47 protein-coding genes and 1 pseudogene (2 of these 48 only partly in view) are annotated in these 57,671 nt (G+C 69.2%); 27 read left to right on the top strand and 21 right to left on the bottom strand.

All coding sequences use genetic code 11. The features are described from left to right. The 7 genes from FZO89_RS07605 to FZO89_RS07635 form a co-directional block, all read left to right on the top strand. Positions 1-29, top strand: partial view of a DUF3016 domain-containing protein gene (locus FZO89_RS07605; RefSeq protein WP_149102685.1) — the end only. The gene continues 538 nt to the left of window position 1, outside the view; 29 of the gene's 567 nt are visible here — the last part of the coding sequence; its start codon lies beyond the left edge, outside the window; its stop codon occupies positions 27-29. 267 nt (positions 30-296) lie between these two features. Continuing rightward, complete coding sequence (locus FZO89_RS07610) at positions 297-581, top strand: DUF4031 domain-containing protein (protein WP_149102686.1); 285 nt, start codon at positions 297-299, stop codon at positions 579-581. Between the two features lie 45 nt (positions 582-626). Next, entirely contained in the window at positions 627-1,397 is a 771-nt protein-coding gene (locus FZO89_RS07615) for a HipA family kinase (protein WP_149102687.1), read from the top strand. Next, positions 1,384-1,782 carry a DUF3037 domain-containing protein gene (locus FZO89_RS07620; RefSeq protein WP_149102688.1) on the top strand — a complete coding sequence of 133 codons (399 nt, stop codon included), beginning with the start codon at positions 1,384-1,386 and terminating at the stop codon, positions 1,780-1,782. The genes FZO89_RS07615 and FZO89_RS07620 overlap by 14 nt, the downstream gene beginning before the upstream one ends. A 42-nt stretch (positions 1,783-1,824) precedes the next feature. After that, entirely contained in the window at positions 1,825-2,073 is a 249-nt protein-coding gene (locus FZO89_RS07625; RefSeq protein ID WP_149102689.1) for a DUF3297 family protein, read from the top strand. Between the two features lie 140 nt (positions 2,074-2,213). Next, on the top strand, positions 2,214-2,681 hold the full coding sequence (gene msrB, locus FZO89_RS07630) for a peptide-methionine (R)-S-oxide reductase MsrB (protein ID WP_149102690.1): 468 nt from the start codon (positions 2,214-2,216) through the stop codon (positions 2,679-2,681). 38 nt (positions 2,682-2,719) lie between these two features. Continuing rightward, complete coding sequence (locus FZO89_RS07635) at positions 2,720-3,115, top strand: YciI family protein (RefSeq protein WP_149102691.1); 396 nt, start codon at positions 2,720-2,722, stop codon at positions 3,113-3,115. A 13-nt stretch (positions 3,116-3,128) separates the two neighbouring features. On the opposite strand, the gene FZO89_RS07640 is transcribed toward FZO89_RS07635, so the two are convergent. The 3 genes from FZO89_RS07640 to pulA all read right to left on the bottom strand — a co-directional run bounded on the left by FZO89_RS07640 (position 3,129) and on the right by pulA (position 10,007). Continuing rightward, positions 3,129-4,250, bottom strand: a complete 1,122-nt coding sequence (locus tag FZO89_RS07640) for a sensor domain-containing diguanylate cyclase (RefSeq protein WP_149102692.1) — start codon at positions 4,248-4,250, stop codon at positions 3,129-3,131. A gap of 77 nt (positions 4,251-4,327) precedes the next feature. Beyond that, on the bottom strand, positions 4,328-6,304 hold the full coding sequence (locus FZO89_RS07645; protein ID WP_262378566.1) for an alpha/beta hydrolase family protein: 1,977 nt from the start codon (positions 6,302-6,304) through the stop codon (positions 4,328-4,330). Positions 6,305-6,386: 82 nt separating this feature from the next. Next, positions 6,387-10,007: a pullulanase-type alpha-1,6-glucosidase gene (gene pulA / locus FZO89_RS07650; protein ID WP_222928100.1), complete on the bottom strand. Its 3,621-nt coding sequence runs from the start codon at positions 10,005-10,007 to the stop codon at positions 6,387-6,389. 371 nt (positions 10,008-10,378) lie between these two features. Between pulA and FZO89_RS07655 the strand changes: the two genes are divergently transcribed. The 5 genes and pseudogenes from FZO89_RS07655 (at position 10,379) to FZO89_RS18750 (ending at position 13,732) form a co-directional block, all read left to right on the top strand. Then, complete coding sequence (locus FZO89_RS07655) at positions 10,379-11,590, top strand: FAD-dependent oxidoreductase (protein WP_149102693.1); 1,212 nt, start codon at positions 10,379-10,381, stop codon at positions 11,588-11,590. Next, complete coding sequence (locus tag FZO89_RS07660) at positions 11,587-12,795, top strand: serine hydrolase domain-containing protein (protein WP_262378567.1); 1,209 nt, start codon at positions 11,587-11,589, stop codon at positions 12,793-12,795. The genes FZO89_RS07655 and FZO89_RS07660 overlap by 4 nt, the downstream gene beginning before the upstream one ends. A 76-nt stretch (positions 12,796-12,871) precedes the next feature. Further along, complete coding sequence (locus tag FZO89_RS18480) at positions 12,872-13,024, top strand: hypothetical protein (RefSeq protein ID WP_187471075.1); 153 nt, start codon at positions 12,872-12,874, stop codon at positions 13,022-13,024. After that, positions 13,021-13,443: pseudogene (locus FZO89_RS19035) on the top strand (DUF998 domain-containing protein); the annotation flags it as partial. The gene FZO89_RS18480 and the pseudogene FZO89_RS19035, both read left to right, overlap by 4 nt. Positions 13,444-13,468: 25 nt before the next feature. Next, on the top strand, positions 13,469-13,732 hold the full coding sequence (locus tag FZO89_RS18750) for a hypothetical protein (protein WP_262378568.1): 264 nt from the start codon (positions 13,469-13,471) through the stop codon (positions 13,730-13,732). Here the strand turns inward: FZO89_RS18750 and FZO89_RS18755 are convergent. Further along, positions 13,684-14,091: a hypothetical protein gene (locus FZO89_RS18755; RefSeq protein ID WP_262378569.1), complete on the bottom strand. Its 408-nt coding sequence runs from the start codon at positions 14,089-14,091 to the stop codon at positions 13,684-13,686. The two genes, FZO89_RS18750 and FZO89_RS18755, sit on opposite strands and share 49 nt — an antisense overlap. A 505-nt stretch (positions 14,092-14,596) precedes the next feature. On the opposite strand from FZO89_RS18755, the gene FZO89_RS07670 reads away from it, so the two are divergent. From FZO89_RS07670 to FZO89_RS07680, 3 genes are all read left to right on the top strand, one after another. Further along, on the top strand, positions 14,597-16,150 hold the full coding sequence (locus FZO89_RS07670) for an N-acyl-D-amino-acid deacylase family protein (protein WP_187471077.1): 1,554 nt from the start codon (positions 14,597-14,599) through the stop codon (positions 16,148-16,150). 118 nt (positions 16,151-16,268) lie between these two features. Continuing rightward, positions 16,269-16,484 (top strand): hypothetical protein, encoded by a 216-nt coding sequence (locus tag FZO89_RS07675; protein ID WP_149102696.1) that lies wholly within the window; start codon positions 16,269-16,271, stop codon positions 16,482-16,484. A gap of 49 nt (positions 16,485-16,533) precedes the next feature. Beyond that, positions 16,534-17,319: a hypothetical protein gene (locus FZO89_RS07680; RefSeq protein ID WP_149102697.1), complete on the top strand. Its 786-nt coding sequence runs from the start codon at positions 16,534-16,536 to the stop codon at positions 17,317-17,319. A gap of 212 nt (positions 17,320-17,531) precedes the next feature. Here FZO89_RS07680 and FZO89_RS07685 read toward each other — a convergent pair whose 3' ends face one another. Next, the gene (locus tag FZO89_RS07685) at positions 17,532-18,380 is read right to left on the bottom strand and encodes an arylamine N-acetyltransferase family protein (RefSeq protein WP_149102698.1); all 849 of its coding nucleotides are present in this window, start codon (positions 18,378-18,380) and stop codon (positions 17,532-17,534) included. A gap of 146 nt (positions 18,381-18,526) precedes the next feature. Continuing rightward, complete coding sequence (locus FZO89_RS07690) at positions 18,527-19,342, bottom strand: DUF2306 domain-containing protein (RefSeq protein ID WP_187471078.1); 816 nt, start codon at positions 19,340-19,342, stop codon at positions 18,527-18,529. A gap of 163 nt (positions 19,343-19,505) precedes the next feature. Here FZO89_RS07690 and FZO89_RS07695 point away from each other — a divergent pair, with 163 nt between their 5' ends. Beyond that, a complete protein-coding gene (locus tag FZO89_RS07695) occupies positions 19,506-20,630 on the top strand; it encodes an AraC family transcriptional regulator (protein WP_187471079.1) in 1,125 nt (374 codons plus the stop codon). Positions 20,631-21,216: 586 nt separating this feature from the next. Here FZO89_RS07695 and FZO89_RS07700 read toward each other — a convergent pair. Continuing rightward, positions 21,217-22,353, bottom strand: coding sequence for an MBL fold metallo-hydrolase (locus FZO89_RS07700; protein ID WP_149102701.1), 1,137 nt, complete (start codon positions 22,351-22,353; stop codon positions 21,217-21,219). 78 nt (positions 22,354-22,431) lie between these two features. Between FZO89_RS07700 and FZO89_RS07705 the strand changes: the two genes are divergently transcribed. Further along, positions 22,432-23,058, top strand: a complete 627-nt coding sequence (locus FZO89_RS07705) for a TetR/AcrR family transcriptional regulator (protein ID WP_149102702.1) — start codon at positions 22,432-22,434, stop codon at positions 23,056-23,058. A 21-nt stretch (positions 23,059-23,079) separates the two neighbouring features. On the opposite strand, the gene FZO89_RS07710 is transcribed toward FZO89_RS07705, so the two are convergent. From FZO89_RS07710 to FZO89_RS07735, 6 genes are all read right to left on the bottom strand, one after another. Beyond that, a complete protein-coding gene (locus tag FZO89_RS07710; protein WP_149102703.1) occupies positions 23,080-26,280 on the bottom strand; it encodes an efflux RND transporter permease subunit in 3,201 nt (1,066 codons plus the stop codon). After that, positions 26,270-27,505 (bottom strand): efflux RND transporter periplasmic adaptor subunit, encoded by a 1,236-nt coding sequence (locus FZO89_RS07715; RefSeq protein ID WP_425480461.1) that lies wholly within the window; start codon positions 27,503-27,505, stop codon positions 26,270-26,272. The genes FZO89_RS07710 and FZO89_RS07715 overlap by 11 nt, the downstream gene beginning before the upstream one ends. Before the next feature lie 38 nt (positions 27,506-27,543). Further along, positions 27,544-28,821, bottom strand: a complete 1,278-nt coding sequence (locus tag FZO89_RS07720; RefSeq protein ID WP_149102705.1) for a TolC family protein — start codon at positions 28,819-28,821, stop codon at positions 27,544-27,546. Between the two features lie 57 nt (positions 28,822-28,878). After that, positions 28,879-29,193 carry a hypothetical protein gene (locus tag FZO89_RS07725; protein WP_149102706.1) on the bottom strand — a complete coding sequence of 105 codons (315 nt, stop codon included), beginning with the start codon at positions 29,191-29,193 and terminating at the stop codon, positions 28,879-28,881. Between the two features lie 172 nt (positions 29,194-29,365). Beyond that, entirely contained in the window at positions 29,366-29,965 is a 600-nt protein-coding gene (locus FZO89_RS07730) for a hypothetical protein (RefSeq protein WP_149102707.1), read from the bottom strand. Between the two features lie 577 nt (positions 29,966-30,542). Continuing rightward, positions 30,543-31,352 (bottom strand): M15 family metallopeptidase domain-containing protein, encoded by an 810-nt coding sequence (locus tag FZO89_RS07735; protein WP_149102708.1) that lies wholly within the window; start codon positions 31,350-31,352, stop codon positions 30,543-30,545. Between the two features lie 273 nt (positions 31,353-31,625). Here FZO89_RS07735 and FZO89_RS07740 point away from each other — a divergent pair, with 273 nt between their 5' ends. Beyond that, the gene (locus FZO89_RS07740; RefSeq protein WP_149102709.1) at positions 31,626-32,468 is read left to right on the top strand and encodes a class I SAM-dependent methyltransferase; all 843 of its coding nucleotides are present in this window, start codon (positions 31,626-31,628) and stop codon (positions 32,466-32,468) included. A gap of 417 nt (positions 32,469-32,885) precedes the next feature. Here the strand turns inward: FZO89_RS07740 and FZO89_RS07745 are convergent, their stop codons facing one another. Continuing rightward, positions 32,886-34,313, bottom strand: a complete 1,428-nt coding sequence (locus tag FZO89_RS07745; protein ID WP_187471080.1) for a serine hydrolase domain-containing protein — start codon at positions 34,311-34,313, stop codon at positions 32,886-32,888. Between the two features lie 262 nt (positions 34,314-34,575). Here FZO89_RS07745 and FZO89_RS07750 point away from each other — a divergent pair, with 262 nt between their 5' ends. Beyond that, positions 34,576-35,451, top strand: coding sequence for an alpha/beta fold hydrolase (locus tag FZO89_RS07750; protein WP_149102711.1), 876 nt, complete (start codon positions 34,576-34,578; stop codon positions 35,449-35,451). 53 nt (positions 35,452-35,504) lie between these two features. On the opposite strand, the gene FZO89_RS07755 is transcribed toward FZO89_RS07750, so the two are convergent. Continuing rightward, positions 35,505-37,109: an MFS transporter gene (locus tag FZO89_RS07755; RefSeq protein ID WP_149102712.1), complete on the bottom strand. Its 1,605-nt coding sequence runs from the start codon at positions 37,107-37,109 to the stop codon at positions 35,505-35,507. 798 nt (positions 37,110-37,907) lie between these two features. On the opposite strand from FZO89_RS07755, the gene FZO89_RS07760 reads away from it, so the two are divergent. The 3 genes from FZO89_RS07760 (at position 37,908) to FZO89_RS07770 (ending at position 43,685) form a co-directional block, all read left to right on the top strand. After that, the gene (locus FZO89_RS07760) at positions 37,908-39,857 is read left to right on the top strand and encodes a hypothetical protein (protein ID WP_222928101.1); all 1,950 of its coding nucleotides are present in this window, start codon (positions 37,908-37,910) and stop codon (positions 39,855-39,857) included. A 170-nt stretch (positions 39,858-40,027) separates the two neighbouring features. Then, on the top strand, positions 40,028-43,273 hold the full coding sequence (locus FZO89_RS18760; RefSeq protein WP_149102714.1) for an RHS repeat domain-containing protein: 3,246 nt from the start codon (positions 40,028-40,030) through the stop codon (positions 43,271-43,273). Further along, on the top strand, positions 43,257-43,685 hold the full coding sequence (locus FZO89_RS07770) for a DUF4279 domain-containing protein (RefSeq protein WP_187471081.1): 429 nt from the start codon (positions 43,257-43,259) through the stop codon (positions 43,683-43,685). Before FZO89_RS18760 ends, FZO89_RS07770 begins: the two co-directional genes overlap by 17 nt. A 456-nt stretch (positions 43,686-44,141) precedes the next feature. Here the strand turns inward: FZO89_RS07770 and FZO89_RS07775 are convergent, their stop codons facing one another. From FZO89_RS07775 to FZO89_RS07785, 3 genes are all read right to left on the bottom strand, one after another. Then, a complete protein-coding gene (locus FZO89_RS07775) occupies positions 44,142-46,844 on the bottom strand; it encodes a TonB-dependent receptor plug domain-containing protein (protein ID WP_187471082.1) in 2,703 nt (900 codons plus the stop codon). A gap of 165 nt (positions 46,845-47,009) precedes the next feature. Beyond that, the gene (locus FZO89_RS07780) at positions 47,010-48,011 is read right to left on the bottom strand and encodes a FecR family protein (RefSeq protein WP_187471083.1); all 1,002 of its coding nucleotides are present in this window, start codon (positions 48,009-48,011) and stop codon (positions 47,010-47,012) included. A 16-nt stretch (positions 48,012-48,027) separates the two neighbouring features. Continuing rightward, positions 48,028-48,600, bottom strand: a complete 573-nt coding sequence (locus FZO89_RS07785) for an RNA polymerase sigma factor (protein ID WP_187471084.1) — start codon at positions 48,598-48,600, stop codon at positions 48,028-48,030. A 372-nt stretch (positions 48,601-48,972) separates the two neighbouring features. On the opposite strand from FZO89_RS07785, the gene FZO89_RS07790 reads away from it, so the two are divergent. The 4 genes from FZO89_RS07790 (at position 48,973) to FZO89_RS07805 (ending at position 52,415) form a co-directional block, all read left to right on the top strand. Further along, positions 48,973-49,605 (top strand): GntR family transcriptional regulator, encoded by a 633-nt coding sequence (locus tag FZO89_RS07790; RefSeq protein ID WP_149102719.1) that lies wholly within the window; start codon positions 48,973-48,975, stop codon positions 49,603-49,605. Between the two features lie 198 nt (positions 49,606-49,803). After that, positions 49,804-49,950 (top strand): benenodin family lasso peptide, encoded by a 147-nt coding sequence (locus tag FZO89_RS07795; protein WP_187471085.1) that lies wholly within the window; start codon positions 49,804-49,806, stop codon positions 49,948-49,950. A gap of 48 nt (positions 49,951-49,998) precedes the next feature. Further along, positions 49,999-50,682: a lasso peptide biosynthesis B2 protein gene (locus FZO89_RS07800; RefSeq protein WP_149102721.1), complete on the top strand. Its 684-nt coding sequence runs from the start codon at positions 49,999-50,001 to the stop codon at positions 50,680-50,682. Beyond that, on the top strand, positions 50,682-52,415 hold the full coding sequence (locus FZO89_RS07805; RefSeq protein WP_149102722.1) for an asparagine synthase-related protein: 1,734 nt from the start codon (positions 50,682-50,684) through the stop codon (positions 52,413-52,415). Before FZO89_RS07800 ends, FZO89_RS07805 begins: the two co-directional genes overlap by 1 nt. Here the strand turns inward: FZO89_RS07805 and FZO89_RS07810 are convergent. Further along, positions 52,412-54,541 carry an Atxe2 family lasso peptide isopeptidase gene (locus tag FZO89_RS07810; RefSeq protein WP_262378571.1) on the bottom strand — a complete coding sequence of 710 codons (2,130 nt, stop codon included), beginning with the start codon at positions 54,539-54,541 and terminating at the stop codon, positions 52,412-52,414. The genes FZO89_RS07805 and FZO89_RS07810 overlap by 4 nt on opposite strands. An 83-nt stretch (positions 54,542-54,624) precedes the next feature. Next, positions 54,625-57,024 carry a TonB-dependent receptor plug domain-containing protein gene (locus tag FZO89_RS07815; protein WP_149102724.1) on the bottom strand — a complete coding sequence of 800 codons (2,400 nt, stop codon included), beginning with the start codon at positions 57,022-57,024 and terminating at the stop codon, positions 54,625-54,627. Between the two features lie 269 nt (positions 57,025-57,293). Here FZO89_RS07815 and FZO89_RS07820 point away from each other — a divergent pair, with 269 nt between their 5' ends. Next, positions 57,294-57,617, top strand: a complete 324-nt coding sequence (locus FZO89_RS07820) for a helix-turn-helix domain-containing protein (protein WP_262378572.1) — start codon at positions 57,294-57,296, stop codon at positions 57,615-57,617. 30 nt (positions 57,618-57,647) lie between these two features. On the opposite strand, the gene FZO89_RS07825 is transcribed toward FZO89_RS07820, so the two are convergent. Next, positions 57,648-57,671: the final stretch of a helix-turn-helix domain-containing protein gene (locus FZO89_RS07825; RefSeq protein ID WP_149104089.1), read on the bottom strand. Its footprint extends 285 nt past the window's final position; 24 of the gene's 309 nt are visible here — the last part of the coding sequence; the start codon falls outside the window, past its right edge; the stop codon is at positions 57,648-57,650.

The following is a 57,671-nucleotide window of genomic DNA, read 5'->3' on the forward strand; positions in this document are numbered from 1 at the left end:
TGCGCAGGACGTCCGTGGCGAGCAACTGAGCCTCGAGGCTGGATTCGACGAAGACCCCGGCGATGCCGGGGTTTTTCGTTTCGCCACCTGCCGCTGCCGCGCGCACACGCCTGGACCTGCGACAGGTCCGGCCTCGCGCCGGCGCCGGAACGATGGACGGCAGCAACTCCGCGGCCGCGGCGACCACCCCTTGTCGAGTCCGGGCGAGACGCGTCGCAGCCGGTCGCGGTGCTCCAGCGCAGGGCCGCCGACAGCTTGCCCGGTTGCGCGCCGCGGCGCATTGCTATGCTGCCGCGATGGCGGTCTACGTCGACGATGCGGTCACCCTCTGGCGCGGCAGGCGCTGGGCGCACCTGATGGCCGACACCCTGGACGAGCTGCATGCCTTCGCCGCCCGGCTCGGGCTTCCGCGCCACGCCTTCCAGGACAAGACCAGCGGCGCGCATTACGACGTGAGCGCCGAGCTGCGCGAGCACGCGCTCGCGCTCGGCGCGGTGCCGATCTCGCGCCACGCAGACCGTGCGCTGGTGCGCGCGGTGATCGCACGCGCGAAGGCGCAGGGCCGGCGCGAGGCGCCCTGATCCGTCCGCGCGCGCTGCGCCCGACGCGGCTATCCTTGAGCGATCATGCCGCGAACAGTCCAGGTCACCCGCTACGTCACGCCCCTGCGCGAGGGCGGCTCGATGCCGGCCGTGGTGGAGGCCGACGACGACGGCATGTACGTGGTCAAGTTCCGTGGGGCCGGCCAGGGAGCGCGCGCGCTGGTGGCGGAGTGGATCGTCGGCGAACTCGGTCGCGCGCTCGGACTGGACGTGCCCGAGATCGTCTTCGCCGAACTCGATCCGGTGCTCGCGCGCACCGAGGGCGATCCGGAGATCCAGGCCCTGGTCCGCGCCAGCGCGGGCCTGAACCTGGCGATCGACTACCTGCCCGGCGCGGCCAACTTCGATCCGCTGGCGTGGGAGCCCGACCCGCTGCTGGCCTCGCGCATCGTCTGGTTCGACGCCTTCTGCAGCAATGTCGACCGCACCGCGCGCAATCCCAACCTGATGCTGTGGCACCGCCGGCTGGTCCTGATCGACCACGGCGCGGCGCTGTACTTCCACCATGGCTGGGATGGCGACGCCGCGCGCGCCGACCAGGCGTTCCCGCTGATCCGGGACCACGTGCTGCTGCGATGGGCCGACCACGTCGGGCGGGTGGACGCCGAACTCGCGCCGAAGCTCACCCCGCAGCTGATCGCCGGCATCGTCGGGCAGGTGCCCGACGCCTGGCTCGACGGGCCGGACGCGTTCGCCGACGCCGCGGGCCAGCGCCAGGCCTATGTCGACTACCTGCTGCGTCGCGTGCAGCAGCGCGGCGCCTTCGTCGGGGGAATCGCCGATGCACGCGGTTGAGTTCTACGACTACGCGGCGATCCGGCTGGTGCCGCGGGTGGAGCGTGGCGAGTTCATCAACGTCGGCATCCTGCTCTCGTGCGCGGCGCGCGGCCACCTCGACGTGCGCATCGAACTCGACGAGGCACGCGCGTTGGCGCTCGATCCCGCGCTCGACCTGGCCCTGGTGCGGCGACTGCTCGGCGCGATCGAAGCCGTCTGCCGCGGCGGGGCCGATGCCGGAGCGATCGGGCTGCTGCCGCCACGCGCGCGCTTCCACTGGCTGACCGCGCAGCGCAGCGCGATCCTGCAGACCTCGCCGGTGCACGGCGGCAAGTGCGCCGACCTCGACGCCACGATGGAACACCTGCTGCAGCGGATGGTGCGCATCGCCGGGCGCGGCTGAGCGGTCGGCTACAATGCGCCAGGTTTCCCGCAGCGCCCCGCCATGACCGATACGCCCCCCGACCGGCTGTCCAACGATCCGCGCAGTCCGCATTACGACGCCGCGATGCTCGAGCGTGGCATCGGCATCCGCTTCAAGGGCGTGGAGCGGCGCGACGTGGAGGAATACTGCGTGAGCGACGGCTGGATCCGCGTCGCCGCGGGCAAGGCGCTCGACCGCCGCGGCCAGCCGCTGACGATCAAGCTCAAGGGCGAGGTCGAGGCCTGGTTCAAGCTGCCCGACACGGAGTGAATCCGCGTCGCGCGCTGGCGTCGCGGCCCCGCGATCCGCGGGATGCGTGAATGGTCGGCGTGGGCACACGCGCCCGCCGCACGAAGCTGGCACACTCGCCCCGCGATGCCAGCACGCCCAAGACGCCCGAGGAATCCGCCATGCCCGGCTTCGACCTGACGCCCCCCGACGCCACCCAACGTGCCCGCCTCGAGGCGACTCTCGACGAGGCCGAACGCCGCGTACTGCTGGCGCACGGCACCGAGGCGCCGTTCTGCGGCGTGTTCCTCGACAACAAGCGCGAGGGCGTCTACACCTGCCGGCTGTGCGGGCTGCCTCTGTTCCGCTCCTCCGCCAAGTTCGATTCGGGCACCGGCTGGCCGAGCTTCTTCGCGCCCTACGCGCCCGAGCACATCCGCTACGTGCGCGACAGCAGCCATGGCATGGTCCGCACCGAGGAAGTCTGCGCGCGCTGCGGCAGCCACCTCGGTCACGTGTTCCCGGACGGACCGCCGCCGACCCGCGAGCGCCACTGCCTCAATTCCGTCTCGCTGGCCTTCACTCCCGCCGGCGAACCGCTGCCCGATCCGCTCGGCCGCGGCGGCGCCGAAGCCGGCACCGCCGACTGACGCCGCCACCGTCTCCCCCGGACAAGGAACCTGCGCCGATGCAATACCTGCTGATGGTCTACACCGATGATGCGCTGCTCGAGGCGCTGCCCGAAGGCGAGTACGACCGGCGCATGCGCCATTGCCTCGAGAGCGCCGACGAACTGCAGGCGCAAGGCACCCTGCTCGGTTTCCAGCAGCTGGAGCCGGCGAAGACCGCGAAATCGGTCCGTCGCCGCGGCGGCAAGGTGAGCGTGGTCGACGGCCCCTTCGCCGAAACCAAGGAAATGCTGGCGGGCTTCAACCTGATCGAGGCCGACAGCCTCGAGGAAGCGCTGCGCCTGGCCGAACAGCTGCCGTGGGCCGAGACCGGCTGCATCGAGGTCCGCGAAGTGCGCGACGTCGACGTGGTAAGACGGCGGGTAGGGGCGACGGCGCGTCCGGCCGCCGCCTGAGCGAACCCCGGCGTCAGATACCCGCAAGCCCGGCTTCGTCGCCCGTCGGGTCCCAGCTGGCGACGCGGTTGCGTCCCTGCAGCTTGGCCGCGTACAGCGCGCGATCCGCGGCCGACAGCATCCGCATCGGCGAGCGGGCCTGTCCGGCCGCTGCCACGAACACGCCGATGCTGACCGTCATCCACGGCGCGACCACCGACACCGGATGCGCCATCGCTGCGTCCTCCACGCGCCGGCGCAACTGCTCGGCGATCCCGAGGGCTTCCGCCTCGCCGCGCCCGGGAAGCAGCAGCGCGAGTTCATCGCCGCCGTAGCGCGCGGCCATGTCGCCCTCGCCTGCAGCGAATTCGCTGCAGGCCAGCGCCAGCCTGCGCAGGCATTCGTCGCCGTGCAGGTGGCCGAGCGCGTCGTTGAGCTGCTTGAAGCAGTCCGCGTCGACCAGCAGCAGCGCCAGCGGGGCGTCGCGCCCGGACGGTCGCGCGCAGTCCTCGGCCAGGCGTTCGTCGAAGCAGCGGCGGTTGGCCAGTCCGGTGAGGCCGTCGACCGTCGACAGTTCCCGCAACTTGCGGTTGGCCGCCTCCAGCTCGGCCACCACGCGGGCGAGATGGATCGCCCCGGCGACCTGGTGCGCGATCGCGTCGAACACCGCGCAGGTTTCCGCGACGAAGAATTCCTCGTCCGTGCTCTCGATATTGAGCACCCCGTGCAGGCGGCCGCGATGCCGGATCGGCACCACGTACTCCGAGCGGACCGCGGGGTTGCCCATCACGTAGTCCCGATCGATGGCCACGTCGGCGATCAGCTGCGGCTTGCCGGTACGCGCGCAGCGCCCCGCGACGCCCATCGACACATCCCAGATCGCCATGTCCAGTTCCGCCAGCGGGATGTCGCCGGCCCAGACTTCCCTGACGAAGCGGGTGCCGCTCTCGTCGAGCAGGATGATGCTGGCGATCGGCACCGGCAGCCGGCGCACCACGCAGTCGACGATCCGCTGCAGCACGTCGTCCAGCCCCTCGGCCTGCAGCGCTTCGCGCGAGACCTGCGCCAGCACTTCCGACAACCGCAGGTCGGCGGCGGACAGGCCGTGCGCGGCCGCATCCGTGTCTCCTGCCGTCCGCCAACCCGGATCGGGCATCCCGCATCTCCCCCGGAAACGCGGCAGTTTAGCGTCGCGCCGCGCGCCGTCCGCAACCGGCGTCACGGATGCCGGCCTCAGCGGGCGGTCGCGCCCCCGAGGTGTTCGGCGAGGAAGGCCAGCAACTGCGCGTAATAGCGGCGCCTGTGCTCCTCCTTGCGGAAGCCGTGGCCTTCGCTGTCGATGTAGAGGGTCTGCACGGGCACCCCGGCATCCTCGAGCGCGCGCTGCATGCGGCGGCTGTGCGTGATCGGTGCGATGTCGTCGGCGCCGCCTGCGGCAAGGAACACCGGCACCTTGATCCGGTCGGCCAGGTTCACCGGCGAGCGCTCCGCCAGCGTGTCGCGCGCGCCGAGCCAGTCGTTGGCCCAGTGCCGCATCCATGCGGCCGAGCGCGCGCGGTCGGCGTGCATCGCAGGCAGGTCGTAGACGCCCACGTAGCCGACCGCGCAGCGATACAGGCCGGGCTCCTTCGCCACTCCCATCAGCGCCGCGTAACCACCATAGCTGGCGCCGGCGATGCAGATGCGCGCGGGATCGGCGACGCGTTGTTCGATCGCCCAGCGGGTGGCGTCGGTCAGGTCGTCCTGCATGGTGCCGCCCCATTCCTGCGCGCCCAGCGCCCGATAGGCGCGCCCGTAGTTGCCGGAACCGCGGTAGTTGACCCGCAGTACCGCGTACCCCGCCGCGGCCAGCAGTTGCGTCTCCAGGTCGAAGTCCCAGGCGTCGTGGATGCCGTAGGGCCCGCCGTGCGGCACCACCACCATCGGCAGCGGCTCGTCCTGCGCGCCCTGCGGACGCGTGAGGTAGCCGTGCAGCGCGACGCCGTCGCGCGCTTCGAGCCCGATCTTCCGCGTGGGCGCCATCGTTTCGGGCGCGAACCAGGCCATGCGCACGAACACGCCGTTGGCGGTCTTCGCTTCGGTATCGAACAGGAGGTACTCGCCCGGCTCGCGGTCGCTCCAGGCGCGGACCACCATCAGCCGGCCATCGTGCGTGGTCGAGGTGATCTCCACGCCCGAGCCCGGGAAGCCCTTCTCCAGGCTCCGGTAGCGGCGCGCCATGGCCGCCCCCTCGTCGAAGAAGCGCATGCGGATGCCGTCGTCCATGTAGCGCGCGCCGACGGGCGTACGTCCGTCGACGTCGAACAGGATGGACTCGGGATCGACCACCGGGTCGCGCAGCAGCGGCTTGCGCGCCAGCGTACGCATGTCCCACGCCTCGATCTGGTCCGGCCCCTGCGGCTGGCTGACCTGCACGTAGGCGGTGACGCCATCGGCCGCCATTCCAAGCGCCTCTGCGATGAAACCGCTCTCCGCCGAGTCGTTGACCAGGCGCCACGGCGCATCCGCACCCTCGCGATAATGCAGCTTGCGGTAGTTGCGCTCGTCGAGGCCGTCGGCGAAGCGCACGGCGCCCGCCGGGTCGAGGGTGAAGCCGGCGCGACGCACCGGCGCGGAGATGACCACGTTGCGGCGGCCGCTGCGCAGGTTGAGCGTTTCCACCTGGGTCTTCGGGGTCGCCCCCGGGATCCAGGTCGCGATCATCACCGCGCCCGGTTCCTCGGGCAGCGTGTCGATCACGGTAGCCAGTTCCACCGCATCGCCCGCGCCGTAATGCTGCACCAGGCCGATGTCGTCCTTGCGGCCGAACAGGCGCTTGACCCGGCTTCCGCCGATCTCCAGCGCGTGCAGTTCGCCCGTGGCGTACAGCGGATCCTCGCTGCCGAAACTCTGCGCCATGGAGATGACGATGCGCGTGTCGTCCACCCACCAGAAGTCCCATACCGCCGAGTTCACGACGCCCATGCCGCCGGCGACGATCTTCTTTTCGGCACGGTCGAGCACGACGAGGACCGTGCGGTCCTCCAGCGGCACCGTCGCCGCCAGGTGTTTGCCATCGGGCGAGATCTTGATTGTCTCGTAGTGGTCGCGCCTGACGTACGGCGTCAGGTCGATCTGCGGCTGCCCCTGCGCCCACGCCGGCGACACCACCGCGACGGCCACGATCGCCATCGCCAGCCGCCACGCGAGCGCCCACGTCCATGCCTGCATCACCCCTCTCCCAGCCGCGTCCCCGGCGGCGTCCCCGCGCGCATCCTAGCGCGAGTGCGGGCCGTGCGGCGATGCCCGCGGCTCAGGGCACCACGAAGACCACCGCGGTGCGGGCGGGCACGTGGAAGGTGCCGCTGCCGCGGTCGTAGCGCGCGGCAGCGGCGCGGCGGTCGGCGGCGTCGCGGGCGCGGTGCACGGGATGCAGGCGGTAGCCCTTTTCCGCCTCGGCGGCGATCGGCAGCGCGTGCGCACGCTTGTCGACGTTGACCAGGTAGACCAGCTCGCGGAAGTTCGCTCCCGGATAGCCGCGGCCGTCGAGGTGCGCCACCAGCACCGTGGGCTCCTGGGCGCTGCCGGTGTTGTGGAAGCGCAGACGCTGTTCGATGTCGTCGGCGGTGCGCATGCGCAGCAGGGTGGAACTGGCGCGGATGCGCAGCAGGTCGCGGAACGCGTCGCGGGTCCAGCGGATGTCGGCCGGCATCGGCACGATCGACGGATCGGCCAGCAGTGGCGCCATCACCGGCCAGTTGTCGCCGTTGTCGGACTGCATCGGCAGGCCGACGCCGAAGTTGTTGCTCTGGTAAGTCCAGTCGAGCGCGTTGAACCAGTCGCCGCTGTCGTAGCTGTTGCGGTCGAGCGACTTGCTGCGCAGGGTGTCGATGCCGGCATGGAAGTAGGCCACGCCCTGGCTGAAGGCGGTGATCGCCGCGCCCAGCACCTGCACCCGGGCACGGTCCTCGCGACTGGTCGTGCGTGGCAGCTTGTAGACGTTGGCATCGAACAGCGTCGGGTTGTCGTGGTTGTCGACGTAGTTCACCACTTCCTGCGGGTCGACCACGTAACCGGCCGGCTGGCCGTTGTAGTCGATCTGTTCCAGCGGCAGGGTCGCGTCCCAGTGCGTGGTCAGCCGGTAGCTGCGGATCGAGCCGGCGAGGCCCACCTTGATGATGTCGCCCGACCACATCAGCGCGCTGCGCGGGTGGTTGCCGCCGCTGCCGTTGTCGTCGTAGTGCAGGCCGTTGAGGAAGCCCTGGTTGCGCAGCAGGTCGATGCCGTTGTCGAAGCCGGACCCGCCGCGCGCGTGGTCGCGGGCGCGGTCGCTGAAGGTGCCGATGCCGGTGCCGTTGAGCGAGAGCTGCGAGGCCTGCACGAAGCGCGCGCCGTTGGCGACCTCGCCGAAGTTCCAGCCCTCGCCGATCAGCTGCACCGGCCGCCCGGCCGCGGCGTTCACCTCGTCCTGCAGTCGCACCATGACTTCGCGCGGCTGGTGACCCATCAGGTCGAAGCGGAACGAGTCGACGTGGTATTGCGTCGCCCACAGCTTGACCGAGTCGATCATGAGCTTGCCCATCATCAGGTGCTCGGTGGCGGTGTTCTCGCAGCAGGTGGAGCGCTCGATGCCGCCCTGCGCGTCGAGCCGGTGGTAGTAGCCGGGCACGATCCGGTCGAGCACCGACCTCGCGTCCTGGCCCGAGGCGCTGGTGTGGTTGTAGACCACGTCCATGCCCACGCGCAGTCCCGCCGCGTGCAGGGCCATGACCATCGCCCGGAACTCGCGCACGCGCGCGGCGCCGTCGCGCGCATCACTGGCGTAGCTGCCTTCGGGCGCGTTGAAGTGCCAGGGATCGTAGCCCCAGTTGAAGCAGTCGCTGGCGCGGGTGGCGGCGACGGCGGCCTGCTGCGCATCGGAGTCCGGCGCTGCATCGGGGATGTCGGGCGTGGTGCAGCCGGTTTCCGGCACGCTGGCGAAGTCGTACGCCGGCAGCAGGTGCACGTCGGTCAGCCCCGCCTGCGCCAGCGCGCGCAGGTGGCGCAGGCCGTCTCCGTTGTACTGGGCGAAGGCCAGGTACTTGCCGCGCAACGGCGCGCGCACGCTGGCGTCGTTGATCGAGAAGTCGCGCACGTGCAGTTCGTAGATCGACATGTCCTCCTGTGCGCGCACCGCGTCGGGGCTACGATCGCGCGCCCAGCCCGGCGGCATCAGCGTGGGCGAGGACAGGTCGCCGACGTAGCTGCGCTGCGAATCGGCATCGAGGCTGATCGAGTAGGGGTCGGTGACCAGGTTGCGTACCAGGCCGACGCCGCGCACGAACACCTCGACCGCGTAGCGGTAATGGTCGCCGGCGCGCAGCGCGCGCGTGGCCAGCGACCAGCTGCCCGTGACGGGATCGAACTGCATCGGCTCGAGCAGCGGCCCGCCACCGCGCGCGCGCTCACCGCACAGCCACACCCGTTGCGCGGTCGGCGCCCACAGCCGGAAACGTGCCTGGCCGCGATCGAGCGTCACGCCCAGATCGTCGAGCCCGTCGGCCGCGGCGTAGCGCGCATCCAGGTAGCCGGGCAGCTGGGTGGTGGTCGCGCCCAGGACGCGACCCTCTTCGTCCTCCTGCACCAGCACCAGTTGCCGGCGCATCAGTCCGGGCAGCGAATCCAGCTGGTCGGCCGGCACCTCGAGCACGGCGCCCGCGCCCACCCAGCGGAAGCGCTCGGCCACGTCGGCGGGCACCTCGTGCTGCGCCACCTGCAGGTCCAGCGCGCCGTCCGCACCGGCGATCGCCACGCCCTTGCGTGCGACGACCTGGCCGGTCGCCGAGTGGTACAGGCGAAAGCGGCCGGAGGTATCGGTGCGTGGCCAGCGCAGCAGGCGTTCGGACAGCCAGTAGGCGCGCGCATCGGTGGTCGAGGCGCGCGCGATGTCCGGCGGCAGGGCGAACACGCGCGGTTCCTGCTGCACCAGCCAGGCCTGTCCGCGACGATCGGCGATCGACAGCGCGGAGAACACGATGCGGATGTCCGAGGTCCAGCCATCCTTGTTGTCGACGCCGCCGTCCGGGTTCGACGACAGCCCGTGCAGCACGAAATCGACATGCGTGCGTGCCGCGTCGTCCCGGGGATTGAGTACCGGCAGGTCGAAGGCGACCTCGGCACCATCCTCCGACACCGCGTAGTTCGGCATCGCCGACAACGGCACCGGGTTGTTCCAGTCGCCGAGCGCGAGGCCGGGCAGCCGCGCCACGTCGATGCCGCTACCGTCCCACAGGTGCAGGCCCCAGTGCCGGTAGGCGTTGTCGTAGCGGCGGTAGTGCACGCGCACGGTGTCGATGTCGGCGCTTCCGGCCAGCGGATTGCGGGTGTAGACGGTCGCGTCGCCCGAGCGCAGCCACAGTTCGCGGCCGTCGGCGAAGCGCCAGCTGCGGTCGACGCCCGGATCGCCCGCCTGTCCCGGCGGATGCACGATGAAGCCGAAGCCGACGGCGCCGGGATGCGTGAACGCCGCGGCTTCGATGTCGAAGTACGCACCGTAGTCGTCGATGCCGGAGCGCGGCAGCGGAGCATCCCAGTTCACGCCGGGATAGTCGGCCAGGTAGCGTCCGTCGGCATCCACCTGCCAGACATGCAGGCCCCAGTCGCCGTAGGCGCCATCGGGCCGGTGGTAGCGCACGCGTACGTCGACGGCCACGCCACCGTCGCCGTTCGCGGGCACCGGCACCAGCACCGTCGCGTGTGGTGCTTCGCAGATCGTGGCGGCGTCCGTGGGCCCGGCCGTCGGCACGGGCTGCGATGGCGCGATCGAAGCAGCCGGGGTGGCGGCCTTGCCGCTGGTTGCCGCCAGTGGCTCGTCGCAGCCTGCCAGGCACATCGCGAACGCGAGCGGGAGGGCGACGCGCAGCGTGCGCAGGCAGGCGGGGAATGGAATGCGCATGACGGACCCCGCGGCATGTCGGAGAAACGAGGAGGCGACGACGACGGAGAGCGCACATGCGCCGCTTCCGTGTCGCCATCGAGGATGCGCATTCGACTGTGCCTGCCGGCATCGGCTGCGGCAAGGGAATGCGGGTCCGTCGCATACGTATTCAACGCAGGTGCAGCATTTTTTCGCGCACTGCATGCGCAGGGATTGCGCATGCCGGTTTCGCACTGCGTGGTCTTTCCCGCGCGCGTCGCCGCGCACGCGGGCCCGGCCGTCGTCATGGATAGTCGACCGCGATGTCCTCCGGGCGGCGTCGGGCCCGGGCTCGACAGCGTTTGGTCGCGACAGGTGGACAGCCAACGCGCAGGCACTACCATCGGCCGATGCGAACCCCCGCCAGGATCCCCGCCCCGGACCGACGCCGCTTCCTGCGCAGCGCCGGATGGTCGGCGCTCGCCCTGTCGATACCGCCGGCGCTGGGCGGCTGCGCCAGCCGCGCCGCCGCCACGGCCACCGACGCCGCACCCGCCTTCGCCGCGCCACCGCCGCTGGCGCCGATCTTCGCCACGCCCGACCGCATCATCGCCATCGACGTGTGCACCCGTCCGTTCCGCGCGCAGGGCCCGCGGATCGAGGCCGAGCGCATCGGCGACCACACCATCGTCCACAACTACGGCCATGGCGGCGGCGGCTGGTCGCTGTCGTGGGGGTCTGCGGCCGAGGCGCTACGACTGGTGCAGGCCACGGGCGAGCGCGAACTCGCGGTGGTCGGCTGCGGCGCGATCGGACTGACCACCGCCCTGCTCGCGCAGCGCAGCGGCCTGCAGGTCCGCATCTATGCGCGCGAGCGGCTGCCGCTGGTGCCTTCGTCGTTCGCGACCGGCGTCTGGTCGCCGGCCTCGCGCATCGCCGCCGCCAGCCACGCCACGCCCGCGTTCGAGGCGCGCTGGGAGCGGATGGCGCGCACCTCCTTCCGCACCTACCAGACCCTGCTGGGCCTGCCCGGCGAACCGGTGGGCTGGCACGATTTCTACCACCTGTCCGATGGGCCGGGGGCCCGGCGCCAGCGTAGCGGCGATGCGCCACCCGAACCGGCGTATGCGGACCTCGAATCGCGCCTGATCGACGACCTCGGCCCGCGCTCGCGCGCGCTGGGCGACGGCGCCCATCCGTTCAACGCCGCCCGCGTGCGGCGCAAGCCGCGTCTGGTGTTCAACCTCGCCACCTACTCGCGCCTGCTGCTCGGCGACTTCCTGCAGCTCGGCGGCACCATCGAGACGCGCACCTTCCACAGTCCGGCTGACCTCGCCACGCTGCGCGAGAAGACCGTGGTCAATGCCACCGGCCAGGGCGCGCGCGCGCTGTTCGGCGACCCTTCGCTGGTGCCGGTGCGCGGACAGACCGCGCGGCTGATCCCGCAGCCGGAAGTCGGTTACGGCCTGGCCCATGGCGGCCACAACCTGTTCGTCGTGCCGCGCGGCGACGGCATCCTGGTGCAGACCCAGGAACCCGGCGACTACGACAACGACGACACCACGCCGGACCCCGCGCTGTCGGTGGCGGCGGTGCAGCGGCTGGCGGGATTGTTCCAGTGAGCGGGCGCGGATGGGTGTTCGCGCTGCTGCTGCTCGCCTCCGTGGCGGGGGCCGCGGCCGAACCGGTCGCGAGCGTGCGCGTCGCCTTCGATCGCGACGGCGTCACCGCGACCCGGGCCGAGGGCATGGCCGACATCGCCGCGCAGCGCGCGATCACCGCCGACGATCCTGTGCGGGTGGCTTCCATCTCCAAGCTCGTGGTCGCGATCGGCGTGCTGCGACTGGTCGAGGCGGGGACGCTGGACCTCGACGCCGATGTGTCCGACCTGCTCGGCTGGACCCTGCGCCATCCGCAGTGGCCCGACGTGCCCATCACCCTGCGCCTGCTGCTCTCGCACCGCTCCGGCCTCACCGACGGCGCCGGCTACTGGCAGGTGCCGCTGGGCGAGGAACTCGCGCCCCTGCTCGACGATCCGCGCGCCTGGGACGCGCAGCATCCTCCGGGTGATTTCTTCCGCTACGCCAACCTCAACTTCCCGCTGGTCGCCGCGGCGATGGAACGCGCGACCGGCGAGCGCTTCGACCTGCTGATGGACCGCCTGGTGCTGGCGCCGCTCGACATCGCCGGCTGCTACAACTGGGACGCATGCGACGCCGCCACCGCGGCGCGCGCGGTGGTGCTCTACGACGAAGCGCGCAAGCCCGTGCGCGACGACCACGGCGGGGCCAAGCCGGCCTGCAACGTGATCGTGGCCGCCGACGGCGACTGCGACCTCGCGCTGTGGCGCGCCGGTGCCAATGGCGCCACGTTCTCGCCACAGGGCGGACTGCGCATCTCGGCCAACGGGCTGGCGAAGATCGGCCGGCTGCTACTCGGCGACGGCGAGGTCGACGGCGTACGCCTGCTCGCGCCCGGATCGGTGCGCATGCTGCTCGCGCCCGTGTGGACCTCCGCGCCCGGCAACGGCGTCGGGCACGAGGAAGACACCGGCGATGGCCAGGCGCGCGCGTTCTTCTGCCGCTACGGCCTCGCCACCCAGACCCTGGCCACGCCGCTGCCGCAATGCGGCGACGATCCCTTCGGCGACGGCATCGCCCGCGTCGGCCATGCCGGCGACGCCTACGGCCTGAAGTCGGGCCTGTGGATCGACCGCGAAGCCGGCACCGGCGTGGCGTACTTCGCCACCGGCGTGGCGACCACCGATCCGGGCGCGCGTTCGGCGTTCTCCGCCATCGAAGAACAACTGGCGGCCGGCGAAGACTGATCCGCGGCGATCACAACGCCGACCCGCGTTTACAGGGCGGTCGCGAGCATGCCGTTTCACCGCCATGGAGGCGTCCATGTCCGCCGCGACCACGCCGGCCCTCGACTGCGCGGGCGAGGACGGTTGCGCGGTCGATCCGGCGCGCATGCACGCCTGGTCGCCGGCTCGCCGCGCCGTCGCCGGCGTGATACAAGACGCGCCCTTCCGGGACATCCCGTTCCCCGCATGACGCTCGAACATCCGACCCGGCCATCGCCGTTCTGGCCGCGACTCGCGCTGGCCGGGCTGGCCGCGTTCGTGCTCGCAGCGATCGCGCTGCACCTGCTGCGCCCGGATCTCGATCCGGTCGAGCGGCAGATGAGCCTGTACCTGGTCGGTGCCTGGGGACCGCTGCTGCAGGCTTCGTACGTGGCCCTGGGGGTGGCGATGACCGGACTGGCCTGGGGCGTGTACCGCGCACTGCCGCCGCACGCGCGCAGCGCGGCGCCGCTGCTGATGTTCGCGCTCGGTGGCGCATCGCTGGCGACCACCGCGTACGCGTGGATGGACATGCCCGGGGTCGACGCGACCATGGAAGGCCTGGTCCACGGCATCAGCGCGCAGGCCGCGTTCCTGTTCGCGACCACGGCCATCGTGCTGCAGGCGCTGCGCTTCCGGCACGACCCGCAGTGGCGTGCACGTGCGCTGGCTGTTTCCCTGGGCGCTGGCCTGCTTCGCCGCGATCTGGGTGCTGGCGCTGTGGCGCGACCTGCCCCGCGGGCTGTCGCAGAAGGCGGTGATCGCGCTGATCGTCGGCTGGCTCGGCGCGGTGGCGCTGCTGCTGCAGCGACGCGCCCGCTTGCGTCCACGCCAGGCTGGAGACGGGCGCCAGGCGCCTGCGTGGCTTGCTCAGCGTCCGCCGTCGGGACGCGGGCGTGCGCCTTCTTCCTGGCCGTAGCTCAGCCAGAGGCTCGCGCTCTGGGGATCGACGAACACCTGCGCCTGCAGGCCCGCGTCGATCGCCGACAGCACGCAGTATTCCACCGTGTCCAGGCCACGCGGCTTGACGTGCGCGATGCGCAGCTCGCCCAGCCGGGGGCCGACCTCGGTGACCAGCGTGCGCCACTCTTCGGCACTCAGCGGCGGCCCCGTCAGCTCGTCCACCAGCAGCAGCTGGCGCGCCGGCTGCGCCTCCACCGCGTCCGCGATCGCGCGCCAGTAGGCGAGCGTGTTGGCCAGCGTGGTGGTGCCGCTGACGTGCGCATGCAGGCGCCCGCCGGCCTCGCGGCGCAGTTCGATGTGGACATCGTCATCCATTGCGCGCCTCCCGCCGTTCGCGGCGAAGGTGGGTCGCGACGCCGAAGGAACCCGGCTCGCTGCAATGCAGTCCGTCCGATGGATCCCGCTGCGCCACCCGATGCCGGCAACCACCGGCCCGCGAACGTTTCCCTGCGCCGATCCTAGCGTGAATCGCGGGAAAGGGCCCGTGAAGGACGCCGCCGGCCTACCGGTGCCCGGCGCACAGGGACGCCGGCGCCGCGGATGCGGGGCGGGCGACGCCGCGACACCATGGATGGCGCGGGACGCGTCGCGTGGCAGGCGTCCTGGGCGGGCGATGCACGAGGGCCGGATGCGGATGCGGATGCGGATGCGGATGGCAGGATCGTGCGCCGCCGGCATCCGCCCACGCCTGCCGGTGCGACGGGACGCTCGACCGCGTCCGGCAGACGGCACACGGTGCGCGCGTCCTTCGCCGGCTGGGTGGCAGCCGCCCATCGCGGCTTCCATACTGCGCGCATTGCCGTCACGACAGGACTCCCGCATGCCGTTGCCGCGCCGCGCCTTCCTCGCCGCGATCGCCGCCGGCGCCGCGATGGCGGCCCTGCCCGTGCGCGCCCGGGCCGCGAATGCGCCAGGCCTGCTGTTCCGCGACGTGCGCCTGGTCGACGGCACCGGCGCGCCGGCGCGGACCGCCGACCTGCTGGTGCGCGGCGAACGCATCGAACGCATCGGTCGCATCGGCGCGCGTGCGCTGCGTGGCGTGCGCATCGTCGAAGGCGGCGGTCGCGTGCTCGCACCCGGCTTCATCGACCTGCATGCGCACGGCGATCCGCGCGAACAGTCGTACGCCAGCCACCTGGCGATGGGCGCCACCACCGTCGTGCTGGGGCAGGACGGCAGCAGCCCGGGCGACGACAGCCTGTCGGCGTGGTTCGAAGCGATGGCGCGCGCCACCCCCGACATCAACGTCGCCACCGCCGCAGGCCACGGCAGCCTGCGCCGCCTGGCCGGCATCGACGACGGCACGCGCATGCCGTCGGCCGCGCAGATCGCGCGCCTGGCCGCACTGCTCGATGCCGACCTCGCCGCCGGCGCGTTCGGGCTGTCCACCGGCCTGGAGTACGTGCCCGGCCGTTATGCAGCGGCGGACGAACTCGCCGCGCTCGGCCCGGTGGTGGCACGCCACGGTGGCGTGGCCGCGAGCCACCTGCGCTCGGAGGACGACGATCGCGTCGAGGCGGCGATCGCCGAGCACGTCGACGCCAGCCGCCCCGCGCGCACCCATGTTTCCCACCTCAAGGTGGTGTACGGCCAGGGAGAGGCACGCGCGGACGCGCTGCTCGCCGCACTGCGCCGGTATCGCGACGCCGGCGTGCCGTTGACCGCCGACGCCTATCCCTATACCGCCAGCTACACCGGCATCGCCATCCTGTTTCCCGAGTGGGCGCTGCCGCCCAACGACTACGCGCAGGTGCTGGCGACGCGGCGCGACGAACTGCGCGCCGCACTCGAACAGCGCATGGTCCGCCGCAACGGTCCCGGCGCGCTGCTGCTGGGCAGCGGCGAGCACGCCGGCAGGACCCTCGCCCAGGTCGCCGAAGCCGCGGGCCGGGCGTACCCGGACGTGCTGCTCGACCTCGGCCCCGGCGGCGCCAGGGCCGCGCACTTCGTGATGGACGAGGCCTTGCAGGCGCGACTGCTGCAGGATCCGTTCGTGGCCATCGCCAGCGACGGCTCCCCCGTCGGCCGTCATCCGCGCGGTCATGGCACGTTCGCCCGATGGATCGAGGAATTCGTGGTGCGCGATCCGCGCGTGCCGCTCGAGGAAGCGGTGCGCAAGGCCAGCGGCCTGCCCGCGTCGATCCTCGGCCTGCACGACCGCGGCGTGCTGCGCGAAGGCGCGATGGCCGACCTGGTGCTGTTCGACCCGACGCGCGTCCGCGCCCGCGCCGACTACACCGACCCGTTCGCGCCGGCCGAGGGCTTCGACCTGGTGGTGGTGAATGGCGTGACGGCGTTCGAAGCAGGCGAGCGGACCGGCATCGCGGGCCGGCTGCTGCGGCGTCGCGCGGCCGTCGCCGGACCGGGGGGCTGATCGTCCACGAGGGCACGGCGCGCAGCGGCAGGACTGCGACGTCCGCACCGTTCGCGGTCACGCCCGGATCACCCGGCCTGGTCCACCCTGAGCGCCCGCTTTTCGACGGAGACCGGACATGGGATTCCTGAAACTGCTCGCGGCCGGCGCGCTCGGCTTTGTCGCCTACAAGTCCTGGCAGCGGTACCAGGCCGGACCACATGCCGCCCCGCCGCGCGACGATGGTGCGCGGACCCCGCCGCATGGCGATCCCATCCTCGCCGGCGAGCACATCGACATGGCGCCGTCCCCGCGTCCGGCCGCGCAGGCGAGCCGCAGTTTCGGCGAGCCCTGAGCGCGGGCCGGATGCGTCCGCGTCGCCGATCACAACACAGGCAACCGGCATGCGCCTGCTCGTCCTGTTGACCGCGCTCGCCATGCCGGTCGTGGCCTGGCTGTCCAATACCGGCGCCTTCGGTCCCGACAACGGCACCGTGTCCGATCGCTATCCCACCCTGCTGGTGGCGGCGGGCTACGCGTTCTCGATCTGGGGCCTGATCTTCCTGCTCGACCTCGCCTACGCCGGCTGGCAGGCCAGCGGCGATCGCAGGCGCGACACCACCCTGGGCCGCGTCGCGCCCTGGGCCGCGGCGGGGTTCTTGCTCACCACGATCTGGATGCCGCTGTTCTCCTACCAGCAGTTCTGGCTGTGCCTGTTGGTGATCTTCGCCGCGATGGCATGCCTGGTGTGGTGCGCCGTGCTGCTGTCGCGCGATGCCTCGCCACGCCGCGGCCAGTGGACCTGGGCCTGGCTTCCGCTGTCGCTGCACGCGGGCTGGCTGACGCTGGCCGCCTTCCTCAACCTGGCGCAGGTGATCGTGGCGTACGGGCTGCTGCCACCCGATGCGCAGTTGCCGTGGAGCCTCGTCCTGTTCGCGGTCGCCGCCCTCGCCTTGCTGGTGCTCAACCAGCGCATGCGCGGCAACGTCGTCTATGTCGCCGCGGCGCTGTGGGCGCTGGCCGCGGTCCACGCGAGGCAATCGGCGAGCGACCTGGCCGGCGCGGATGTCGCCGCATGGGTGGCCGTGGGCATCGCCGTGGCCCTGGCGGCGCAGACCTTGATGCTGCGCCGCAGGCATCCGGGCGGCCTGTTGCCGAATGCGGGGGGCGTGGCCGCGCCGGGAAACTGACCGCCGCGATGGCGGGCGCGGCAACGCCGTCGTCCGGATCACGCGCGATCCGCACGCGAGGGGTCGGTTCCATCGAAGAAGAAGCAGGTCGCTCGACGACGGCCCCAGCCGCGGGGTGGCCGCCGACATTGCCGCAGCTGCAGCGCCTGCCGCGGCCCCACGCGCAGCAACGTCCGCTCGACGCATGCGCAGAAGACGCACGCGGCACCGCCCTACGCCGATGCCGACGTCCTGTCGCGCGTCTCGGTGTCAGCCGCCAACCGGGCCTCGAGCGCCTCGCGCAACGCGGGACCGTCCGGCAGGCGCAACTCGAACTCTTCGCGCAGCACCTGCATCACCGCGTCGGCATCGGCCAGTTCGCGACGCTCGCTGGCTGCGCCCAGGCGGTGAAGGGTGTAGCGGCCGTTGGCCAGCGTCTTGCGGATGCCGGCGCCGGTTCGCGCCACGCGCAGGTAGCCGAGGAACGGCGAACCGGGATGCGTGGACACGTACCAGCTGCCGACCTCCAGGTCGATGTCGAGCTGCGGTTGCAGGTCGAAGGCGTACAGGTCGCGCCAGTCGCCCGCCACCCGCGCGCGCAGCAGCCAGCCACCGTCGCGCGCGAGCAACCGGTAGGGCTCGTGCGGGGTGGGCTGCACGGCCTCGGTGTCCAGCCGCAGCGGCGCGGTCGGCACCATGCCGCCGAAGCCGACATCGCTGGTCCAGGCCACGCCGTCGATCGTCACCAGCAGCAGCAGGTGGGTGCGCGCCAGCGGCGCGGCGCCTTCGATCACGCGCGCGGTCAGGGGTCGCGCATCGAAGCCGAGATGCTGCAGCAGCGCCAGGAACAGCCGGTTGAGCTCGAAACAGTAGCCGCCGCGTCCGTCGTGCAGGAGCTTGCGCTCGAGCGACGGCAGGTCCACCGGCACCGGCTGGCGCAGCAGGGTGGCGATGGTCTCGAACGGAAAGGCCGCGGTGTGGCGCAGCTGCAGCTGGCGCAGGGTGTCCAGCGTCGGCGGTGGCGGCGCATCGAAGCCCAGGCGGGCGAGGTAGGGTCCGGGATCCTTCAGGTTGGTCGACATGGCGGCATCGCGGTAACGGGCTGGCCGCACGATACGGCCTCAAGCGCAGTTGAGGTCAAGGCGGCGACGGATCGCCGCCGGGCCTTCCTCCCGTGTTTCCGCATGGCGCAGAACGCGTCCGGACTCACGGCCCCGCGTTCGCTCCATCACAGATGCGGCCCCCACATCATCCGCCACGCGCCGAACACGCCCAGCGCCGTCAACAGCGCGCCGCTCGCCAGCACCGCCGCCACCGCGCGCCGCACCGCAGGGCCGGCGCGTTCGGCGCGGAAATACAGTTCGGCCACGGCCAGCGGCAGCAGGTAGCAGCCGAAGCTCCAGGCGATGTCGAACCAGCCGTCCATGCGCGGCGTGTTGCCGCGCGGGCCCTGGTTGAGGATGAACCAGGCCATGAAGCCCAGGCGCATCGTCCACACGCCGCTCACCAGCAGCAGCGCGCGGATCGCCCAGCGCCGGTGCCCGGCGAACCGCCGCTGCCGCGCCAGCCGCCACGCCATCGCCGCCGCCACCACGATCAGCACGCCGTTGAGCGTCACCGCCATCGCGGAAGCGTCCCCCAGCCGCGAGCCGCGCACCCAGACCAGGAACAGCCCGCTGCCGGCGCCGGCCAGCGACAGCACCATGAAACCGCGGCCAGCCCAGCGATGCCACGCCGGCCAGTGGCGGCGCAACCACGGCAGCAACTGCAGCAGGCCGCCCAGCGACAGCAACGCCGCCGCCAGCACGTGCGCGAGCAGCACGCCATTGCCGACGCCATCGCCGGCGACATGGCCGGTGATCAGGCCGGTGCGGTTGACCGCGTCGCCATCGCCCAGTGCCAGTGGCTGCACCAGCGCCAACAGGATGTAGACGGCGAACAGCCATTGCCCCGCCAGGGCGATCGCGAACCAGCCGCGGGCCGCCCACGCCAGGCTGCGGGAAGGGAGGGTGGAAACGGAAAAAGTCGGCTCTGCAACAGACATGTGTTGGCCCCGTGGTTGGTCGGCACGCAACATGGCCGCGAGCGACGCCGCTTGTCCTGCCGATTTCGGAACCCGGCAAGCGCTCGTGACCTATGGGCGATGACGGCGCGGCGCACGCGGCCGACGATGGCCGTCGATGCCCGCTCCAGGAGGGGAACCATCCGTGCAGGCCTGGATTCCGGCGCTGCAGGCCACGGCGGTCTGCCTGTCCACGCTGTGGCTGCTGCTGACCTTGTTCTCGCGGGAGCGCACGCCGCTGCGCTGGGTCTGGGCGCTGTTCTGCGCCTCGATCGCGATGGCGATGGCGCGCAGGCTCATCGGCCCGGACGTCGCAACCTGGTCGCTGCTGTTCGCGATCGGCGGCTGCGTGACCTGCAACGGCTACTGGCTGGTGGCGCGCGCGCTGTTCCGGACCGGACGGCCGTTCGGCGCGCCGCACCTGGCCTTCGCCGGCACGGTGGCGCTGCTGATCGTCCTCGCCCAGCTCGCGCGCGCCGGCGACGGCAGCTCGCCGCTGGCCACCGCCGCGGTGGGCGAGATGCTGGGCCTGCTCGGCTCCACGGTGCTGATGCTCACCCTGTGGGAGGGCCTGCGCGGCTGGCGTACCCACCGCGGCGTGGAACGCGGCATGCGCGCGCTGTTCGTCGCCAGCTACGGCGGCTGCGTGCTGGTCGTCAGCCTGGGCACGGCGATGTTCGACCCGCAAGGCACCGGCGCCTGGCAGGCCGGTGGCGATCCGGTGGCGGCGGTGCTGATCCTGCTGGTCAGCCAGGGCCTGGTGGCGTGGCGCCTGCGGCACCCGCTCGAAGATCTCGCAGCGCGGGCCGATGACGAAAAACCGAACGTGGTCCCGTCCGCACAGGCGCCGCCGGCCGGCTTTCGCGACGCCGAGCCGACCGCGGTCCGCGCAGAGGACCGCGCGCTCGCCCGCACGCTCGAACAGCACATGCGCAGCGAACGCCCCTGGCTGCGCACCGACCTCAAGCTCGGCCACCTCGCCCAGGCGCTGGACGTGGGCGAGTACCGCATCAGCCGCGCCATCCACGACGTGCTCGGGCACCGCAACGTCGCCCACTACGTCAACCGCTACCGGCTCGACCATGCCCGCGCGATGTTGGGTGATCCCGACTGCGATGGCTGGTCGACCCTGGTCGTGGGCCTGGAAAGCGGGTTCGGCTCGCTCGGCGCGTTCCACCGCGCGTTCAAGGCCGCGGAAGGCTGCACGCCAGGCGAATACCGCAGCGCACGGCCCGCTCCCGATGATGTCGCGGGCCGACAGCCCGCCTGAGGTCCGGCACGACACTGGCTCCCCGCTTTCGCGGGGACGACGGCGAGGGGCTGAGCCTTGCTCGAGTAAATATCCCGGCAAAGCCGGGGGCTTTAAAGGGGTGAGCCCCTCAAAGGAGCCAATCGAAGCATGCGTCGCTTGAAAACGGCATGCACTTCCCTTCTCCCTCCGGGAGAAGGTGCCCGAAGGGCGGATGAGGGCACGGCGAAGACCGGACAACTGAACCATCGTGGCTTCGCCGTACCCTCACCCCAACCCCTCTCCCAGTGGGAGAGGGGCTTCAAAGCCGACCGCCGGAAAGGTCGAACCATCGACGGCATGCACTTCCCTTCTCCCTCCGGGAGAAGGTGCCCGAAGGGCGGATGAGGGCACGGCGAAGACCGGACAACTGAACCATCGTGGCTTCGCCGTCCCCTCACCCCAACCCCTCTCCCAGTGGGAGAGGGGCTTCAAAGCCGACCGCCGGAAAGGTCGAACCATCGACAGTCCCCCGGCAAAGACCGGGGTTTCCCCCAACGAATGATTGCGAAACAGCGCGTTCGGGCGACCACACTTCGTCAAGGCCCCCGGCCTCGCCGGGAGATGCTCATTCCCGCCACCACGCCGTCGTCGGCTGCGGCGCGGCCAGGTCGACGCGTTCGCCCATGCGCGGCGTGGCCAGCGTGAGGCCCTGGTCGGCGGCGAGCCTGCTGACGCGTTCGAACGGGTCGTCCCAAGCGTGCATGGCCAGGTCGAAGGTGCCGTTGTGGATCGGCAGCAGCACGCGCCCGCGCAGGTCGGCATGCGCCTGCACGGTCTGTTCGGGCAGCATGTGCACGAAGGCCCACTTGCGGTCGTAGGCGCCGGTTTCCATCAGGGTCACGTCGAACGGGCCGAAGCGGCGGCCGATTTCGGCGAAGCCGTCGAAGTAGCCGGTGTCGCCGCTGAAGAACAGCCGCAGGCCGGCATCGCCTTCGCCGGTCGGCGGATCGAGCAGCACCCACGAGGTCCACAGCGTGCGGTCGCGATCGAACAGGCCGCGCCCGGAGAAATGCTGCGCCGGCGTCGAGACGATGCGCAGCCCGTCGAGTTCGGTCTCCTGCCACCAGTCGAACTGCCGCACCTTCGCCTCGGGCACGCCCCAGGCGACCAGGCGGTCGCCCACGCCCAGCGGCGCGAGGAACACCTCGGTCTTCGCGGCCAGCGCCACCACCGCATCGCGGTCGAGGTGGTCGTAGTGGTCGTGCGACAGCAGCACGCCGCGCAGCGGCGGCAGCTCGTCCAGCGCGATCGGCGGCGCGTGGAAGCGCTTCGGGCCCATCCATGCGAACGGCGAGGCGCGCTCGGCGAAGACCGGATCGGTGATCCAGAACCCGCCGCGCAGCTTGATCAGCAGGGTCGAATGCCCCAGCCGGAACAGGCTGCGATCCGGCGCCGCCTCCAGCGCCGCGCGGGTCAGCGGCAGCACCACCGGCGGCGTCGCCGGCACCGTGCTGGCAGGCTTGTTGAAGGTGAAGTCCCACAGCACCCGCGCCATGAAGGCCAGGCCATCGGGCGGGCGCGGCCTGGGGTTGCTGAAGCGGCCATCGGCGGCCTGCGGCGAGGCCGGATAGTCGGCCAGGGGCTGGTTGGTGCGGACGAACGACAGGCTGCAGGCACTCACGGCGAGGACTCCGAAGGCGAGGGTCAGGGCGATCAGGCGGCGCCCGCGGGTGCGGCGGCGCGTCGGGGAAGGGGCGGTCATGGCGGGATCCGGAAACTACACTGTGCAGTTTAATTACCAGATTCCGGAAAGTAAACTGCCCGGTGTAAACTTTGTCGTATGGCCTCCCGTCCCGCCCGCCCAGACGCCCCCACCCGCCTCACCGACCGCAAGCGCGCCGCGATCGTCGATGCCGCCGTGGCCGAGTTCCGCGCCGCCGGCTTCGAGGCCACCAGCATGGATCGCGTCGCCGCCCGCGCCGGCGTCTCCAAGCGCACGGTCTACAACCACTTCGCCAGCAAGGACGCGCTGTTCCTGCATATCGTCGACGCGATGATGGCCAGCGGCGGCGACGAGCAGGCCACGCCCTACCGCGCCGACGCCCCGCTGCGCGAACAACTGCTGGACCTGGTGGCTCGCAAGCTGCGCCTGCTGCACCAGCCCGACTTCGCCGACCTGGCCCGCGTGGCCATCGTCGCCGGCCTGCATTCTCCCGACCTCGCGCGCCAGCTGGTGGAACTGCTCGGCCAGCGCGAACACGCCATGACCGCCTGGGTGCGCGCCGCCGCCGCCGACGGCCGCCTGCGCACCGGCGATTCCGCCTTCGCCGCGATGCAGCTCGAATCGCTGGTCAAGGGCGTCGCGTTCTGGCCGCAGGTGGCGATGGGCCAGCCGCCGCTGACACAAGCGCAGCAGGCGGCCGTGGCCGAATCGGCGGTGGAGATGTTCCTGGCACGCTACGGCTGAAGCCGCGCCGCGCCGGCCCGCTCAGGCCTCCCGCGCCCGGGGTGAATCCGCATCCCGGTGCAGCCAGCGGTACAGGACCGGCAACACCAGCAGGGTGAGCAGGGTCGAGGAGAGGATGCCGCCGATCACGACGGTCGCCAGCGGCCGCTGCACCTCCGAACCGGCACCGACGTTGAACGCCATCGGTACGAATCCCAGCGACGCCACCAGCGCGGTCATCAGCACCGGCCGCAGCCGGGTCAGTGCGCCCTCCACCACCGCGATCTCCAGGCGATCGCCCTGCTCGCGCAGCCTGCGGATGAAGCTGATCATGACCAGCCCGTTGAGCACGGCCACGCCCGACAGGGCGATGAAGCCCACGCCCGCCGAGATCGACAGCGGAATGCCGCGCAGCGCGAGCGCCAGCACGCCTCCGGTCAACGCCAGCGGCACGCCGCTGAACACGATGGCCGCATCCCGGGCCGATCCGAAGACCATGAACAGCAGCCCGAAGATCAGCGCCAGCGTCACCGGCACCACCACCGCCAGGCGCCGGCTGGCCGAGATCAGCTGCTCGAAGGTGCCGCCGTACGCCACCCAGTACCCGGGCGGAATCTCCACCCCGCTCGCCACCCGCGCCTGCAGTTCCTCGACGAACCCGCCCAGGTCGCGGCCGCGGACGTTCGCGACCACCACCACCCGGCGCTTGCCGTTCTCGCGGTTGATCTGGCTGGGGCCCTCGACGATGTCGATTGCCGCCACCTCGCGCAGCGGCACGGTGCGCGGCGCGCCCACCCCGCCGACCGCAGGGTGGCCGGCCTCGTCGGCGCTGAAATCGGCCGGCAACGGGATCGGCAGGTCGGCCAGCGCCACCGGATCCTGCCGCAGCCGCTGCGGCAGCCGGACCACGATGTCGAAGCGGCGATCGCCCTCGTACAGCTGGCTGGCGACCTCGCCGCCCACCGCCGTGGCGACGGTCCGCTGGACGACGCCCGGATTCAGTCCGTAGCGGGCCAGCGCCACCCGGTCGGGCGTCACCGTCAGCAGCGGCAGGCCCGTGGTCTGTTCCAGCTTCACGTCGGCGGCACCGGCGATCGACCGGGCCACGTCGGCGACCTGTCCGCCCACGGCGACCAGCGTGTCGAGGTCGTCGCCGAAGACCTTGATCGCGACTTCCGCGCGCACGCCCGAGATCAGCTCGTTCATCCGCATCTGGATCGGCTGGGTGAACTCGTAGTTGTTGCCGGGCAATCCGCCCACCGCGGTCTCGATCTCCGCGATCAGCTGCGCGCGCGGCTTGCGCGGATCGGGCCAGTCGTCCCGCGGCTTCATGATCAGGAAGGTATCCGCCACCGACGGCGGCATCGGGTCGGAGGCCACTTCCGCGGTGCCGATCTTGCTGTAGACGCGTTCGACTTCCGGGAAACGGGAAATCCGCTCCTCGAGGGCGATCTGCATGCGCACCGACTGGTCCATCCCCGTCCCGGGGATGCGCAGCGCATGCAGGGCGATGTCGCCTTCGTCCAGGTCCGGGATGAACTCGGTGCCCAGGCGGGTGGCCAGCAGGCCGCAGGCCACCACCAGCGCCACCGCGCTTCCGAGCACGATGCCGCGATGGCGCAACGACCAGGCGAGTGCCGGCGCATAGCGGCGCTTGGTCCAGCGCATCAGCCGGTTCTCCTTCTCCTCGACGCGGCCGCCCAGGAACACCGCGACCGCGGCGGGAACGAAGGTCAGCGACAGCACCATGGCTCCGCTCAGCGCCAGCACCACGGTGATCGCCATCGGGTGGAACATCTTTCCCTCGATCCCGGTGAGCGCGAAGACCGGGAGGTAGACCGCAGTGATGATGCCCAGCCCGAACAGGCTCGGCCGGATCACCTCGGCGGTGGCGGATGCCGCCACGTCGTGGCGCTCCGCGTCGGTCATGGTCCGGCCCAGCGCGCGTTGCATCTCGCCGAAGCGGCGCAGGCAGTTCTCGATGATGATCACCGCCCCATCGACGATCAGGCCGAAATCCAGCGCGCCCAGGCTCATCAGGTTGCCCGACACGCCGGCGCGCACCATCCCGGACATGGTGAACAGCATCGCCAGCGGAATCACCGCCGCGGTGATCAGTGCCGCCCGGAAGTTGCCCAGCAACACGAACAGCACCACGACCACCAGCAGCGCGCCTTCGAGCAGGTTCCTGGAGACGGTGGCGATGGTGCGGTCGACGAGCGCGGTGCGGTCGTACACCGCGCTGGCGGTCACGCCCGGCGGCAGGCTGGCGGCGGCCTGCTCCAGACGGGCGGCCGCGGCCTGCGCCACGTCGCGGCTGTTGGAACCGACCAGCATCATCACCGTGCCCAGCACCACCTCGCGCCCGTTCTGGGTGGCGGCACCGCTGCGTAGCTCCGGCCCTTCGCCGACGCTGGCGACATCGCCCACGCGGATCGGCACGCCGCCGCGCCGGTCGAGCACGATCGCGCGGATCTCGTCCAGCCCGGACACCTGGCCCGGCACCCGCACCAACAGCTGCTGCCCGTTGCGCTCGATGTAGCCGGCGCCGACGTTCTCGTTGTTGGCGGCGACCGCAGCCACCACGTCGCCCAGGGTCAGGCCGAGCGCCACCAGCCTGGCCGGGTCCGGGGTGATGTGGATCTGCCGCTCGAACCCGCCGATGGTATTGACCTCGGTCACCCCCGGCGTGTCGCGAAGCTGCGGGCGGATCACCCAGTCCTGCAGGGTGCGCAGGTCGGTGGCGGTCCATGGCGTGCCGTCGTCCTTGCGTGCCGCCGGATCGGCTTCGACCGTGTACATGAAGATCTCGCCCAGGCCGGTGGCGATCGGCCCCATCGCGGGCTCGATGCCTGCGGGCAGCCGCGCGCCCACCTGCTGCAGCCGCTCGCCCACCAGCTGGCGGGCGAAGTAGAGGTCGGTGCCATCCTCGAACACCACGGTGACCTGCGACAGCCCGTAACGCGAGATCGAACGGGTGTAGTCGAGCCCCGGAAGGCCGGCGAGCGCGGTCTCGACCGGAAACGTCACCCGCTGCTCGGCCTCCTGCGGCGAGTAGCGCGGGGCTTCGGCGTTGATCTGCACCTGGACGTTGGTGATGTCGGGCGTGGCGTCGATCGGGAGCCGGGTGAAGCTCCAGATCCCCACGCCCACCAGCACCAGCGTCGAGGCCAGCATCCACCACCGCTGCGCGATGGCGAAGCGGATGATCGCTTCGAGTGCGCCGCGCCTGTCAGTGGTCATGCGAGGCCCCCGATTTCTCGATGTCGGCCTTCACCAGGTAACTCTGCTCGACCACGACCATCGCGCCGGCGTCCAGGCCCGACAGCACCTGCACCCGTTCGCCGTCGCGCTTGCCCAGTTCCAGCGGCCGGACCTCGTAGGTGTCGCCGACCCGCACGAACACCACGTCCCAGTCGCGGAACCGCTGCACGGCGGCCAGTGGCACCATCCGCTCGACCGGCTCGAGGTCCACCGTGATGCGCGCCGTCACCGCGCTGCCGGGCCGCCACGATCCATCGTCGTTGTCGAGGGTGGCGCGGGCCACGGTGCTCTGGCTGGCGGTCGCGGTGCCGGGCAGCACACGCTCCAGCGTCGTGGTGACGGTGGCGCCGTCGCTGAGCCGGGTGACCGCGACCGGCACCCCCGGCCGGATGTGCTGCGCGTCGGCGCCGAAGATGTGCAGGTCGACCCAGAGCGTCGACAGGTCCGCGATCTCGAACAGCCCCATGCCCTCCGTCGCCATGCCGCCGACGGTGCCGTTGCGCTGCGTGACCACCCCCGCGATCGGGCTGGCGACGGTGTACGTGCTCAGGCTGAGGTTGCTCTCGATCGTGGCCAGCGGCTCCCCGGCGCGCACCGCATCGCCCACGCTCGCCCGCAGGCTGCGGATCGGGCCGGGGAATCGCGCGGTCGCGCTGGCGACGCGGCCTTCGACCGGGGTCAGCAGCCCCTGGACTTCATGCTCGTCGGCGATGGTGCCCGGCCCGGCCGGCGCCACCCGGATGCCGGAGGCCTTCGCCACGTCCGCGGCGATCGTGGTGCGGCCTTCGTAGCTCGGGTAGCTCCAGCGCAGAGCCTCGCCGTCGATGTTGGCCCGCACCTCCACGTCGAACGAGTGCGGCTCGCCCACCACCGACGCGGCCATCAGGCTGCCGTCGGCCTGCGGTTCGAGCCGGTGGCGCTCGCGCACGCCTCCGAGGCGTTCGAGCTCGACCTGCATGCTGCCCGCGGTGGCCGGCAAGGGCTCGCCATCGCGATACAGCCAGGCCTTGTACTTCGGCGGGGCGCCGTCCTCGGCGATCGCCAGTTCCACCGCGAACCCGTCCTGCTCCAGCAGGCGTCCGCCGTGTTCCCCCGCCCGGGCGTGTTCGTCCGATGTGTGCGCCTCCTCGTCCGCATGGCCGTGGCCATCGCCGTCGCGGTGGCCGTCGCCGCATGCCGACAGGAACAGGGACAGCACAAGCATCCATCCAGCCAGCCGCGGCCGCGGTGCGGAAGCAGGGGTCATGGCGTGGCTCCTTGCGTCGACGGCGCCGGGCCGGCGAGGAACGCCTGGCCGGTCAGTCGCTGGATCTCGATGAGGGCGCGCTGCGCGTTGAGGGCCGCGTCGAGCTGCCGGCGCAGCGCCGCGGTGTGTTCGGCCTGCAGCGAGGCCCATTCCAGGTAGCTCGCCGCGCCGGCGCGGTAGGCCGTGGCCGCCGACGCCTGCGCGCGCGCGAGTCGCGGCAGGACGTCATCGCCGATGCGCGACACCTCCAGCTGCGCGACCCGGTAACGACCGTGCGCTTCGGCAAGCGTGGCGTACAGCGACAGCCCGGCGGCTTCGCGCTCGATCCCCAGCGCGGCCAGCTCGGCGCGCGCGGCGCGGATGCCCGGTTGCGCGCGTGCGGATGCGCCCAGCGGAACCGACACGCCCGCGACCAGGCCGAAGTCGTCGCTGGCCTGCAGGCGCCGCACGCCGAGCTGCCACTCGACATCCGCGCTGGCCTCGGCCTGCGCCAGCTGCATCCGTGCTTCGCCGATGCGCCGTGCATCGGCGAAACGCGCCAGTTCCGGCGTGCGCTCGAGCCATTGCGCGAGCTCCGCGAACTCCGCCACGTCGTCCAGGCGCAGGACATCGACGTCCGCGACGTCGAACGCGGGCGCCTGCTCGCCCCACATCGCCGCCAGGTGCTGGCGCGCGGCCAGCGCCTGCTGCTCCGCGCGCGCCTGGTCCAGCTCCGCGCCGGCCAGCGCCGCCTGCGCGGTGAGCACCACCGATTCCGGGGAAGCGCCGGCGCGGTGTCGCTGCCGGGCCGCATCGACCGTGCGCCGGCGCTGCGCGATGTCGATGCGGGCGATGCCGGCCTGCTGCCGCGCCACGACGACGGCCAGGTAGCGGCGCGCCACTTCGGCCAGCAGGTCCAGGCGGCGGGTTTCCCGCTCGATCGCCAGCGCATCGATCCGGCCCTGCGCCAGGATGCGCCGCGCGTCCAGCTTGCCGCCGCGCTCGAGCACGGAAGCCAGGCTCAGGGTGAGTTCGGCGTGGTCCACGCCGCTGGCGGCGCCGCTGCCGAAGGCGTTCTCGAGGGTGGCGCCGGCCACGTACGCCGGCCTCGCGGACGCGCGCTCGAGTTCGGCGTCCAGCGCCTCGCGCCGCGGACCGAACAGGCGAAGTTCGGGATGGGTGTCGGCGACGCGCGCGAACGCGTCGTCCAGGGTCAGGGGCTCGGCGGCCAACGCCGGCCAGGTCGCGGCGCAGGCCGCGACGCACACGGCCACGGCCGTGGATCGCAATCGCATGGGAGTGCTCCGATGAAGCGGACAGGACGGGAAGCTGGCCGTCTGGCCAGTCGGGCCTTACGCCTGGATCGGAGGTCGGAACGGGGGGCGCAGTTGCGGCGGCAGCGCGGGCGAGGCCATGGCCGTCAGCGGCCGCGCCCCGGACGCGGGCGACCAGTCAGCCCCCATGCGCGGCGGATCGAGGCCGGCGGCATGGCCGCAGCAGTGGGCGAAGTGGAGCAGGACATGCAGCGTGTCGGCGGGCGCGTCGCCCGCGGCTGCGGCTGCGTCGTCCTGGCCGGATGCGTGTTCGACATGGAGGGTGGACTGGTCGGCATGCGCGACCACGTCGTGCAGTTCGCCCACGGCCGCCAGGCCGCCCTGCACCGTCATGCACAGCGCGAGCAGCCCCAGCAGGGCTGCGCGGAGCGCACGGGCACGGACATGGCGGAGACGAGGGAAACGACCGGACATCGGCGCACCCTAGCGAACGCCGCGGCGGGTACACAATTTCATTGCCTCGAGCGCGTGCTCGCGGGCGCACGCACCTGCCGTCAGGATCCGCTCAGGGGCCGCACTGCCAGCGCCCGTCGAACGTGCGGCTGGCGCCATCGGCGCGCTGGTAGGTGAGCGTGGCCGGGCGCGGTGGCGATTCGCCACCGCCGGTCGCCGGGCCGGTCACGGCGATGACGATGGTCTTGCCCTGCCCGGTGAAGGTGGGATTCTCGAGGATGCCGTCGAAGCCGCCGGGTGCGCGGATCACTTCCACGTAGCCCGCGACCTTGACGATGCCCTGCGCCGGTTCCCCCGAGGCGACCATGCCGCGGGCGAGCAGGATCGGCGCCGCATCGTCGGCGGAGAAGCTGCAGGCGAGTTCACCGGAGAGGTCGGCGTCGGCGAGGTCCTGTTCGGTCAGCGCGTCGAGCCGGATTTCGGAGCCGTCGCCGCCGATCGTTTCGTCGCCGGGTGCAGTCGCGCCCGGTCCCTCCACAACCTCGACGGGCGCGGGCGCCGTGGTAGCCGGCGCCGTATCGCGCGACGCGTCCTGCGCCGGTTCCGGTGCCGGCGAACACGCCGCCAGCAGCGCGACCGTCAGCAAGGCGAGCGGAGCCGACGCAGGCGCGCGGTGCGAATGGGAACGAACGGAACTCCTGGAAAGCAGCATCGGGTGTCCTCGTGATGTCTTCGAAATGGCCGGGGGCGCCTTGCAACCCTGCGCCTCTGTCGACGACATGGTGGCGACGCGGGCCTTCGATCGAGGTGAAGACGGTTTGCGGCGCGGAGCTGCATCGATATGCGCGGCACGCAAGCAGACGCACCCCACGCGCCGCACGATCCGGCTTGCGCGCAACTGGATTGCGCTCGCGCGCAAGACAGCGCGGCTTGCGCGCGGGCAAGGACTAGTCGCGCGCCGCCGGATTCCGCTTGCGCGCCAGCAGATTGCACCCGCGCGTGGCTCTCCTTCACTCCGGGCGCAAACAGATTCCGTTTGCGCGCAACCGGGTCTTGCTTGCGTTCCACCGGATCCCACTTGCGCGCGAGCGAACTGCGTCCGCGCGTGACACTCGCCACTGCGGGCGCGAGCGGATTCCGCTTGCGCGTCGCCGGACTTGCTTTGCGCGCGACCGGAATCCGCTTGCGCGCAAGCCGCGACGGCCGGCGACCGGGGAAAAAGCGCTTGCGGTCGGGTCAGGCCCGCCCGGCGGTGAACCGCGGCCGCCCGCGCGACGCGGTGCGCGCGCTCACAGCCGCGCCGCCTGCACGTGCATCCAGTCGCGGCCGATGGCGCGGCCGAGCGAGATCCAGCCGTGCGCCTCCCAGATGTCGAAGAACTTTCTGTACTCGCGCCCGCAGAACAACGCCTGCGGACAGCGCGTGGTCAGGCCGTTCGGCCCGGCGAAGAAATCCCAGGCGCAGCCGTAGGCATGCATCGACCACGCCGAACCACCGCGCATGCGGCGCGGGTTGTAGGTGCCCGCGTTGCGGTCCAGTCCCAGGCGCCGCAGCTCGTCCAGGCCGTACTTGCGCAGGATTTCCTTCATCGCCGCGAGGGCACTCTCGGCGCAGCGCGCGTGCAGTTGCACCCGCGTCACCCGCCGGGACAGGTTCCAGTCCAGGCGCATCGGGAACGGCAGGTCGACCATCACCAGTTGCCGCTCCACCGCCGGCCCCGGCGCGCCGTAGTACCCGTTGCATCCGGACTGCTTCGGGAAGCCGCTGTCGACGGCCGGCCCTGTACGCGTGGTGTCCAGCACCAGGTCGCGGCCGTAGGCCTGGCGATGGTTCCACTGCAGCAGCGCGCCGGTGGTCTGGTTGCCGGCGTAGCCATCGATGACGCCGGGGTCGCAGCCGGCGTGCCTGAGCGCCAGCTGCGCGGCGCCGGCCGAGCGGCGCCTGGCCGACCACCTCGCGGGATCGGAGGTGCATTCGGCCGCATGCGCGGTCAGGATCGCATCGATGGCGGCAAGGCTTTTGGGGCCGATCTCGCCATCGATGGCGCCGGTGTAGTGGCCGGCGGCGGCGAGCAGGCGTTGCAGGTCGGTCGGCGTCATGATCGCGACTCCGGTAGGCCCCTGTGCCAGAAGCAACGCGGCGGCGGTGCCCGGGCGGACAACGGACCCCGAGCCACTTGGCGATGCCCTCCCCCGATCAGGCCCGGAACGGTTGCCGACCCCATGCTTCGCGCGTCGGATCGCAGTCGGCGCGCGCGTGCGTTTCCGGCACGCATCGCACGGGCCCAACGCGCCGGCCCGCCGCGTAGTCGCCGTGCCGGTCGCGGCCGCCGCAGCGGTTACGATGGCGCCCCCCGTCGACACCCCCCGCCCGTGCCGCACGCCACCGGACCCCTGCTGACCCGCGACGTCGCCGACGCGCTGTGCGCCGCGCGCGATGCCGGGGCCGGCATCTGGTCCGGTTCGCTGGACCTGGGGCGGACCACCACGCAGGCGACCCTCGCGCCGACGCACTGGCGCTGGCAGGACCGCGACTTCCCCTACCCCGAACGCCTCAAGGACCGCAGCATCCACTACTGGGATGGCGCAGCGTTCGTTCCCGCCTCGCGCTATGGCCGGGCGCTCTACAAGCTGGTGCCCACCTCCTGGGGCCCGCCGACCTTCGAGATCGACGGCATCAAGATGCTGCCGACCGCGAAGGTCTCGCCGTACGAGGACGCGCGCGGCAAGGTGGCGCTGGTCGCACCGCGCGGGCTTCGCGTGCTCGACACCTGCGGCGGGCTCGGCTATTTCGCCGCGTGCTGCCTGGAGGCCGGCGCGGCGGAGATTCTTTCGTTCGAGAAGAGCGAAGACGTGCTGTGGCTGCGCACGCTCAACCCCTGGTCGCCCGATCCGGACGCGCCCGCGCACGGCGGACGGCTGCGCCTGCGCCATGGCGACGTGGTGCAGGAAATCGAACGCCTGCCCGACGCCGGCTTCGACGCAATCCTGCACGACCCGCCCCGCTTCGGCATCGCCGGCGAACTCTATTCGCAGGCCTTCTACGACCAGCTTGCGCGCGTGCTGCGCAGGGGCGGCAGGCTGTTCCACTACACCGGCATGCCCAACAGGCTCACCAGCGGGCGCGACGTGCCGCGCGAGGTGTCGCGGCGGCTGGAGAAGGCCGGGTTCCAGGCACGGCTGGCGCTGGACGGGGCGCTGGCGCAGCGGCGCTGAACGCGCGCCGGATGCATCGACACTCCCCCTAGCCGCCCGTGTCGAACAGCGCGACCCGGCTCGCGCCGACGCCACGGCCAGTGTGCAGACCACGAGGACTGCACCCGACCCCCAGTGAGTATCTCCCGGCAAAGCCGTGGGCTTTAAAGGGGTGAGCCCCTCAAAGGGGCAATCAAACCATGCCTCGCTTGAAAACGGCATGCACTTCCCTTCTCCCTCCGGGAGAAGGTGCCCGAAGGGCGGATGAGGGCACGGCGAAGACCGGACAACTGAACCATCGCGGCTTCGCCGTACCCTCACCCCAACCCCTCTCCCAGTGGGAGAGGGGCTTCAAAGCCGACCGCCGGAAAGGTCGAACCATCGCCAGTCCCCCGGCAAAGCCGGGGGTTTCCCCAGAACGAATGACCCGTCTTCCGGCTACCGTGCAAGCGTCGCCGGCAGCGGCCTGCGCAGCAGGTAGTAATCGACGAGGCGATTGGCGGCAGGCGGATCCACGTTCGCCAGTCCCACCACCACGAGGCCTTGCGCCGGATAGACGCGCAGGTCGCCATTCATGCCCGGCGCGCCGCCGCCATGACCGAACATGCGCACGCCGTCCTGTTCGCGCGACATGAATCCGTAGCCGTACCACGGGGTCTGGTTGCGCGTGGCCTCGGCCAGCAGCTCCGGCGACAGCAACGTGCCCGCCAGCAGGGCGCGCGCGAACTTCAGCAGGTCGCCGGCGGTGCTGTAGCCGCCGCCAGCGGCGGTACCGCGATACGGCAAGGTGTCGGCCGCATCGGTCCAGGCGCCGTCCTTGCGCATGTAGGCGGTCGCGCGGCCCGGCACGGCCACGTCCTCGGGCAGCGATCCGCTGCCCTGCATCCCGGCAGGGGCGAACACGTGCGCGTCGACGTAGTCGTAGTACGACTGTCCGCTGGCCCGTTCGATGATCGCGCCGAGCAGCAGGAAGCCATAGTTCGAATAGCGCTGCTCGGCACCCGGCGGATGCGTTGGCGCGCGCGCACCGAACAGGCGCACGTAGTCGTCGTGCGTCTTCAGCGACAGCCGCTGCGCATCGAACTCCGGCCCGAAGAAATCGCCGGTGCCGCCCGAGTGCGTCAGCAACTGCCGGATCGTCACCTTCGCGATCTCCGCATTCGGATAACCCGGCAGGTATTCGCCCACCGTGCCGTCCAGCGACAGCTTGCCGGCCTGCACCAGTTGCAGCGTGGCGACGGCAGTGAACATCTTGTTCATCGATCCGATGCGGAACTTCGTGTCCAGCGTGATCGGCGCATCGGCAGGGGCGCCGGCGCGGTTCCATGCACGCTGCAGCAACACGTCATCGCCATCGGCGACCAGCAGCACACCGGAGAACGCGTCCTTCGCCGCCTGCGCATCGGCCTTCGCCACCAGTGCATCGATGGCGGCGGACGCCGTCATGCGCGCCACGCGCAGGTCCTCGGGCGGATCGATCGTGCGGATCTCCAGGCGCGCCGGCTCGCCCGGCGTCACCGTCATCTGCATGCGCGCGACCGTGTCGGATTCCATCTCCTGCAGCAGCGCGTAGGCCTTGCCGGGTTCCGAGGGCTCGTGCCGCACCAGCCGCAGCCCGCCCGTCTCGGCGTGGAACTCCAGCATCCGGTCCACGTCCATGTCCGGCTTCCAACGCTCGCGATAGGCCTCCAGCGGCGCGCGTTCGCCGGAGTTGAACGCCGCCAGCCAGGCGTCCAGCGCCTGCCGTGCGGGATCGACAGCCGATTCGGAGGCCGGCGCGGCAGTGGCGGTCGGCGCGGGGGGCGATTGCGCCAGCGAGGTGAGCGGCAGGCAACAGGCGAGGAGCAGGGCGAAGGCACGGGACATGGCGGCGGCTCTGGAGGGTTCGGTGGAAGCGGATGCGGCGATCATGACGCCGGTTGCAGCGGAAGTCGCCGATCGCGACCCCAGCGAAGTCGCCGTGCATCCAGCGCGGTCACCACCGGGTCCGCCGGGAGGCGGCAATGGGCTTCGCGTGGTCGCATTCGGACGCCCGCGCACGGCACACGAGCTGCCTCCACGCCGCGCTCACCCACCGCTAACGCCGCTTCCCTAGATTCGTCCCGGTCGCACACCACACGATCGCGCGATGAAGACCCAACGCCTGCGCCTGTCCAGCGGCCGCGACCTGTCGTATTCGACGGCCGGCGACCCGGACGCGCCCGCCCTGCTGCTCCTGCACGGCACGCCGAACTCTTCGCGCATGTTCCGGCAGGTCGCGCCCGCGCTCGCACAGGCCGCGCACGTGATCGCGCCCGATCTGCCCGGCCATGGCGACTCCGACCCCATGCCCGACGCCACCTTCCACGGCATCGGCGAGGCGATCGTCGAACTGCTGGATCGGCTCGGCGTGGGGCCGCGCCATATCTACCTGCACGACTGGGGCACGCCGGTCGGCCTGCACGTGGCGATGGACGCGCCGGAGCAGGTGCTGGGCCTGATCGTGCAGAACGCCAACGCACACCGCTCGGGCTGGGGCGAGGGCTGGGCCGCGACGCGCGCCTACTGGGAGCGGCCCACCCCGGAACTAGAAGCCGAAGTCACCGCGCACCTAAGCCTGGAAGGCACGCGCGACACCTACGTCTCCGGCGTTCCCGCCGAGGTGGCCGCGCGCATTCCCGCCGCGCACTGGGAAGAGGACTGGCGGGTGATGCAACGGCCCGGGCACCTCGAAACGCAGCGGGCGCTGATCGCCGACTACGGCCGCTACGCCGAGCGCTTCGACGACATCGCTGCGTATCTGGAACGCCACCAGCCGCCGGCGCTGATGGTCTGGGGCCGGCACGACATCTACTTCGAACTCGACGAAGTGCTGTCGTGGATGCGCGCCCTGCCGAGGATGGAGGCGCACGTGCTCGATGGCGGCCACCTGCTGCTGGAGACGCACGCGGAGCAGGCGGCGTCGCTGATGGTGGAGTTCATACGCCGGAATCGGGGAAGCGCGGGGACCGACGCTACGGGATGAAGCGCACTTGGCGCGGCGCATCCCGCCAGGCGGGTCCGCCCGCGTTCCCGCCTCTACCGCGGCCCCGCCAGCGCCGTCTCGATCTCCTCCAGCCGCCGCCCGCGCGTTTCGATCCCGTGCCGCAGCAGCATCCACCCCGACAGCGCCATCGGCGCGGCGATCAGCAGCGCCGACCATGCGAAATGATCGAAGAAGCCGACCACGCCGAGCCCCGCGCCGAGGATGCCGCCGGCCTTCGAACTCGCCGCGATCACGCCCGAGCCGGTGCCGCGCAGGCGCACCGGGTAGATCTCGGCCGCGTACGGGATCAGCATCGCGATCACCCCGCTCACGCTGACCAGCAGCGCGGCCGTGGCCGCCACCACCCACACCTGCTCGCGCACGCCGGCGAAGCCCATCGCCGCGAACGCCAGCAGCGACAGCGTGGTGAACGCGATGAACAGCACCAGCGCGCGCACGCTGCTCCAGCGGTGGTAGAGCCAGATCACCACCGCGATCCCGGGCAGCGCCAGCAGCGCCGAGCGCGCGAGCAGGGCGCTGGCCGCGTCGGCTTCCACGCCCAGTTCCACCAGGTTGGTCGGCAGCCACAGCAGGAAGCCGAAGTTGGCCAGTCCCCACGCCACGCCGCAGACCAGCAGCCCGGTGGTGATCGGCGCATGCCGCCCGTGCAGCAGCGCGCGCAGGCCGGTGACCGGATGCGATTCCTCGATCACCGGCGCGCCCGGATGCGCGGCATCGTCCACCTCCACCGCATCGCGCCCCGGCCCCGCGAAGCGACGCAGCACCTCGCGCGCGGCGGTGTGCAGGCCGGCGTTCGACAGGAACCGCGGCGACTCCGGGATCCAGCGGTTGAGCACGAGGATCAGCGCGCCGGTCGGCAAGCCCAGCAGCCACAGCACGCGCCAGCTGAACATCGGTTCCAGCCAGGCCGCAGCGCCTGCCGCGAGCAGGTAGCCCGCCGACGTGCCGATCCCGCCCAGCGCCACCAGCAGCCAGCCGCGGTGTGCGGCCGGCACGGTCTCGGCCATCAGGGTGAAGGTGATCGGCAACAGGCCGCCGGCCGACGCGCCCATCAGGAAGCACATCGCCAGGTTCCATTCGAAGGTCGGCATCGCCCCGCAGATCGCGGTGCCCATGAACATCAGCGCCGACAGCAGGATCGCCGCCCGGCGCCCGGCATGGTCGGCGATGCGGCCCCAGAAGATCGACCCGACCGTGGTGCCGGTGAGCGCGAACAGCGCCAGCAGGCTCGCCTTCGAGGTGCCGATGGCGTATTCGGCGCGCATGCCCGGCATCACGAAGCCGAGCGTGGCCGGCTTCATCACGTCCACCGCCAGCGCCACCACCAGCACCGCCACCAGCCCCAGGTGCGCCCGGTTGAGCGCCACTCCGTCGGCGACATGGAAATGCAGCTGCGCCGCGGGCGCCACGCCGGCCCCGGGCAGCCGCGGCAGCATGCCGAACGTCGACAGCGCCAGCCCCAGCGGGATCGCGGCCATGCCCAGCCACATCTCCGTGGTCATCGGCATGCCCACCATCTGCCAGTGCGTGTGCTGCCCCATCATGAACATCGGCGCGTGGGCGAACACCCCGCCCACCAGCAGTGCGCAGCCGAACCAGAATGCGAGGGGGTGGCGGAAGGCTAGGCCGTTGATCATCGGGAGGCGCGGTGGGGGAAAGCGGCGGAGTTTGATTCAGATGAGGAAGGAATACACGTCACGATGTGCCTGCCTGCTCGGGCAACCCGTGAGCGGCCCAACTACGCTCCTTGGAAGACAGCACTTTCGATCCGCGCTTCATGTTCCGCTGGCTCCAACGGCAGCTAACGCTTTCATTAGCAACCAGACCGTGGGGCTGCACAGTTTTGCGTCAGCGGGGGCCCCTAAACTTCGGAGGGGAACACTACCTGCGCTAGCCGCTTGACAACGGATACGGAAGGCGCAAGATCCGCTGGCACGCATGGCGCCATCCCCTCGGGGGAGCCAGGGATGGCGTAGGGACAGAACGGATATCTGGGGGACGCATGCCTTGTCATGGAGTCTCGGGCAAAGCGCCCGATAGGTTAAGCGAGCGCAATGAAGGGGTAGGCGCACAGAACGTGTGCCGCGTGCCTTCTGCTCTGAATCGACCAGTGCCAGTTATGGCCCGAGCTCTCTCTCGTGCACGGACTGGCCCGCAGCCAACCAGTGCTGCCCCTGCAATTTATCGGCTCGCGCCTTTGCGGGGTATGCAAGCCGTGGGGAGGGCGTGGACGTGAATGTCTGCTTCCTTCTGTTCGAGTCTCGCGCAGCCAGACATGGCCCCCTCTCTCAGCGCTGCCTTCGGTGCACCACCGAGTTTTCCCTTATTCGAGAACGCCCCTCTTCGAGGATCACCCGTGGTGCGCGACTCAAATGGTCGTGTGTGTATTGGTGAGGTGCGCGGCTTTGTGACACCCCCTTGGAGTTCTAAACCGGATGAACAGGCGCAGGAGCGACCGCAAACCTATGAACACGGCATCTAGGCAACCCGGCACCGGATGGGCCGCACATCTGAGACATTCTGGCTTCTGTATCGCCGCACTCGCCTTGCTAGTCTCGGCCCCTTCCCTGGCTCAGCAACCTGCGTATGGCGTCGATCTGCGTAAGGATTCGCTGCTCAAGCGACAGGAGCGGAACAGGACGATTCCAAGCAACGAGTTTGGAGACCAGCATGGCCTGGAGAGCGGATCACTGACGTTCAATGTGGTCGATGTGGATATCCCGGGCAACAGCAAGCTGTCTGTCGAGTTCCGTCGAATCCTGGTGGCTACCGATCCCGTCAAGCAGTTCAACTCCTTCTCCTATGGCTATCCTCAAACGCGACTGGGCGACTGGGCCATTGGCCTGCCGAAAATTGAGGCTACCTACTCGGCGACAGCAGGATGGATTACGTCTGACACCGCTCAGCCCACGAAAAACTGTTCGATCACGCAGGCTTGGCTGATGGAACCGCCGCCTGGCGAGCCGTATCCGGACGCGTTCCGCGCGCACATGTTCTGGAACCCTCCCACCGTTCATTACCCTGATGGCAGCTCGGGTTTGCTTGTCTACAATTCAGCGGGAATGCCATTGCCGTCTTCCGGGGGACCCTACCGTTGGGTCACGACCAGCCACGACGCAGCCTCGTGCATCACCACACTCAAGAATCGGAACACGTCGGCGCCAGCGGGTTCTCCTGAGCGGATCTTTGGCCAAGGGGAGGGCTACCTCGTCGTACGTCCAGATGGCACGAAGTACTGGTTCGATTGGATGGCGCTGGAAAGCAGCCTTCCTGTTAGTAATTCAGCCCTGAACTACTGCGCAATTGGACCATTCGGCTGCGAGATTCAGCTGATGGAGGTGTCAATGCAACTGGCCACACTTGCGCTGTACCCCACCCGGATCGAGGACCGCTTTGGTAACTGGGTCACCTACACGTACTCCAACAAAACCAATGAACTGGTAAAGCTGGACCGAATCGAATCCAACGACGGTCGCCTGATCACGTTGGGTTATTCCAACGGCTACCTGAGCTCGGTGAACGCTAATGGCCGAGCTTGGTCTTATACCTACAATTCGGCGAACGTGACCGCCAACCTCATTAGTGGCCAGCCACTTGCCGAAGTCCGCAATCCAGATGGAACGAACTGGCGCTACTGGGGTACCTCACACCCGCCGCCGCCCAACTCCATCCAGCGACCGTGCGAGAACCTTGCCTGGACGCAAACCGTGAATCCGGACGCGACGACGGTCGCCGATACCGACTTCGGAGGCTACACCGTCGATTCCCCTTCCGGGGCCCGCGCGGTCTTCCGCGTGGATCAAGTGATTCTGGGTCGATCGGCGGTCACCGATGGCTGCTATGCCCCAGGGGCCGTCATGCCGGGCTCGAACCCCACTACGGTTCCACGCCGCTTCCTTGGAGGATACCGGCGCGTGTTGACCGGCAAGAAGGTCACAGGTCCAGCCCTGACGCCAATGATCTGGAAGTACAGCTACCAGTCCAACATCGGGTTTGCCCCGATGGCGAACGGCACGACCAGAACCAAGGTACTGGGACCAGATGGCGCGCTGGACACCTACACCTTCGGCAACACCTACACGCTGGACGAGGGCCTGCTGCTCGCACATACGCGCGCTGCCAGTCCCCAAGCCCAACCCTTGCAGAGCGAGACCCATACCTACGCAACCGGTACGGCGATCTCGGGATTTCCCAAGCTCATCGGATTCCACCCGGACGCGCGTGACCGGGTGGCCGCTACGTTCCTGCGGCCCAAGCTGAGCACCACCAAGGTGCTGCAGGCGACGCGATTCAGATGGGCTGTCGACACCACGTGCTCCGGCAGGTGCCTCGACACGCTGGGTCGGCCGACCAGGGTCACGCGCAGCAGCGCGCCCAACCCGTAGCGCGGCCCGAGGACGTGCCGATGACGACTTCGACCAGGGCTCGCCGGGCCGCACCGCGCCGCCGGTACAGCGCAGGAGCGGCACTGCCGCACCGGCAATCCGGATATGGGGTGGCGTCCGCCCAGCTCGCACAACCGTCTTATGCGCTCACGACAGGACAAGGAAGAGACATGGACTATCTCGTTCGCTGCAGGTACGCGTTGATTGCGTGCCTGTCTGCCATGCTGGTGGTGCCTGTGGCGAACGCCCAGACCTACAGCCGCACCGAGGTCATCGAGTACCACGATGACCTTGCGACCTACGTCCTGGGCCAGGTCAAGAAGACCACCTGCGCCGCATCGAGTCCTGCTCATGCCGCATGCGACGGGCAGGCGGACTCCGTGATCTCCCAGGTCGACTACGGATGGAAGGCGCTTCCCTCGAAGACATACAGCTTCGGCAAGGTGCAGGAAACGTTCACGTACGAAGCCTCCCTCGCTGGCCAGTTGGGCACGCTCAAGACGGTCGCGGACGGCAACAACAACATCACCACCCTGTCGAGCTGGAAGCGCGGCATTCCGCAGTCGATCCGATATCCGGCAACGCCCGAAGCCACCGCGGGCGCCACGCAAACGGCCGTGGTCGACAACAATGGCTGGATCAAGTCGATCGACGACGAGCTGAACTCACGCACGTGCTATGACCACGATGCGATGGGGCGGGTCAACAAGATCACCTACCCGTCCGAAACGCAGGCCGACGTCTGCAACACCTCCAAGTGGGCGGCGACCACCATCGATTTCTCCGCCGGTCATGCCGCTGCCTACGGTGTCCCAGCCGGCCATTGGCGTCAAACGACCCTCACGGGCAACGGGCGGAAGATCCTCGTGCTGGACGCGCTTTGGCGACCGGTGGTTGAGCAGACCCTGGACCTGGGCAATGTGGCAGGCACCCACTCCGAGGTGATCACCCGGTATGACGCCAAGGGCCGGGCGGCGTTCCGGTCCTATCCCATGCGAACCAACGGCGCGGCCGTCTACACCAACACCGCACTCAAAGGCATCCACACGGCCTACGACGCACTCGATCGCGTCACGCAGGTCAGGCAGGACTGGGAAGGTACGGGGCAGCTGACGACGACCACCGAGTATCTGGGCGGCGCGGACGGTTACTACACACGGACCAGAAATCCACGTGGATACTACTCTTGGACGAACTACCAGGCCTTCGATCAGCCGAATTACGATACGCCGGTCTTCGTGCAGCAACACAGTAGCGGTGGCGTGGGATACGCAATTACCGAGATCGATCGTGACGTGTTCGGCAAGCCGACGTCCATTACGCGGCGCAAAGGTGACGGGACCGAAAGCGCAACGCGCCGCTACGCTTACAACGCTTACCAGGAACTGTGCCGCTCCGTGGAGCCTGAAACCGGCGCCACTGTCATGGGTTACGACGGAGCCGGCAACCTGACCTGGTCGGCATCTGGCCTGCCGGCGGGTACTGCCTGCCACACCACCGGCAACACCACGGCGATCACTGCCCGCAAGGCGGTGCGAACCTACGACGGCCGTAACAGGCTCAAGACGCTTACGTTCCCAGGGGACGGCCTGGGCAACCAGACATGGACGTACTACGCCGACGGCCTGCCCAACGCGGTGACCACCCGCAACGACACCGCCGGTGCGCAGCAGACGGTCAACAGCTACACCTACAACCGGCGCCGGCTGCTCAGCCGGGAGAGCCTGAAGCTCGGTACCGTCTTCACCTGGCCGGTCGACTACGCCTATAACGGCAACGGCCACCTGGCGTCGCTGACCTGGCACGGCCTGGCCGTGAACTACGCACCTAACGCACTGGGCCAGCCGACGCAGGCCGGGACCTATGCCACCGGCGTGACCTACCACCCCAACGGCGGCATCAAGGAGTTCACCTATGGCAACGCGATCAAGCACACGTTGACCCAGAACGCTCGCGGCTTGCCCGACACAAGCTGCGACTTCTACGGCAGCTGCGGCGCATCGGCCTTCCTCAACGATGGCTACGACTACGACCAGAACGGCAACGTTTCGGCCATCAGCGACGGCAGGACTGGGAACCGCGGGAACCGCACGATGACCTACGACGTGCTCGACCGGCTGACGAAGGTGGTGTCCGGCAACGGGACCTCCAATCCGATGTTCGGCACCGCGACCTATGCCTACGACGCGCTCGACAACCTGACCCGGGTCCACGTGACCGGAGGCAACCATGCCCGCAACCACTACTACTGCTACGACACTGCGACCTGGCGTTTGACCAACGTCAAGACCGGCAGCTGCAGCGGGGCGACGGTTATCGGGCTGGGTTACGACGTGCAGGGCAACCTGGCCAACAAGAGCGGCCGGACCTACGCCTTCGACTTCGGCAACCGGCTCCGCAGCAACAGCGGCAGCCCGGCATCGACCTATGCCTACGACGGCCACGGGCGCCGGGTGCTGGACCAGGTGGGGACCGGCAAGAAGTACACGCACTACCTGCAGGATGGCCGCCTCTCGATGACCGGAGACGACCGCTCGGGCAAGGTTGCCGAGTACATCTATCTGCAGGGGAGCCTGGTGGCGATCCGCGAACGCGACGTGGCGACCAACGTGTACACCACGAAGTACCAGCACACCGATGCGCTGGGCAGTCCCGTGGCGATCACCAACCAGAGCCGGACGGTGCTGGAGCGGACGGATTACGAACCGTACGGGCGGCCGAATCGCGCATGGCGGGACGGGCCGGGGTATACGGGGCATGTGGAGGATGCGGCAACTCAGCTGTCATACATGCAACAGCGCTATTACGATCCGAGCATCGGGAGGTTTCTCAGTGTCGATCCTGTGACCGCTAGCGGTCATACCGGAGATAACTTCAACCGGTACTGGTATGCCGACGACAATCCGTATCGGTTTACTGACCCGGACGGCCGGCAAGCCAGTGAGGAGAAGGAAACTCCGCCGCCCGAGGAGAACGTTACTGAGCCCACTACGCTGGCCACAATCTCAGTCACTGCGACCCGTCCGGCAATCGCGTCCTCACAAGCGGTTGGTTGGGGACAGATTGGCAGATCGCTGGTCCAGGGCGGGTCAATCTCTCTAGTGTTCGTTGCAGGCATGTGGCCCCACGACATGGGGCACTCGGCTTGTGAGACACAAGGTGCCTTTGCTTGTGGAATCATGATGTCTGACCAGTTCCCGCCTGGATATAAGCCGGGCCCAGTGGGAGCTGCGGAATGGGGAAGGAGGAACGGTGTCAGTCCTCGAGAAGCTCGCGAGAGATTTCATAGAGGAGTAAAAGGGAACACAAAGGGCGCGGGAGCAGATCACGATTTTGGAGTCAACCCTGATACTGGCGATGTGATTGATCCCAATGGGGATTCAGTTGGAAACCTTGAGGATGAACATGGCGGATGACAATGCGAGCATCGACTCTTTGATGGTCGGCCTCTATATTTATGGAGACGATTTGTTGCCTGAAGAGATCTCTTCCAGCCTAGGCGCCTTAGCAACCAGATCGCACCGGAAAGGCGAGCTGAAAGAGCTTAAGGGTGGCAAGTTCAACTCCATGAAAACAGGCATGTGGGAGTTGAGGTCGACGCGCAAGTCACTAGTGCTTTCGGAGCACATTGCGGACATCTTTTCCAATCTGAAATTTCCTGTCCAGCTCTCATCGATGGAAGGTGTCGATGAGGTGCATCTCGACGTTTATGTATCCGGACTGCTCCGTGCCGATGGATACAGGCATCTCGATCTTGAACTAACTGCCGATGACATGTTACTGCTTGGCGGAATTGGAGCAGCGGTACGCTTTTCAGTGGTGGATTAAACTAAAGGAACTGAAGGAACTGAAGGAACTGAAGGAACTGAAGGAACTGAAGGAACTGAAGGAACTATAGGGGACGGCGTGGAGTGACCCCCGTTCTTCGGAAAGTGGACCTAGGGCACACACCCTAAGCGATTGAACCGCTCTTCGTATGAGCGGACAATTGGCAGTTTAGAGCCGAGTGTATGCGTGTTCGGATGTAGAAGGCCTCGATGTAGTCGAACACCGCGAGGCGGGCAGATTCGCGCTAGGCGAAAGCCTTGTCTACTATCAGCTCCAGCTTAAGGGTGCTGAAGATGCCTTAGCCATCGCATTGTCTGATGTCGTGCCGATTACTCGTGATCCCGGCCGAATCTGCTTGAGCCAAAGCCATGCGAGCGGATACAAGATCCCGCCTAGTGGTCACACCATCTTCGGCATAGCATCGAGCCTGACTTGACTGCCGGCAGTGGTATGTTGCTACCACTGCTTGGATAGGCTGATGCTCAAGAACCGGCCGACGGCCGAGTAGTTGGTCGCGTCATAAGGCGGCGCATACGCCGGTAGCCACGGCGTGGTAGGGGGCGGCACGCGATTGAACAGGTTCTGCCCGGCAATCGTGAGTTCCAGCCCAGGAAGCACGTTGGCAGAGGCGGTGGTGGCGAACCGCAGCGCCGCATCGAGCGTAGTGAATGATGCCGTCTTCTCGTCTCGGGGCAAGTTTCTCACGCCTCCCTTGTGATTGACGAACGCCGACATGGTCCAGCGGCCCTTGGTCCATACGCCGCCCAATCGACAACCAAACTTTGGAGGATTGCTCAACGTTCCCGCCAGGTCGAACGGCACCTGGAGGTCGGTGTTCTGCTGCGTGCTGTCCAACCAGATCGCCGATCCGCGCAGCGAGATGCTGCCATCACCGATGTTGAACCGATACGCGCCCGACAGACCGACACCACGGATCTCCTGGCGCGCGACGTTGGTGTGCTGCAGGTTGACTAGGGCCGCGACGTTCGCCGGGTCATATGGGGCTCCTACGAAGTTATGGAACGTCGCCGCATCTGAGATCCGTTCATCCAGTGTCGCGGGGGTTGGAGCATGCTCGATGAACTGCGCGTAGATGGGATTGCTCAGCGCTTCAGAGAAGTTGGTGATCGGCTCCAGTGCGCGATCCGTATAGTCGATGTCGTACCAGGTAACTTCCACGTCCAACCCCGGGATCGAATCCGGGTGAAATGCCAGCGATGCGGTCCAGGTTCGTGCTCGCTCCGGGCCCAGGTCGCGGTTGCCGCCGCCGTCCGCGAGAATGGTCGCGTCCGCGGCATAGCCGGTGCCGCCAAAGTAGGCCGGCGGGGCCAGCATGACGTACGGTGCGAGGTGGCGCTGGCGCAGCGTCGGCCCTTTGAACGATTTCCCCCATGACGCCTTCAGCGTGAGATCCGCACTGGGGCCGTAGATCAAGCCAAGCTTGGGCAGGATCACGCCACCGAAGCTGTCGTAATCCTCCCCGCGCAAGGCGGCCGTGATCGAGAGCCGGTTCCCGTCCCCGATGTCATCCGGCTTGCCGAAGACCGGAAGATCCGCCTCGATGTAAGCGAACCGACTGCCTTCTTTCCCACCCGTGGTCGGCGTACCCGTGAGATGGTTGAAGTGCAGGTACTCGTTCCTGCGGTAGCCGGCGCCGACCGCGACGCGCGCTTCCCCGCCCGGCAACTCGAACAGGGCGCCGTCAGCGCCTACTTCGTAGACGGTGCTTTTGTTGCACAAGCAGTCGTGGACCGACAGGGTGCTATCGCCCGTCTTCGCGGTGTCGCGGCGCTGGTACTGGATGTGCTCGCTCGTACCCCTCGTCGCACTGAGGGCGAGTGTCCAATCATTGGGAAGGAAGAACCTGACTCCCGGTGCCGCAAACTTGGTCGTGGTCTCGGAGTTCACGCGATTGATCCAGCCGTCCGGCGAGGCCACGTTATAGAGCTGGTCGCGCCTGGACATCATTGCATCCATCGTCATCTCCGCGACCGCGCCGACCGCCTGGTGCATGCTGGCCACGGCGCTTTTGAGGTTGATTCCCGGATACAGGGTGGTCGGATCCCGCATCACGCTGGCATAGTCGCGTTGACGCACGTAGATCGGGTCCGCCCTTGCGTTCTTGAAGGTCGTGATCAACCCACCACCGCCCCATGTACTCCCGGCCGTCGCGGTGTACTCGCGGGTTGCCATGCCACCGTCGCTGGCGCCTCCGAACGAAACGCCGATCACCACGTCGTCGAAATCGCGCTTCAGGATGACGTTTCCCACGCCTCCCACTGCGTCCGATCCGTATATCGCCGAGGCGCCATCGAGCAAGATCTCGATACGATCGACCGCCTCGACGGGAATCGCGTCGATGTCCACGGCCTGGGCCATTCCGCCGTAGGCCATCCGCCGGCCGTTCAACAGGGTCAAAGTGGCGTCCGGCCCGAGTCCACGCAGGTTCAGGGCCGACCCGCCGGTGACGTTCTGGTTATGGATGCCCGCGCCGGAGTAGCCGAGGCTCGGCACACCCGGGTTCTGCCCGCCGGAAAAGTTCTGGGGCACGCTACGGATCACGTCTCCCAAGTCACTGAAGCCTTCCTCCCGGGTGTTCTCCGCGCTGATCGTGATCACCGGCGAGGGCGTGACGCCTCCGCGGATTCGGGTCCCGGTGATGGTCATCCCGCCCAGCTCGATCGTCTCCAAATCCCGTACCTGCACCGGCGCCGACAGCTGGCGCCTGGTCGCCTGCGATGCGGAACCCGGGCCATTCGCGGCCGGCGCCGGTCTCAGGGTGAAGGTCGCGTCACCCGCGTCCCGCGCCTCCAGTCCTGAGCCCCGCAGCAGCAGCCGCAGTGCCTCGCCCGGCGCATACCGCCCCGAGAGGCCGCTTGTCGTCTTCCCCGCGACCAGGTCTGGCGAGTACAGCAGCGTGGTACCACTCGCCGACGCCAGCGCGTCGAGTGCTTCGCGCAGGCTGCCGGCCGGGATCGCCAGTGATTGGGGCACACGCGGTGGCTGCGCGTATGGCCGCCCAGGGATGCAGCCGATGAACAGAGCAGCCAGTGCCGTCGCCAGCGCCTTCGCGATCACGCGGGTGCGCAGGCAGCCCCATCGCCTGCCCTCGCCCGCGCCGTCGAGACGATGCTGCACTTCCGGTTGACCGTTGTCCATGGCTCCTTGCCTCAGTGCGTGTGGATTAACGCCACGCCCATCGGGCATCCCATCTCCGCTGCCGCAATCCTTTCGGCGGGTGCTGCCCTCTTCCACGACGCCCGATGCACACCGCCATGTCCGTGGCCGAGCGTACGGTAAATGGCCGCATCGACACATGGCGCGCTACTGCCGCGTCAGCAGGATCTCGTTCTCGGCGACCCGCCGCGACTGGATGCCCCACCCCTGCTCCAGCAGGCGTTCCAGGTTCTGCCGCTTCCGGGTCTGGAACACGCCGCTCAGTCGAACATCACCTATCGCGGGGTCGTCGATGCGCAGTTGCACGACACTGTATCGGTTGAGCTCGGCGACAAACTCGCGCAGCGTCCAGTCGTCGACATGAAGTTTGCCCTGGGTCCACCCTTCGGCTGCCCCCACGTTGGCAATCTCCACCTCGCCCAGCCGGCCGTTCGCGTCAAGGCGGATACGCTGGCCCGGCTGCAGGATATCGATGCGCCCACTGCCATCCCAGCCGCGTTCGGCAACATGAACGACGCCGTGCAGCAACGTCACCGACGAACCGGCGCCTGCCACGCGAACCTGGAACCGCGTCCCGACGGCGGTGACTGTGCCGCCTCCCGCGTGCACCACGAAGGGCCAGCCGGGGCCTCCCTCCACGTCGAACTGCACCTGCCCCTGCTGCAGATCGACGCGGCGCTCGCTCTCGCTGAAGCGCTCCACCAGCACCGTCTGAGTGTCCAGAGTCAGCGTCGAGCCGTCGGCGAGTCGAATGTCGCGTTGTTCGCCGACAGCCGTGGCGTATCGCGTCCCTGGCGGTGGCGCCTTCGGAGAAAGCGGGTCGTAGATGATCATCGCCACGACCATCGCCGTGAGAGCGGCGGCGATCGCGAGCCAGGCCGCCCGGCGCCCTCCGTACCTCGCAGCCCGGATGTCAGGGCCCCACCGCGCCAAATCCGCAGCATGGCCCAGAACCAAACCGTCGCGGATCACGGCCCTGCTGTCCCGCCACATGGCCTCGGCCTGCCGGAATGCCACCGCGTGCAGTGGATCGGCGCCGCGCCAGCGCTCGAACGCCTCCATGTCGCTCGCGGTGCAGGTTTCACTGTCCAGCCGGACCAGCCACTCTGCCGCCTGTTGCGCGGCACGCCGGCTTTCGTCGATGCCCATCCTGCGACCCATTCCTCTACAAGTCCCCATCGCGCAGAAACCCTACCTGCCGCTGCAGGCGCAGCAGGGCCGCGGCCAAGTGCTTCTCCACCATTTTCGTGGAGATCCCGCAACGCTCCGCGATCCGGGCATGGCTCAGGCCATGACCATGTCGCAACAGGTAGACGCGCCGGCACTTTGGCGGCAGCGCGAGAATCGCCGCTTGCAGGAGCTCGGCGCGCTGGAGGCGCTCGGCTTCCTCTTCCGGCAGCGGCGCATCATCGGCCAGCAACTCGGTGACACTCCCCCGGCCTCCATGCGCACGGGAGGCCTCACGCTTGCCGTGCTTGATCGATCGGTTGATCGCAATCCGGTACAGCAGCGGCTTCCAGTCGCTGACGTGCCCCTTCTCGCGATACCCGAGAAGACTGATGATGCTGTCCTGCGCGATCTCTTCAGCGTTTTCCACGCTGTTGCGGCGACTCAGGAACCCGACCAGGCCACGGTACTGACTGCGTACGAACTCCTCGAAACGTACGCGCGAATCCTCGCACTCGACCGTTCCCGTCGCCGGCGAACCGGTCGCCATGTCATCGCGCTTGTCGGTCATCGTTCCAGGCCTCTGCCGCCGCGCCTCCGGGAGCAGTACGGGCATTAGAAGTCAGCGATGCGATCCCATGCAATTGCGGCACGACTGCTCCAGGTCCGGATCCGCAGAACCCCTTTCCCCACGCGTCGCGGGAGGACTCCTTGCCCGAAATCCAGCGATGTGCGCGAAGCAACGACCGCAGCCATCTCCACTACAAGCCTTCTTGCAGGGCGAATCCCTACCTTCTTCCTGCGGAAATCCGGCGCACCATGTTCTGGAGTTCCGCTTCGAGTTCTTCTACATGCAGGCACGTCTATGCCGCTTGTTTTCGCCACTGTCCATCCATGTAATATCTCGCCAGGGACGATGCCAAACGCAGACACGGAGTCCGCCATGAGCGAGACCCACTCCAAGAGTGCATTCGTGTACGGCCAGGTCATACGAGACCTGCAGGCAGGGCGCTACATGCCCGGACAGAGGGTCGATCCAGCAACGCTCGCACTCGAGTTCCAGGCCAGCACCACGCCGGTTCGCTTCGCCCTGTATCGACTCGTCGGCGAAGGATTGCTCGAGGATCATGCCCGGAGCGGTCTCCTTGTTCCGCTGCCGAACGAGGTCGCGCTACGCGGCCTTTTCGACTGGATGCAGCGCCTGCTCGTCATGGCCTGCGACCTTGTCAGTGAGCACCGCTCCCCGGCGCCCACGATGGTCGCCGAACCCATATCCATCGAAGACGATGTCGTCAATCGCACGTGGCAGCTCTTCGAAGCGATCGCCCGCTCAATCGAGCACCCCTCCCTGCGGCAGGCCGTGCGGCGGGCCAACGATCAACTGGCCCCGGTACGCCGGGCGACGCAAGGGCTCTTCGATGATGCGGCCGAGGAGTATCTCGAGCTCGCCCAGCCATGGCGGCGGCGCGACATGGCCAATATGAAGCTGGCGCTTGCGCGCTACCACGAGCGACGCATGCAGCTGGTCCCGCGCATCGTGGCAAGACTGACGGCGACGGCAGACCAACACCGGTAGCACCACGCACGCGCGGAGCCCGCCTCAATCAAGGCTACGGCGTCGATTGCCCATGCCGACGCGACTCGAATGATGGACATCGATCACAACGCGGCACAATCAAGAGAAGACAACGTAATAATCATTTGAGAATCACGGCCGCGGACTCCTAGGCTGCATGAGTCATGGATGGTCCATGACACAAAGAGGAGAGCCAAGATGGACAAGATCAACGAAGCCAACCGCAGCAACGAGAAGGACGTCCTGATCGAACTCGGCGTCGCCAGCATCGAGACCCAGGGCATCCCCGTCGGCCTGGACGAGCCTTTCGGCCGCTTCCCCGATACCGGCATCTCGGATAGCTGAACCACGAGGGCGCATCGCGAGATGCGCCCTTCTTCACTGCGGTGACCTATGCGCTACCGGATCCGGGATGATCTCTCCTTCTGCGTGATCGACAGCCAGGCGATCTTCCTGGACATCGAGTCAGACCGATACTTCCGCCTACCTGCTGATCTCGAGCGATCGTTCCTGTCCTGGGAGAGGGCCGGAGGCAAGGCTTCAGCCGCGGACCTCTTGAAGCTTGCAGATCTCGGGGTCGTTGTCCCGGCGGTGCCAACCAACGACAAGTCCATCCCATCGCCGCGCGTGGACGTACCTGCACGCAGCGCTTTGGAGCTGCAGGGCCGTGACGCGCGGTCGGCAACAGCCCTCGTTCCCGAGGTCCTGATAGGCGTCCTGGCGCGCCGCCGCGAACTGCGCAGGCGACGTCTGCGTGATGTCCTCGCGGACACCGCACGGGATCGCCAAGCCCGCTTGGCCACCCAGGGTTCTGCCGTCAGTGCGGACAGAGACAGGTTGATCGAACTCGCCCAGCGCTTCAGGCGGGCCCGCCTGCACGTGCCGATCGAACCCTGCTGCCTTCCGGACTCACTCGCCCTGGTGGGATTTCTCGCGAGACGTCGCATCGTTGCCAACATCGTATTCGGCGTCACATGTGAACCATTTGCAGCGCACTGCTGGGTACAGGCCGGCGACATGGTGCTCAACGACACGGTCGGCAACGCCCTGGCCCACACTCCGATCAGGGTACTGTGATGATCGATCGCTACTTGGTCATCGTCGGCAACCCCGGCGCCAGGTCGGTGGCGGAGACCACGGAGCATGCGCGCTTGCTCGGCTTGGAGGCGCGCGCCTCCTGGGCTGGCGCAAGGCTGCTCACCTCGCCGGCTGCGCCGACCGCAGCGACTCCCGACGGCGGCATCGTGATCGGACATCTGTTTCGACGTGACGGCACGCGTGTCCAAGACGGACTACTTCGTCTTTCGACGACAGATCCAGCACGGATCCGCTCACACCTCGTCAACGAATACTGGGGCGAGTACCTCCTGATCCAGGGCGGACACGATGGCCCGTTGCGGCTGACAGTGACGCGAGATCCTTCCGGTGGCCTGCCCTGCGTCTACGCGACGGATCGTGGCGCCGGATTCATCACCTCCGATATTTCGATGGCGATGCAGCTCGGCCTGTACCGGAAGCAGGTCGACTGGATCGCCCTCGCACACTTCCTCACATACCCTTATGTGAAGACCGGGCGCACCGCGCTCGATTCAGTTGGTGAACTGCTCCCAGGAAATACCCTGTGGCTGGATGACGCCGGCTCTCGCGTGGGGCAGGCCTGGTCGCCGTGGCGCTTTGTCGCGCCGCCATATCGGCATGCGAGGTTCGACAGCGCCGCCACGGAGCTCCGCGCCGTCACCCAGAGGACGATCGCCAGCTGGGCGGGGGTAGATGAATCCATCCTCGTGGAACTCTCCGGCGGCCTGGATTCATCGATCGTCGCAACGTGCCTTCGAGGCGTGCGCGCGGACGTCTCCTGCGTCACGTTGGTTTCGGAGCTTCCTGGCGCCGACGAGCGCGAGTACGCAAGGGCCGTAACGGAAGGCCTGGGCGTACAACTCCACACAGAGGGCCTGACCGTGGCGGCCGCCTCGTTCGATGCACCCCCGCCTTCCTCGGCGGTCGGCCCTGGCGCCGGCCCGTTGCAGCATGCGGCAGACGCCATCATGGAACGCGTGGCGGGCCGCGAAGGAATGCGCAGCTTCTACTCCGGTGGCGGAGGCGACACGGTCTTCGGCTATCTCGGTGGTGCCGCCCCGGCAGCAGACGCATTCAGGGAATGCGGACTCTCCGCAGGCATGCGTGCGGTGCGGGACCTCGCGGACTTGCACCAGTGCACCACATGGCGGGCCGCGAGCCTCGCGGCACGGAAGCTGAAGGGTGTCTCGACGGCGCCGCCCGCGGCGATATCGGACATGATGAACCGCGATGCCGTGGTCGGCGCCCCCGATCCGCATCCCTGGTCGGATGCTCCGCCGGGCGCCTTCCCGGGAGACAGGGAGCGCGTGCTTGGGCTCGCGGGAACCCAGCTCTTCCGCGATGGATTGTCCAGGGCTACGAGACGGCCACTGCGGTTGCCGTTGCTGTCCCAACCTGTCATGGAAACTTGCCTGTCCATTCCCACATGGATGTGGAACACCGGCGGCGTCGATCGATCCGTCGCCCGTGCGGCCTTCGCCGCCCTGCTTCCCCGCAACGTGGTCGAGAGACGGAGCAAGGGCAATTTCCTGCAGTACAACGGTGCCGTCTACCGGCAGAAGAAGGATCACATGCGCGACTACCTGATGGAAGGCGTGCTGCAGTCCCATCACCTCCTGGATCGCGAGGCAATCGCAGAGTTCTTCAAGCGGCCTTCGGCCCCCAGGGATCGTGCATTCATGCGCGTGTTCGACCTGTGCAGGGCGGAAGCCTGGGCGCGCCAGCAGGTCTAGCGCAGACCGAGGTCTGGCGACCCGCTGGTACCGTCGCGGCCGTGCTCCCGCATCTTGCGCCAGTGTGCGTACTGCCCCGCCTTGCGGTGATCCGCATCCTCCACGTCCTGCAGCCAGAAGCGGAACCAATCCAGGTTGCGTTCGTTCGCCGCCTGCAGGTGGCGCGGCTGGAACTTGCGGTGCGGTTCGTCCGGAAACACGTACATGTCGGCACGATGCGCTCCCATCAGCGGGACCGCGTACTCCAGCGCGTGGACGTACTCCTCCTCGGGCATCTGGAACAGGATCGGCGCCGTGATCCTGTCCACCCCGTAGGCCGGCGAAAGGCGCTTCCATTGCTCCGGCGTTTCCTCAGGAGAGCCCAGGCCCCACACGCCGCGCAGGCCAGCCAGGAACCTGTCGCCCTTCACGCTCCCCATCAGGTAGTAGATCGGCGTGACGGAGGGCGAAGTCACCGATGCCGCGGCCAGCAGGTCGGAGTGCATCGCCACCCACAACACGGCTTCGCTGCCGAGACTCAGCCCTCCCATTCCGATCCGCGCTCGGTCCACCCGCCCCTGGGACTCGAGCAGATCCACGGCGTGCCGGACGGCGGTGATCGCTCCGTCGAACCGCACGAGGGGATCGGATTTGGGAGGCGGCGCGTTGATGCATAACGTCGAAATCCCCTCCCCGGCAAGCGACGCGAGCGGCCACTCGTCGCCCATCCCGCCGCGCAGGAAGCCCGCGCAGTGATAGTAGTTGACGAAGAGCGGGCGCCTCGTGGGGCCGCGCCTGGCTTCGAACAGGTAGCCCGAGAACTGGTTGCCCTCTCCATCCTCCCAACGCAGCAGGCGCGAGGAGATCGACTCGGAAAGATCCGCCGCCAGCGCGGCGTTCGGCGCAAACAGCACGTGCCGATTACCGCTCAGGATGTCGATCCTCTCCAGCCGCGGCGGCCCGTCCGCCTCCGATGCGACGCACAGCAGCGATTCGGCCGACAGGCCGCAGGTACTGCGCGTGTCGCGACCACCGCTGACAAGCCCATCCGCGGCCACCACGGCCTGCACGTCCCCGGTGCCGACGTTCCATCGGAAGATGGATTGCGCCAGCCCGTTCTCGCGGTCCGTCACGGTGAACAGCAGCTCGTCGCCGCCGGGCCTCCATTGCACGCTGGTGATCGCCTTGTCCGCGCAGGGCCCGGCCGTGCACGGGACCGCGCTTCCCGCGCCGCTGCCGGGCAGCACCGAAAGCTTGGCACGATCCGATCTGCGCGAGCGATCGCCGCCGTCCGAGCGCGACAACACCGCCACACGCCCGCCGTGCGGATCCGGTACCTCCAGCAGGGTGGTGGGCAAGGCGTCCGGCGCGGCAGCCGCGCCTGCTGGGTCGGGTTCCCGGAACGGCACGGCATGCCGCTCCCCCGTGCGAAGGTCGATCTCGCGCCAACGGTCCGGCACGTCCGCCAGCAGCGGACCCCGATCGAACCAGGTGCCGGTGTATCGCTGGGTGGCCAACCGCGGGCCTACCCGGCTGGAGCGGTACAGGCTGGCGCCGACCGGCACCGTTTCGTCGATGCGAATCCCGTTGTCGTAGTCGGTCCGCTCGGCACGCGCCACCTCCTCGCGTGTCGCACCCACGCTGTAGCGCAGTGCCGTCCCGTCATCCCCCAGGACGAACGCACGCACGTCGGCGGGATCGGATGTCACCGGTTGCGCGCCGGATCCATCCGCCGCAGCACGCCACACGTCGATCCGGCCTTCGAGCACCGCACGGTAGTAGATGTACCTGCCGTCCGGCGACCACACCGCCACCGGCGGGATCGAGCCGCCCGCCGAGTCGCGCAGCGGCACGCCACCGTCACCCACGCGACGCGGCGGCACGCGACCGTCCACGTCCTGCACGTACCAGGTCGAGTCGTAGGTATCGCGTTCCACCGAGGCCTGCTCGGCGCGGAACGCCACGCGGCGCCCGTCGGGCGAGACCACCGGCCCGGCCAAGTCCACCACTTCCACCAGTCGGCGCGGCGCGACCGGCGTGGTCGCCATCGCCGCGCCCGCGGTGGCAAAGAGCAAACACGCGATCAGCCAGGGGCGCATCCGTACCCCCAGGCCATTCGCGGCCGCGTGCATCCGCTGCATTTCCATGTCTACCTCCCTCATGCGCCTGCGTCCCGCATTCGCACATCACGTCGCCGACGCGCCCGGTATCGGCGCCCGCCCTTCCCTGCTCAGAACCGTTTGGCGATCGACAGGCTCACGACCCGCCCCACCGCCGAGTAGTTGGTGGAGTCGTACGGCGGGAAATCCGGATACGGCGGCGTGTAGAACGGCGGCGCGCGGTTGAACAGGTTCTGCGCCGACAGCGCGAACTCCATGCCCGAGGCAAGCCCCGCCGCGTCCGGCGTCTCGTAGCGCAGCGTCGCGTCGAACGTGGTGAACGACGCAGTGCGCCCGCCCTCGCCGGCATTTGGCAGCCCTTCGACACCAGCGGTGTAGTTCACGAAGGCCGAGGCCCCGAACCCGCCCCGCGCCCACACCGCGCCTGCCCGGGCGTTGACCTTGGCCGGGCTGAACAGCGTGCCGGCGAGGTCGTAGCTCGCCTCGCCCGGCGTGGACTGCTGCGAGCTGTCCAGCCAGCTGCCCGCCCCGCGCAGCGTCAGCCGCCCCTCGCCCAGCTCCATCCGGTACGACGCGGACAGGTCCACGCCGCGGATGCGCTGCCGGGCCACGTTGAAGTACTGGCTGTAGAGGATCGCCACCACGCGGTCCGGGTCGTACGGCGTGCCCATCAGGTTGTAGAAGATGTCGGCGCCCTCGATCACCGCCGCCTGCTCCTCCACGCTTGGCGCATAGTGGATGAAGCGCGCGTAGGCCGGGTTGCCCAGCGCCCGGTCGGGGTTGGTGATGGGCTGCACCACGCGTTCGGCGTAGTCGATGTCGAACCAGGTCAACTCGGCCTCCAGGCCGGGCAGCGCACGCGGGTGCAGCGCGAGCGACGCGCTCCAGGTGCGCGCACGTTCCGCACCCAGGTCCGGGTTGCCGCCGCCCAGCATCAGCACGGCGTCTTCCGGGTCGATGCCGGGGTCGCCGAAGAACGCAGCCGGCCGTAGCAGCGCCTGCTGCGCCCAGTAGCGCTGGAACAGGGTGGGCGCCTTGAACGAGCGGCCCCACGAGGCCTTGAGCGTCACGTCCTCGCCCGGCCCGTACACCAGCCCCAGCTTCGGCGTGGTGACGCTGCCGAAGCTGTCGTAGCGCTCGGTGCGGGCGGCCAGGTTCAGCGCCAGCCGCCGCACCCATGGCCTGGCATTGTCGGCGCCCACCAGCGGCAGGCCGAGTTCGGCGTACGCATGGCGGGTGCGCTCACTGCCCGCGATGGGCGTGCTGCCCACCAACCGGTTGTGCTGGGCGAACTCGTTGGTGCGCTGCCCCACCCCGAGCGCCAGCCTGGCCTCGCCGCCGGCCAGGGCGAACATCGGGCCCTCGATCCCGACGTCGTATGAGACCACCTCGTTGCAGTAGCAGTCGTGGCTAAGGCGCGTCACCGCGCCATCGGCCAACGCCACGCGCGACTGCTGGTTCACCAGCCGATCCCGGCCAAGGCCGGCGCCCAGCTGCAGCGTCCAGTCGCCCAGGGCCACATCGGCACCGGGTGCCAGGAAGGTGGCAGTGGAGTCCTGCACCATCACGTTGGAGTACGGCAGCTGCGGGCGGTTGTAGGGGTGCTGCAGCTGGTCGCGCTCTGTGCGCAGGGCATCGAGCCGCAGAGTCACGGCGGCGCCCAAGGCCTGGTGCCCGCTCAGCAGCGCACTGCGCACGTCACTCCCGGGGAACAGGGTGCTGGGGTGCGCCATGTGGCGGGTGTAGTCGCGCTGGCGCGCGTACAGCGGATCGGTCGAGGCATCGCGCAGCGCCACGATGAACCCGCCGCTCGCCCACGCGCGCCCGGCGGTCGCGGTGTACTCCCGCGTGTCGAGCCCGCCATCGGTGGCGCCGCCGTGGCGCACGCCCACCCCCACGCCGTGGTACTCGCGCCGCAGCAGCACGTTGGCCACGCCGCCCACCGCGTCGGACCCGTACAGCGCCGACGCGCCATCGGGCAGGATCTCCACCCGGTCCACCGCCTCCACCGGGATGGCACCGATGTCCACCGCCTGCACGAAGCCGCCGTAGGACATGCGCCGCCCGTTGAGCAACGTGAGCGAGGCATCCGGCCCCAGGCCACGCAGGTTAAGCGACGAGCCCCCGGTGAGGTTCTGGTTCGCCAGCCCGCCGGCGCCCGTGGTGGCACCCCCGGCCACGCCCGGGTTCTGCCCGCCGCCGAAGTTCTGCGGCACGCTGCGGATCACCTCGCCCAGGTCGGTGAAGCCTTCCTCACGGATGTGTTCGGCGCCGATGGTCAGCACCGGCGAGGGAGAGGTGCCGCCGCGGATGCGGGTGCCGGTGACGGTGACCTGTTCGAGTTCGGTCGCCGCTTGCACCTGCGACGGCTCGGCCTCCGGACTGACCTCCGCCGCTCCCACCGTTGAGTGTTCCTCGATGGTTTGCCATGCCGCTGCCGATCCTGGCGTGCCAACAACGCTAACTAGGAACGCGACACGAATCGCGTCGTAAAGACTGCTGGTCTTCATGCTGTTCTCCCTCGGTTTCCCAAGTTGTTCCTTCCAGTTCGGCCGGGCGGCTTCCCAGGCCCTCGTTGCTACATTTAATGTAGCGTTCATAGCCGCAGCTGGCTCTCCGCTGCATCGGCATGGACTACAACTCAAGAGTGTGTCGGCCCTCTTCCCCTACCTCGGCAGTCGCGTAGAGCGGCGTAACGCGTTGCTACATTTAATGTAGCATACAGATTGCGGCTGGGAAAGCCATCCTGTTGAGCACACAGGAACGGCGTTGACGATCCATGTCGCCTCTCAATCCCCGTAACGTGTTTGCCAAACGTCTCAGGAAGGCGCGCCTAGCCTTAGGTATATCGCAGAGAGAGCTTGGTAGAAGGATCGGACTGTCGGAGGACGTCGTGTCCAGCAGAGTCACGAGATATGAACGGGGAAGTTCAGAGCCCGACTTCGATACGGCAGATCGGCTAGCCAAGGAGCTCGGAGTCCCGCTGGCCTACCTGGTGGCCGACAACGATGTGCTGGCGGAGGTCATTCTTGCGGTGGCGAGCATGTCGCCCTCCGAGCAGCGCAAGATCGCCAGTGAGTTAAAAGAGAAAGCGAAACGCTAGCCCGCGGCGGAGACAGCCAGTGCGCCGCGGCTACTTCTTCGTTGCGAGTTGCTC

The sequence above is a fragment of the Luteimonas viscosa genome, from assembly GCF_008244685.1.
Taxonomy (GTDB): Bacteria; Pseudomonadota; Gammaproteobacteria; order Xanthomonadales; family Xanthomonadaceae; genus Luteimonas; species Luteimonas viscosa.

Coding starts and splice junctions, on each gene's coding strand:
- FZO89_RS07790 (WP_149102719.1), top strand. CDS start 48,973: ATGAGCGAGACCCACTCCAAGAGTGCATTCGTGTACGGCCAGGTCATA.
- FZO89_RS07655 (WP_149102693.1), top strand. CDS start 10,379: ATGCGAACCCCCGCCAGGATCCCCGCCCCGGACCGACGCCGCTTCCTG.
- FZO89_RS07690 (WP_187471078.1), bottom strand. CDS start 19,342: ATGTCTGTTGCAGAGCCGACTTTTTCCGTTTCCACCCTCCCTTCCCGC.
- FZO89_RS07800 (WP_149102721.1), top strand. CDS start 49,999: ATGCGCTACCGGATCCGGGATGATCTCTCCTTCTGCGTGATCGACAGC.
- FZO89_RS18760 (WP_149102714.1), top strand. CDS start 40,028: ATGGACTATCTCGTTCGCTGCAGGTACGCGTTGATTGCGTGCCTGTCT.
- FZO89_RS18480 (WP_187471075.1), top strand. CDS start 12,872: ATGTCCGCCGCGACCACGCCGGCCCTCGACTGCGCGGGCGAGGACGGT.
- FZO89_RS07685 (WP_149102698.1), bottom strand. CDS start 18,380: ATGTCGACCAACCTGAAGGATCCCGGACCCTACCTCGCCCGCCTGGGC.
- FZO89_RS07720 (WP_149102705.1), bottom strand. CDS start 28,821: ATGCGATTGCGATCCACGGCCGTGGCCGTGTGCGTCGCGGCCTGCGCC.
- FZO89_RS07770 (WP_187471081.1), top strand. CDS start 43,257: ATGAACATGGCGGATGACAATGCGAGCATCGACTCTTTGATGGTCGGC.
- FZO89_RS07700 (WP_149102701.1), bottom strand. CDS start 22,353: ATGACCGCCCCTTCCCCGACGCGCCGCCGCACCCGCGGGCGCCGCCTG.
- FZO89_RS07645 (WP_262378566.1), bottom strand. CDS start 6,304: ATGCAGGCATGGACGTGGGCGCTCGCGTGGCGGCTGGCGATGGCGATC.
- FZO89_RS07805 (WP_149102722.1), top strand. CDS start 50,682: ATGATCGATCGCTACTTGGTCATCGTCGGCAACCCCGGCGCCAGGTCG.
- FZO89_RS07735 (WP_149102708.1), bottom strand. CDS start 31,352: ATGACGCCGACCGACCTGCAACGCCTGCTCGCCGCCGCCGGCCACTAC.
- FZO89_RS07675 (WP_149102696.1), top strand. CDS start 16,269: ATGGGATTCCTGAAACTGCTCGCGGCCGGCGCGCTCGGCTTTGTCGCC.
- FZO89_RS07640 (WP_149102692.1), bottom strand. CDS start 4,250: ATGCCCGATCCGGGTTGGCGGACGGCAGGAGACACGGATGCGGCCGCG.
- pulA (WP_222928100.1), bottom strand. CDS start 10,007: ATGCGCATTCCATTCCCCGCCTGCCTGCGCACGCTGCGCGTCGCCCTC.
- FZO89_RS07670 (WP_187471077.1), top strand. CDS start 14,597: ATGCCGTTGCCGCGCCGCGCCTTCCTCGCCGCGATCGCCGCCGGCGCC.
- FZO89_RS07625 (WP_149102689.1), top strand. CDS start 1,825: ATGACCGATACGCCCCCCGACCGGCTGTCCAACGATCCGCGCAGTCCG.
- FZO89_RS07755 (WP_149102712.1), bottom strand. CDS start 37,109: ATGATCAACGGCCTAGCCTTCCGCCACCCCCTCGCATTCTGGTTCGGC.
- FZO89_RS07620 (WP_149102688.1), top strand. CDS start 1,384: ATGCACGCGGTTGAGTTCTACGACTACGCGGCGATCCGGCTGGTGCCG.
- FZO89_RS07785 (WP_187471084.1), bottom strand. CDS start 48,600: ATGACCGACAAGCGCGATGACATGGCGACCGGTTCGCCGGCGACGGGA.
- FZO89_RS18755 (WP_262378569.1), bottom strand. CDS start 14,091: ATGGATGACGATGTCCACATCGAACTGCGCCGCGAGGCCGGCGGGCGC.
- FZO89_RS07610 (WP_149102686.1), top strand. CDS start 297: ATGGCGGTCTACGTCGACGATGCGGTCACCCTCTGGCGCGGCAGGCGC.
- FZO89_RS07745 (WP_187471080.1), bottom strand. CDS start 34,313: ATGTCCCGTGCCTTCGCCCTGCTCCTCGCCTGTTGCCTGCCGCTCACC.
- FZO89_RS07710 (WP_149102703.1), bottom strand. CDS start 26,280: ATGACCACTGACAGGCGCGGCGCACTCGAAGCGATCATCCGCTTCGCC.
- FZO89_RS07715 (WP_425480461.1), bottom strand. CDS start 27,505: ATGCTTGTGCTGTCCCTGTTCCTGTCGGCATGCGGCGACGGCCACCGC.
- FZO89_RS07725 (WP_149102706.1), bottom strand. CDS start 29,193: ATGACGGTGCAGGGCGGCCTGGCGGCCGTGGGCGAACTGCACGACGTG.
- FZO89_RS07730 (WP_149102707.1), bottom strand. CDS start 29,965: ATGCTGCTTTCCAGGAGTTCCGTTCGTTCCCATTCGCACCGCGCGCCT.
- FZO89_RS07615 (WP_149102687.1), top strand. CDS start 627: ATGCCGCGAACAGTCCAGGTCACCCGCTACGTCACGCCCCTGCGCGAG.
- FZO89_RS07810 (WP_262378571.1), bottom strand. CDS start 54,541: ATGGAAATGCAGCGGATGCACGCGGCCGCGAATGGCCTGGGGGTACGG.
- FZO89_RS07750 (WP_149102711.1), top strand. CDS start 34,576: ATGAAGACCCAACGCCTGCGCCTGTCCAGCGGCCGCGACCTGTCGTAT.
- FZO89_RS07815 (WP_149102724.1), bottom strand. CDS start 57,024: ATGAAGACCAGCAGTCTTTACGACGCGATTCGTGTCGCGTTCCTAGTT.
- FZO89_RS07705 (WP_149102702.1), top strand. CDS start 22,432: ATGGCCTCCCGTCCCGCCCGCCCAGACGCCCCCACCCGCCTCACCGAC.
- FZO89_RS07775 (WP_187471082.1), bottom strand. CDS start 46,844: ATGGACAACGGTCAACCGGAAGTGCAGCATCGTCTCGACGGCGCGGGC.
- FZO89_RS07680 (WP_149102697.1), top strand. CDS start 16,534: ATGCGCCTGCTCGTCCTGTTGACCGCGCTCGCCATGCCGGTCGTGGCC.
- FZO89_RS07780 (WP_187471083.1), bottom strand. CDS start 48,011: ATGGGCATCGACGAAAGCCGGCGTGCCGCGCAACAGGCGGCAGAGTGG.
- FZO89_RS07795 (WP_187471085.1), top strand. CDS start 49,804: ATGGACAAGATCAACGAAGCCAACCGCAGCAACGAGAAGGACGTCCTG.
- msrB (WP_149102690.1), top strand. CDS start 2,214: ATGCCCGGCTTCGACCTGACGCCCCCCGACGCCACCCAACGTGCCCGC.
- FZO89_RS07635 (WP_149102691.1), top strand. CDS start 2,720: ATGCAATACCTGCTGATGGTCTACACCGATGATGCGCTGCTCGAGGCG.
- FZO89_RS07820 (WP_262378572.1), top strand. CDS start 57,294: ATGTCGCCTCTCAATCCCCGTAACGTGTTTGCCAAACGTCTCAGGAAG.
- FZO89_RS07760 (WP_222928101.1), top strand. CDS start 37,908: ATGAACAGGCGCAGGAGCGACCGCAAACCTATGAACACGGCATCTAGG.